At 68.0% G+C, this 53,021-nt stretch carries 60 protein-coding genes, 1 tRNA gene and 1 other RNA gene (2 of these 62 cut by a window edge); 34 read left to right on the forward strand and 28 right to left on the reverse strand.

Going from position 1 to position 53,021, the window contains the following annotated elements; translation table 11 throughout:
* The 6 genes from cmk to L8951_RS08510 form a co-directional block, all read left to right on the forward strand.
* Nucleotides 1–271: the 3' end of a (d)CMP kinase gene (gene cmk / locus L8951_RS08485; protein WP_244382559.1), read on the forward strand. 377 nt of this gene lie to the left of the window's left edge; only the last 271 of its 648 coding nucleotides appear in the window; its start codon lies off the left edge, out of view; its stop codon occupies nt 269–271.
* Between the two features lie 283 nt (nt 272–554).
* Nucleotides 555–2,255 carry a 30S ribosomal protein S1 gene (gene rpsA / locus L8951_RS08490; RefSeq protein WP_244382560.1) on the forward strand — a complete coding sequence of 567 codons (1,701 nt, stop codon included), beginning with the start codon at nt 555–557 and terminating at the stop codon, nt 2,253–2,255.
* 139 nt (nt 2,256–2,394) lie between these two features.
* A complete protein-coding gene (locus tag L8951_RS08495; protein ID WP_244382561.1) occupies nt 2,395–2,697 on the forward strand; it encodes an integration host factor subunit beta in 303 nt (100 codons plus the stop codon).
* A gap of 70 nt (nt 2,698–2,767) precedes the next feature.
* Nucleotides 2,768–2,853 (forward strand) — tRNA-Leu (locus tag L8951_RS08500).
* A gap of 130 nt (nt 2,854–2,983) precedes the next feature.
* A complete protein-coding gene (locus tag L8951_RS08505) occupies nt 2,984–4,567 on the forward strand; it encodes a putative bifunctional diguanylate cyclase/phosphodiesterase (RefSeq protein WP_244382562.1) in 1,584 nt (527 codons plus the stop codon).
* Nucleotides 4,568–4,646: 79 nt separating this feature from the next.
* Entirely contained in the window at nt 4,647–4,820 is a 174-nt protein-coding gene (locus tag L8951_RS08510; protein WP_244382564.1) for a hypothetical protein, read from the forward strand.
* On the opposite strand, the gene L8951_RS08515 is transcribed toward L8951_RS08510, so the two are convergent.
* Nucleotides 4,810–6,102 (reverse strand): MFS transporter, encoded by a 1,293-nt coding sequence (locus L8951_RS08515; protein WP_244382566.1) that lies wholly within the window; start codon nt 6,100–6,102, stop codon nt 4,810–4,812. The genes L8951_RS08510 and L8951_RS08515 overlap by 11 nt on opposite strands.
* A 119-nt stretch (nt 6,103–6,221) precedes the next feature.
* Between L8951_RS08515 and pgsA the strand changes: the two genes are divergently transcribed.
* Both pgsA and L8951_RS08525 read left to right on the forward strand, forming a co-directional pair.
* Complete coding sequence (gene pgsA, locus L8951_RS08520) at nt 6,222–6,794, forward strand: CDP-diacylglycerol--glycerol-3-phosphate 3-phosphatidyltransferase (RefSeq protein ID WP_244382568.1); 573 nt, start codon at nt 6,222–6,224, stop codon at nt 6,792–6,794.
* Between the two features lie 89 nt (nt 6,795–6,883).
* Nucleotides 6,884–7,183: a hypothetical protein gene (locus L8951_RS08525; RefSeq protein ID WP_244382569.1), complete on the forward strand. Its 300-nt coding sequence runs from the start codon at nt 6,884–6,886 to the stop codon at nt 7,181–7,183.
* On the opposite strand, the gene L8951_RS08530 is transcribed toward L8951_RS08525, so the two are convergent.
* Nucleotides 7,154–8,071 carry a hydrogen peroxide-inducible genes activator gene (locus tag L8951_RS08530; protein ID WP_244382570.1) on the reverse strand — a complete coding sequence of 306 codons (918 nt, stop codon included), beginning with the start codon at nt 8,069–8,071 and terminating at the stop codon, nt 7,154–7,156. The two genes, L8951_RS08525 and L8951_RS08530, sit on opposite strands and share 30 nt — an antisense overlap.
* Before the next feature lie 148 nt (nt 8,072–8,219).
* On the opposite strand from L8951_RS08530, the gene L8951_RS08535 reads away from it, so the two are divergent.
* On the forward strand, nt 8,220–8,765 hold the full coding sequence (locus L8951_RS08535) for a peroxiredoxin (protein ID WP_244382572.1): 546 nt from the start codon (nt 8,220–8,222) through the stop codon (nt 8,763–8,765).
* Between the two features lie 126 nt (nt 8,766–8,891).
* Complete coding sequence (locus tag L8951_RS08540; RefSeq protein ID WP_244382573.1) at nt 8,892–9,413, forward strand: carboxymuconolactone decarboxylase family protein; 522 nt, start codon at nt 8,892–8,894, stop codon at nt 9,411–9,413.
* On the opposite strand, the gene L8951_RS08545 is transcribed toward L8951_RS08540, so the two are convergent.
* On the reverse strand, nt 9,410–10,201 hold the full coding sequence (locus tag L8951_RS08545; RefSeq protein ID WP_244382575.1) for a sulfite exporter TauE/SafE family protein: 792 nt from the start codon (nt 10,199–10,201) through the stop codon (nt 9,410–9,412). The two genes, L8951_RS08540 and L8951_RS08545, sit on opposite strands and share 4 nt — an antisense overlap.
* A 108-nt stretch (nt 10,202–10,309) precedes the next feature.
* On the opposite strand from L8951_RS08545, the gene epsC reads away from it, so the two are divergent.
* Nucleotides 10,310–10,999 carry a serine O-acetyltransferase EpsC gene (gene epsC / locus L8951_RS08550; RefSeq protein WP_244382576.1) on the forward strand — a complete coding sequence of 230 codons (690 nt, stop codon included), beginning with the start codon at nt 10,310–10,312 and terminating at the stop codon, nt 10,997–10,999.
* Nucleotides 10,996–11,331: a DUF2794 domain-containing protein gene (locus L8951_RS08555; RefSeq protein WP_244382577.1), complete on the forward strand. Its 336-nt coding sequence runs from the start codon at nt 10,996–10,998 to the stop codon at nt 11,329–11,331. The genes epsC and L8951_RS08555 overlap by 4 nt, the downstream gene beginning before the upstream one ends.
* Here L8951_RS08555 and L8951_RS08560 read toward each other — a convergent pair.
* Nucleotides 11,309–12,436 (reverse strand): hypothetical protein, encoded by a 1,128-nt coding sequence (locus L8951_RS08560; protein WP_244382578.1) that lies wholly within the window; start codon nt 12,434–12,436, stop codon nt 11,309–11,311. The genes L8951_RS08555 and L8951_RS08560 overlap by 23 nt on opposite strands.
* A gap of 143 nt (nt 12,437–12,579) precedes the next feature.
* The gene (locus L8951_RS08565) at nt 12,580–12,924 is read right to left on the reverse strand and encodes a glycine zipper 2TM domain-containing protein (RefSeq protein ID WP_244382580.1); all 345 of its coding nucleotides are present in this window, start codon (nt 12,922–12,924) and stop codon (nt 12,580–12,582) included.
* A gap of 143 nt (nt 12,925–13,067) precedes the next feature.
* Between L8951_RS08565 and L8951_RS08570 the strand changes: the two genes are divergently transcribed.
* The gene (locus L8951_RS08570; protein ID WP_244382581.1) at nt 13,068–13,676 is read left to right on the forward strand and encodes an SOS response-associated peptidase; all 609 of its coding nucleotides are present in this window, start codon (nt 13,068–13,070) and stop codon (nt 13,674–13,676) included.
* A 14-nt stretch (nt 13,677–13,690) separates the two neighbouring features.
* On the forward strand, nt 13,691–14,179 hold the full coding sequence (locus L8951_RS08575; protein WP_244382582.1) for a hypothetical protein: 489 nt from the start codon (nt 13,691–13,693) through the stop codon (nt 14,177–14,179).
* On the opposite strand, the gene rsmD is transcribed toward L8951_RS08575, so the two are convergent.
* Together rsmD and L8951_RS08585 are read right to left on the reverse strand one after the other, a co-directional pair.
* Entirely contained in the window at nt 14,159–14,704 is a 546-nt protein-coding gene (rsmD, locus tag L8951_RS08580; protein ID WP_244382583.1) for a 16S rRNA (guanine(966)-N(2))-methyltransferase RsmD, read from the reverse strand. The genes L8951_RS08575 and rsmD overlap by 21 nt on opposite strands.
* Complete coding sequence (locus tag L8951_RS08585) at nt 14,701–15,399, reverse strand: pseudouridine synthase (RefSeq protein ID WP_244382585.1); 699 nt, start codon at nt 15,397–15,399, stop codon at nt 14,701–14,703. The genes rsmD and L8951_RS08585 overlap by 4 nt, the downstream gene beginning before the upstream one ends.
* Before the next feature lie 121 nt (nt 15,400–15,520).
* Here L8951_RS08585 and L8951_RS08590 point away from each other — a divergent pair, with 121 nt between their 5' ends.
* Nucleotides 15,521–15,970, forward strand: coding sequence for a response regulator (locus tag L8951_RS08590; protein ID WP_244382587.1), 450 nt, complete (start codon nt 15,521–15,523; stop codon nt 15,968–15,970).
* Here L8951_RS08590 and L8951_RS08595 read toward each other — a convergent pair.
* Nucleotides 15,955–17,118 (reverse strand): aromatic ring-hydroxylating oxygenase subunit alpha, encoded by a 1,164-nt coding sequence (locus tag L8951_RS08595; protein ID WP_244382588.1) that lies wholly within the window; start codon nt 17,116–17,118, stop codon nt 15,955–15,957. The two genes, L8951_RS08590 and L8951_RS08595, sit on opposite strands and share 16 nt — an antisense overlap.
* A gap of 116 nt (nt 17,119–17,234) precedes the next feature.
* On the opposite strand from L8951_RS08595, the gene L8951_RS08600 reads away from it, so the two are divergent.
* Entirely contained in the window at nt 17,235–18,941 is a 1,707-nt protein-coding gene (locus L8951_RS08600; RefSeq protein ID WP_244382590.1) for an MFS transporter, read from the forward strand.
* Here the strand turns inward: L8951_RS08600 and L8951_RS08605 are convergent.
* From L8951_RS08605 to L8951_RS08620, 4 genes are all read right to left on the reverse strand, one after another.
* Nucleotides 18,938–20,248: a bifunctional folylpolyglutamate synthase/dihydrofolate synthase gene (locus tag L8951_RS08605; RefSeq protein ID WP_244382592.1), complete on the reverse strand. Its 1,311-nt coding sequence runs from the start codon at nt 20,246–20,248 to the stop codon at nt 18,938–18,940. The genes L8951_RS08600 and L8951_RS08605 overlap by 4 nt on opposite strands.
* Nucleotides 20,249–20,264: 16 nt before the next feature.
* A complete protein-coding gene (gene accD / locus L8951_RS08610) occupies nt 20,265–21,119 on the reverse strand; it encodes an acetyl-CoA carboxylase, carboxyltransferase subunit beta (RefSeq protein ID WP_244382594.1) in 855 nt (284 codons plus the stop codon).
* A gap of 61 nt (nt 21,120–21,180) precedes the next feature.
* Nucleotides 21,181–21,858 (reverse strand): orotidine-5'-phosphate decarboxylase, encoded by a 678-nt coding sequence (gene pyrF, locus L8951_RS08615; protein WP_244382595.1) that lies wholly within the window; start codon nt 21,856–21,858, stop codon nt 21,181–21,183.
* 13 nt (nt 21,859–21,871) lie between these two features.
* Nucleotides 21,872–22,189 (reverse strand): hypothetical protein, encoded by a 318-nt coding sequence (locus tag L8951_RS08620; RefSeq protein WP_244382596.1) that lies wholly within the window; start codon nt 22,187–22,189, stop codon nt 21,872–21,874.
* A gap of 181 nt (nt 22,190–22,370) precedes the next feature.
* Between L8951_RS08620 and L8951_RS08625 the strand changes: the two genes are divergently transcribed.
* The 6 genes from L8951_RS08625 to L8951_RS08650 all read left to right on the forward strand — a co-directional run bounded on the left by L8951_RS08625 (nt 22,371) and on the right by L8951_RS08650 (nt 26,250).
* Entirely contained in the window at nt 22,371–23,582 is a 1,212-nt protein-coding gene (locus L8951_RS08625; RefSeq protein ID WP_244382598.1) for a serine hydrolase domain-containing protein, read from the forward strand.
* Nucleotides 23,583–23,612: 30 nt separating this feature from the next.
* Complete coding sequence (locus L8951_RS08630; protein ID WP_244382599.1) at nt 23,613–24,560, forward strand: L,D-transpeptidase family protein; 948 nt, start codon at nt 23,613–23,615, stop codon at nt 24,558–24,560.
* Between the two features lie 288 nt (nt 24,561–24,848).
* Complete coding sequence (locus L8951_RS08635) at nt 24,849–25,073, forward strand: hypothetical protein (protein WP_244382600.1); 225 nt, start codon at nt 24,849–24,851, stop codon at nt 25,071–25,073.
* Between the two features lie 138 nt (nt 25,074–25,211).
* Nucleotides 25,212–25,592: a hypothetical protein gene (locus L8951_RS08640; RefSeq protein ID WP_244382601.1), complete on the forward strand. Its 381-nt coding sequence runs from the start codon at nt 25,212–25,214 to the stop codon at nt 25,590–25,592.
* Between the two features lie 87 nt (nt 25,593–25,679).
* Nucleotides 25,680–25,874: a hypothetical protein gene (locus L8951_RS08645; RefSeq protein WP_244382602.1), complete on the forward strand. Its 195-nt coding sequence runs from the start codon at nt 25,680–25,682 to the stop codon at nt 25,872–25,874.
* Between the two features lie 169 nt (nt 25,875–26,043).
* On the forward strand, nt 26,044–26,250 hold the full coding sequence (locus L8951_RS08650) for a cold-shock protein (RefSeq protein ID WP_244382603.1): 207 nt from the start codon (nt 26,044–26,046) through the stop codon (nt 26,248–26,250).
* Between the two features lie 105 nt (nt 26,251–26,355).
* Here the strand turns inward: L8951_RS08650 and L8951_RS08655 are convergent, their stop codons facing one another.
* From L8951_RS08655 to L8951_RS08685, 7 genes are all read right to left on the reverse strand, one after another.
* Nucleotides 26,356–28,575: a CHASE domain-containing protein gene (locus L8951_RS08655; RefSeq protein WP_244382604.1), complete on the reverse strand. Its 2,220-nt coding sequence runs from the start codon at nt 28,573–28,575 to the stop codon at nt 26,356–26,358.
* Between the two features lie 97 nt (nt 28,576–28,672).
* Entirely contained in the window at nt 28,673–29,206 is a 534-nt protein-coding gene (locus L8951_RS08660) for a DUF1697 domain-containing protein (protein WP_244382605.1), read from the reverse strand.
* On the reverse strand, nt 29,169–30,092 hold the full coding sequence (locus L8951_RS08665; RefSeq protein ID WP_244382606.1) for a DUF4238 domain-containing protein: 924 nt from the start codon (nt 30,090–30,092) through the stop codon (nt 29,169–29,171). The genes L8951_RS08660 and L8951_RS08665 overlap by 38 nt, the downstream gene beginning before the upstream one ends.
* Before the next feature lie 318 nt (nt 30,093–30,410).
* Nucleotides 30,411–32,795, reverse strand: coding sequence for an ATP-dependent helicase (locus L8951_RS08670; RefSeq protein WP_407696403.1), 2,385 nt, complete (start codon nt 32,793–32,795; stop codon nt 30,411–30,413).
* A gap of 937 nt (nt 32,796–33,732) precedes the next feature.
* On the reverse strand, nt 33,733–34,209 hold the full coding sequence (locus L8951_RS08675; RefSeq protein ID WP_244382608.1) for a hypothetical protein: 477 nt from the start codon (nt 34,207–34,209) through the stop codon (nt 33,733–33,735).
* A gap of 152 nt (nt 34,210–34,361) precedes the next feature.
* Nucleotides 34,362–35,102 (reverse strand): LytR/AlgR family response regulator transcription factor, encoded by a 741-nt coding sequence (locus L8951_RS08680; RefSeq protein WP_244382609.1) that lies wholly within the window; start codon nt 35,100–35,102, stop codon nt 34,362–34,364.
* Nucleotides 35,089–36,315 (reverse strand): sensor histidine kinase, encoded by a 1,227-nt coding sequence (locus L8951_RS08685; RefSeq protein ID WP_244382610.1) that lies wholly within the window; start codon nt 36,313–36,315, stop codon nt 35,089–35,091. The genes L8951_RS08680 and L8951_RS08685 overlap by 14 nt, the downstream gene beginning before the upstream one ends.
* A 158-nt stretch (nt 36,316–36,473) precedes the next feature.
* On the opposite strand from L8951_RS08685, the gene L8951_RS08690 reads away from it, so the two are divergent.
* Together L8951_RS08690 and L8951_RS08695 are read left to right on the forward strand one after the other, a co-directional pair.
* Nucleotides 36,474–36,662, forward strand: a complete 189-nt coding sequence (locus L8951_RS08690; RefSeq protein ID WP_244382611.1) for a hypothetical protein — start codon at nt 36,474–36,476, stop codon at nt 36,660–36,662.
* Between the two features lie 225 nt (nt 36,663–36,887).
* The gene (locus L8951_RS08695; RefSeq protein ID WP_244382612.1) at nt 36,888–37,439 is read left to right on the forward strand and encodes a hypothetical protein; all 552 of its coding nucleotides are present in this window, start codon (nt 36,888–36,890) and stop codon (nt 37,437–37,439) included.
* A 10-nt stretch (nt 37,440–37,449) separates the two neighbouring features.
* Here L8951_RS08695 and L8951_RS08700 read toward each other — a convergent pair whose 3' ends face one another.
* The 3 genes from L8951_RS08700 to L8951_RS08710 are packed head-to-tail and all read right to left on the reverse strand — an operon-like array spanning nt 37,450 to nt 39,682.
* The gene (locus tag L8951_RS08700) at nt 37,450–37,926 is read right to left on the reverse strand and encodes a 5' nucleotidase, NT5C type (RefSeq protein WP_244382613.1); all 477 of its coding nucleotides are present in this window, start codon (nt 37,924–37,926) and stop codon (nt 37,450–37,452) included.
* Entirely contained in the window at nt 37,923–38,294 is a 372-nt protein-coding gene (locus L8951_RS08705; RefSeq protein WP_244382614.1) for a hypothetical protein, read from the reverse strand. The genes L8951_RS08700 and L8951_RS08705 overlap by 4 nt, the downstream gene beginning before the upstream one ends.
* On the reverse strand, nt 38,294–39,682 hold the full coding sequence (locus tag L8951_RS08710) for a glutamate ligase domain-containing protein (RefSeq protein WP_244382615.1): 1,389 nt from the start codon (nt 39,680–39,682) through the stop codon (nt 38,294–38,296). Before L8951_RS08710 ends, L8951_RS08705 begins: the two co-directional genes overlap by 1 nt.
* Nucleotides 39,683–39,728: 46 nt before the next feature.
* Between L8951_RS08710 and L8951_RS08715 the strand changes: the two genes are divergently transcribed.
* Together L8951_RS08715 and L8951_RS08720 are read left to right on the forward strand one after the other, a co-directional pair.
* On the forward strand, nt 39,729–40,538 hold the full coding sequence (locus L8951_RS08715; RefSeq protein WP_244382616.1) for an LD-carboxypeptidase: 810 nt from the start codon (nt 39,729–39,731) through the stop codon (nt 40,536–40,538).
* Nucleotides 40,539–40,625: 87 nt separating this feature from the next.
* Nucleotides 40,626–40,901: an SWIB/MDM2 domain-containing protein gene (locus L8951_RS08720; protein WP_244382617.1), complete on the forward strand. Its 276-nt coding sequence runs from the start codon at nt 40,626–40,628 to the stop codon at nt 40,899–40,901.
* A 207-nt stretch (nt 40,902–41,108) separates the two neighbouring features.
* Here L8951_RS08720 and L8951_RS08725 read toward each other — a convergent pair whose 3' ends face one another.
* The 4 genes from L8951_RS08725 to L8951_RS08740 all read right to left on the reverse strand — a co-directional run bounded on the left by L8951_RS08725 (nt 41,109) and on the right by L8951_RS08740 (nt 42,964).
* Entirely contained in the window at nt 41,109–41,858 is a 750-nt protein-coding gene (locus tag L8951_RS08725; RefSeq protein WP_244382619.1) for an NUDIX domain-containing protein, read from the reverse strand.
* 95 nt (nt 41,859–41,953) lie between these two features.
* Nucleotides 41,954–42,220 carry a hypothetical protein gene (locus L8951_RS08730; RefSeq protein WP_244382621.1) on the reverse strand — a complete coding sequence of 89 codons (267 nt, stop codon included), beginning with the start codon at nt 42,218–42,220 and terminating at the stop codon, nt 41,954–41,956.
* 24 nt (nt 42,221–42,244) lie between these two features.
* Nucleotides 42,245–42,493 carry a hypothetical protein gene (locus L8951_RS08735; protein ID WP_244382622.1) on the reverse strand — a complete coding sequence of 83 codons (249 nt, stop codon included), beginning with the start codon at nt 42,491–42,493 and terminating at the stop codon, nt 42,245–42,247.
* Nucleotides 42,494–42,682: 189 nt separating this feature from the next.
* On the reverse strand, nt 42,683–42,964 hold the full coding sequence (locus tag L8951_RS08740) for a hypothetical protein (RefSeq protein WP_244382623.1): 282 nt from the start codon (nt 42,962–42,964) through the stop codon (nt 42,683–42,685).
* 120 nt (nt 42,965–43,084) lie between these two features.
* On the opposite strand from L8951_RS08740, the gene ssrA reads away from it, so the two are divergent.
* Together ssrA and L8951_RS08750 are read left to right on the forward strand one after the other, a co-directional pair.
* Nucleotides 43,085–43,435: a transfer-messenger RNA gene (ssrA, locus tag L8951_RS08745) on the forward strand.
* 246 nt (nt 43,436–43,681) lie between these two features.
* On the forward strand, nt 43,682–45,727 hold the full coding sequence (locus L8951_RS08750; RefSeq protein WP_244382624.1) for an amidohydrolase family protein: 2,046 nt from the start codon (nt 43,682–43,684) through the stop codon (nt 45,725–45,727).
* Between the two features lie 66 nt (nt 45,728–45,793).
* On the opposite strand, the gene mscL is transcribed toward L8951_RS08750, so the two are convergent.
* Nucleotides 45,794–46,246 (reverse strand): large conductance mechanosensitive channel protein MscL, encoded by a 453-nt coding sequence (mscL, locus tag L8951_RS08755; RefSeq protein ID WP_244382626.1) that lies wholly within the window; start codon nt 46,244–46,246, stop codon nt 45,794–45,796.
* Nucleotides 46,247–46,400: 154 nt separating this feature from the next.
* On the opposite strand from mscL, the gene L8951_RS08760 reads away from it, so the two are divergent.
* From L8951_RS08760 to L8951_RS08780, 5 genes are all read left to right on the forward strand, one after another.
* Nucleotides 46,401–46,994 carry a LemA family protein gene (locus L8951_RS08760; protein ID WP_244382627.1) on the forward strand — a complete coding sequence of 198 codons (594 nt, stop codon included), beginning with the start codon at nt 46,401–46,403 and terminating at the stop codon, nt 46,992–46,994.
* A 21-nt stretch (nt 46,995–47,015) separates the two neighbouring features.
* The gene (locus L8951_RS08765; protein WP_244382628.1) at nt 47,016–47,909 is read left to right on the forward strand and encodes a TPM domain-containing protein; all 894 of its coding nucleotides are present in this window, start codon (nt 47,016–47,018) and stop codon (nt 47,907–47,909) included.
* 3 nt (nt 47,910–47,912) lie between these two features.
* Nucleotides 47,913–48,584 carry a TPM domain-containing protein gene (locus tag L8951_RS08770; protein WP_244382629.1) on the forward strand — a complete coding sequence of 224 codons (672 nt, stop codon included), beginning with the start codon at nt 47,913–47,915 and terminating at the stop codon, nt 48,582–48,584.
* A complete protein-coding gene (locus L8951_RS08775) occupies nt 48,581–49,111 on the forward strand; it encodes an NUDIX hydrolase (protein ID WP_244382630.1) in 531 nt (176 codons plus the stop codon). Before L8951_RS08770 ends, L8951_RS08775 begins: the two co-directional genes overlap by 4 nt.
* Nucleotides 49,112–49,181: 70 nt before the next feature.
* Nucleotides 49,182–51,359 (forward strand): M3 family metallopeptidase, encoded by a 2,178-nt coding sequence (locus L8951_RS08780; RefSeq protein ID WP_244382631.1) that lies wholly within the window; start codon nt 49,182–49,184, stop codon nt 51,357–51,359.
* 104 nt (nt 51,360–51,463) lie between these two features.
* On the opposite strand, the gene L8951_RS08785 is transcribed toward L8951_RS08780, so the two are convergent.
* On the reverse strand, nt 51,464–52,531 hold the full coding sequence (locus L8951_RS08785) for a phosphotransferase family protein (RefSeq protein ID WP_244382632.1): 1,068 nt from the start codon (nt 52,529–52,531) through the stop codon (nt 51,464–51,466).
* A gap of 49 nt (nt 52,532–52,580) precedes the next feature.
* On the opposite strand from L8951_RS08785, the gene L8951_RS08790 reads away from it, so the two are divergent.
* Nucleotides 52,581–53,021, forward strand: partial view of a metallophosphoesterase family protein gene (locus tag L8951_RS08790; protein ID WP_244382634.1) — the 5' portion only. The gene runs 444 nt beyond the window's last position; 441 of the gene's 885 nt are visible here — the first part of the coding sequence; its start codon is at nt 52,581–52,583; the stop codon falls past the right edge of the window.

The raw sequence follows: 53,021 nt of genomic DNA on the forward strand, positions 1-53,021 counted from the left end.
GCCGCATGCCACCGCCAAACTGTTCGTCACCGCCAGCCCCGAGGTGCGCGCCGAGCGGCGGTTCCGCGAGATCGAACGCCGCGGCATCAAGGTGCATCTCGAGGAAGTGCTCGCCGACATCCGCGCCCGCGACGCGCGCGATGCGGGGCGCGACAATGCGCCGCTGGTGATGGCCGCGGACGCCACCCGGCTCGACACCAGCGACATGGGGATCGAGGAAGCGGTCGAGCGCGCCATCGCCTGCGTCGAGGCGGCGCGAGGAAACGCTTGAGAAATTAGCGATTTGCCGCTATTGCGCGCCCGTCCAGCGAGCCGGTCGGTTCGCGGGGTGCCCGTCTCCGGCATCAAGTGACGGACGAACTTGGCTTTCTTGCCGGTCGTTTCGGTTGCTGAATTGCTGTCGCAGCCCCCGCTTTTCGCCCAGCGCGCCGGATGCCGCCCGCGGGATGGTCCCGGGGCAGGATGGGATCAGGTTTGTCCAAGTCCGCGAAGGAGAAGAGCTTTCCGTGGTGGAAGGCTCGGCGGCAAACCCAGAGACGAAAGAAGTGAACTTTATGGCCGATACGGCTTTCCCGACGCGCGACGATTTCGCCGCGCTCCTCAATGAAAAACTCGGTGGCGAGGACGAAGGCTTCGAAGGCCGCGTCGTCACCGGCAAGGTGACCGGCATCGAGAACGATCTCGCCGTCATCGACGTGGGCCTCAAGAGTGAAGGCCGCGTGCCCCTGCGCGAATTCGCCGCCCCCGGCCAGAAGGCCGACCTCAGCGTCGGCGACGAGGTCGAAGTCTATGTCGACCGCGTCGAGAACGCGCAGGGCGAAGCGATGCTGTCGCGCGACCGCGCCCGCCGCGAAGCCGCCTGGGACAAGCTGGAAAAGCAGTTCGAGGCCGACGAGCGCGTCGAGGGCAACATCTTCGGCCGCGTGAAGGGCGGCTTCACCGTCGACCTCGGCGGTGCGGTGGCCTTCCTTCCGGGCAGCCAGGTCGACATCCGCCCGGTGCGCGACGTCACCCCGCTGATGGACATCCCCCAGCCGTTCCAGATCCTCAAGATGGACCGTCGCCGCGGCAACATCGTTGTGTCGCGCCGCGCGATCCTCGAGGAAACCCGCGCCGAACAGCGCAGCGACCTCATCCAGAGCCTGACCGAAGGCCAGGTCATCGAGGGCGTCGTCAAGAACATCACCGACTACGGTGCCTTCGTCGACCTCGGCGGCATCGACGGGCTGCTGCACGTCACCGACATCAGCTACAAGCGCGTCGGTCACCCGAGCGAGGTTCTCGGCATCGGTGACAAGGTCAAGGTGCAGATCATCCGCATCAACCGCGAGACCCAGCGCATCAGCCTCGGCATGAAGCAGCTCGAAGCCGATCCGTGGGAAGGCGCCAGCGCCAAGTATCCGGTCGACGCCAACTTCACCGGCCGCGTGACCAACATCACCGAATATGGTGCGTTCGTCGAGCTCGAGCCGGGCATCGAAGGCCTCGTCCACGTCTCGGAAATGAGCTGGACCAAGAAGAACGTCCACCCGGGCAAGATCGTCTCGACCTCGCAGGAAGTCGAAGTCAAGATCCTCGAGGTCGACGAGGAAAAGCGTCGCATCAGCCTCGGCCTTAAGCAGGCCCAGTCGAACCCGTGGCACGACTTCGCGGACAAGTTCCCGGTCGGCACCGAGGTCGAGGGCGAAGTCAAGAACGCCACCGAATTCGGCCTCTTCATCGGCCTGCCGGGCGACGTCGACGGCATGGTCCACATGTCGGACATCGCCTGGGGCGTGTCGGGCGAGGAAGCGCTGCAGCTCCACCACAAGGGTGAGACCGTCAAGGCGGTCGTCCTCGACGTCGACGTCGAGAAGGAGCGCATCAGCCTCGGCATGAAGCAGCTCGAGCGCGGCGGCGTGGCCGTGGGCGGCGGCGAAGGCGTGAAGAAGGGCGAGACGCTCACCGTCACCGTCCTCGACGTGCGCGACGGCGGCCTCGAAGTGCAGGCCGGCGACGATGGCGCGATCGGCTTCATCCGCCGTTCGGACCTCGGCCGCGACCGCGACGAGCAGCGTCCGGAACGCTTCCAGGTCGGGCAGAAGTTCGACGCGATGGTCACCGGCTTCGACCGGTCGAAGAAGCCCAACTTCTCGATCAAGGCGCTGCAGATCTCCGAAGAGAAGCAGGCGGTCGCCCAGTACGGTTCGTCGGACTCGGGTGCCAGCCTCGGCGACATCCTCGGCGAAGCGCTCAAGCAGAAGGACGACAAGTAAGCGTCCGTCGCGACGAGCGTCGAAAAAAAAGGACGGGGCGGTGCGAGCAAGGGCTTGCACCGCCCCGTTTTTTTTCCCAATCCTTGGCGCGACCGATCCGCCGGGGGGCGGACGAGACCTGATGGGGGAAGAAAGCCGCATGATCCGTTCGGAACTGGTACATAAGCTTTGCCAGGATTTTCCTGACCTGACGCAACGCGAGGTCGAGAGCGTGGTGGCCAGCCTGTTCGACAGCATCATCGAGCAACTCGCCGAGGGCGGGCGCGTCGAGCTGCGCGGCTTCGGCGCCTTCTCGACCCGCCAGCGCGACGCGCGGACCGGGCGCAACCCGCGCACCGGCGAACCGGTCGATGTCGCCGCCAAGCGCGTGCCCTATTTCAAGCCCGGCAAGGAAATGCGCGAGCGCTTGAACCTGAACGCGCAGCGCGCCGACAACGATTAGGCTTCCCCGCCCACGAAATTCGGCGAAGCCTTGGAGAATTCGAAAATTCCCTTTAGGCGTCGTGCTGCGTGCGGACGTGGCGGAATGGTAGACGCTGCCGACTTAAAATCGGCTTCCCGCGAGGGAGTGCGGGTTCAAGTCCCGCCGTCCGCACCAGCGCCGGCCCGGGCGGCGGCGCCAGCCTCGACCATGTTGGCCTGTTGACCGAAATCTTAACCACTCTGCGGCGATGGTGCGGCCTATGGGTGGGCTCAACCTCTTCGCGCCGCTGCGGCGGGCGGCTGGCTTGCGATGGCATCGCGAATGGCTGACGCTGGTGATCCTCCTCGGCGCGATCACGCTGTTCCTTGTCAACGGCGCGAATGTCTTCGTGCGCCTGAGCGCGGGGCTCCAGGGGGCCACCGCCGACCTTCGGGTCACCGCCGTCACGCTGCTGCTCAACGTCGCGCTGATCCTGTTCGGCTGGCGCTATTTCGTCGATGTCCAGCAGGAGATGGAGCGGCGCGAGGAGAGCGAACGTCGCGCCCGCGAGCAGGCCTCGATCGACGGCATGACCGGGCTGGCCAACCGCAAGGGCTTTTCCGAGATCGGCGTGCGCGCCAACGCCGACGAGGCGGTCGGGCATGTCGCGGTGATCTCGCTGCAACTCAACCGCTTCAAGGCGATCAACGAGCGCTACGGCTTCGATCTGGGCGATGACCTGCTGCGCCACATCGCGGCCCAGATCGGCGCGCTGCGCGACCCCACGGTGAGCGCCGCGCGCGTGGCGGGGGACGAATTCGCGGTCATCGTCGCGCGCCCCGGCGCCGACCTCGACGAAGAGGGGATCGAGACGCTCGCCCAGACCATGCTCGACACCGCGAGCCGCCCGGTCGAACTCGACCGCAAGATGATCCAGGTCGGTGCCCATGTCGGCATCGCGCTCGCCCGTCGCGGCGAACTCGACGCGCGCGCGCTCCTGCGCCGCGCCGACATCGCGCTGGCCGAGGGCAAGGTGGGACGGCTCGCGCGGCCGGTCTGGTTCGACGACCGGATGGAGCGCGACCTCATCGCGCACAGCGAACTCGAGCAGGGGATCCGCGCCGGCATCGAGGCGGGCCAGTTCCTCGCCTATTTCGAGCCGCAGGTCGATCTCGCGAGCGGGCGCGTCACCGGCTTCGAGGTGCTCTCGCGCTGGGCCCACCCGCTCGCCGGGATGATCGGCCCCGATCGCTTCATCCCGGTCGCCGAGGAGCACAACCTGATCGGGCCGCTGACCGAACATGTCTTTCGCGGCGCGATGCGGCGGGCCCGCGACTGGCCCGAGGATGTCGACCTGTCGATCAACATCGCGCCCTCGCAACTAGGCGACGCCTGGCTGGCGCAAAAGCTGGTGCGGCTGCTGACCGAGACGGGGTTTCCCGCCGAGCGGCTCGTGGTCGAGGTGACCGAGTCGTCGCTGTTCGCTGACATCGAGATGGCGCGCGCGATCATCGCCAGCCTCAAGAACCAAGGCATCCGTATCGCGCTCGACGACTTCGGCACCGGCTTCTCGAGCCTGTCGCACCTGCGCGCGCTGCCCTTCGACATGATCAAGATCGACCGCAGCTTCGTCTCGAGCCTGCACGAGGATCGCGAGAGCCGCGCCATCGTGCGCGCGGTGACGACGCTGGCGCAGGCGCTCGAGATCCCGGTCACGGTCGAGGGGGTCGAGACCGCGACGACGCATGCAATGGTGATGGAGATCGGGTGCCAGAAGGGGCAGGGCTGGTATTTCGGCAAGGCGATGACCGCCGAACAGGCCGAACAACTGCTTCGGCCCGATCGCGAGCCCGATCGCGGCGCGGAGAGCGGCGCGGCCGCCTTCCCCCCGGCGCAACGTCGCGCCTGACCGGCGCGCAGTCCCAGCGCGGGACAATCGCTAAGGCTCGGTTTGCACTTTTGGTAAACCGCGCGTTAGGGTTTTCGTCATGGAGTCGACGAGCCGCCTTGCCTTCGAGGATTTCCTGCGCAGCCTGCGCGCGGCCTACCGCGTGACCTTCGCCGCGCTGTGCGAACGCCAGCGCGTGCGCGAGGAGGACGTCCGGCTGTTCGGGCTGACCTTCGCGGCCGGGTTCCTGTTCACCAGCCTGTTCATCGCCTGAGCGCGACCCGCCGCCCGAGCAGCGCGGCGAGCAGCGCCACCGCGGCGACCCCGAGCAGGCTGTCGCCGATCGAGATGCCCGACTGGATGGTGACGGTCAGCGCGAGCGAGCCGGCCACCATCAGCCCGGCGTTGACGATATTGTTGACCGCGACCGCGCGCGCGGTGAGCGCGGGCGGGATGCGGGTGGTGAGGAAGGCGTAGAGCGGCACGACATAGGCACCCCCCATCAGCGCCAGCCCGAACAGGTCGAGCGCGGCCCCGACGCCGCCGGGGCGCGCGAGAAAGGCAGCGAGGTCGAGCAGCTGCGGGGTCGGCGTCCAGTCGTGCAGCCGGCGGTAGAGGTCGAGGATGAACAGCGCCATGCCGAGCGCCGCATGCGGGGCGTAGCGCGCCGAGACCGCGCCCCCGAGCAGCCGGTTGACCGCCACGCTCCCGAGCGCGACCCCGATCGAGAAGATGGCGAGGAAGGCGGTGGCCACCGCTTCATCACCGCCGAGCGCATTCTTCACCAGCGGCGGGAACTGCGCGAGCAGGACCGCCCCCAGCGCCCAGAACAGGCTGATCGCCCAGATCGCGCGGCGCGCCTCGGCATGCGTCATCACCTCGGTGACGATCGTCCGCGCGGCACGCCAGAAGTGCCAGTCGGGCCGCGCCCCTTGTGCCTCCGCGCGGGGCGGGGCGGGAGGGACGAACGCGGCGGCGAGCCGGCCGATGGCGGCAAGGACGAGCACCCCGGCGGCGGCGCGGCTCGCGTCGAGCGCGCCGTCCCCGGCGCGCGTCAGCAGCGCGCCGCCGAGCAGGGTGCCGCCGAGGATCGCGACATAGGTGCCCGCCTGCACCAGCCCGGTGCCGCCGAGCACTTCGTGCGCGCGCAGGTGCTGGGGCAGCAGCGCATATTTGATCGGCCCGAAGAAGGCCGACTGAATTCCCGTTGCCGCAAGGGTGGCGAGCAGCAGGGGGACGCTCTGGAGGAGAAGGCCGGTCGCGCCGAGCAGCATGATCGCCACCTCGGCGGTCTTGATGCGCCGGATCATCTTGGCCTTGTCGTGCGCGTCGGCGAGGCTGCCCGCCATCGCCGAGAAGAGCATGAAGGGCAGGATGAACAGCCCGCCCGCGACCGCCGAGAGGCTGGCCTCGCGCGTGGGGTCGTCATAGATGCCGAAGATCACCAGCAGCACCATCGAGGTGCGGAAGAGGTTGTCGTTGAAGGCGCCGAGGAACTGGACCGCGAACAGCGGCGCGAAACGGCGGCGCGCCAGGAGCGCCAGGCTGCTGTTCATCGTCCGATCGTCCCCGCTGCGCCGATGGTTCGTGGTTCCCGGTTGAAGCGCAGCCGCGCGCAAAGCGCAAAAAGAAATTGCCGCTGCCCCGCGCCGTGCCTAAGGTCGGCGCCGTAACAATGCTGACCCTTCCGAACCTCCTCACCCTGTCTCGCATCTTCGCGGTGCCGATCCTCGTGTGGTTGCTGTGGAACCCGGGGCCGCTCGATTATCTCATCACCTTCGTGCTCTACAGCGTCGTCGGGGTGACCGACTATATCGACGGCTACCTCGCCCGCGCGCAGGGGCAGATCAGCCGCCTCGGCCAGTTCCTCGACCCGATCGCCGACAAGATCATGGTCGCCGCGGTGATCATCATGCTGGTCGCCACGCGGCGGGTCGCCGACGAGCCCGAGCCGGTGATCGCGGGGCTCACCATCATCCCCGCGCTGGTCATCCTGTTGCGCGAGATCATCGTGTCGGGGCTGCGCGAATTCCTCGGCCCGCTCAACGTCTCGGTCCCGGTCAGCCGCCTCGCCAAGTGGAAGACCACCCTGCAGATGGTCGCGCTCGGCTCGCTGATCCTCGGCGGCGCGATCCCGAGCGAATATTGGATCCACCAGGTCGGGGTGGTGTGCCTGTGGGGCGCCGCGCTGCTGACGCTGGTGACCGGCTACGACTATCTGCGGGTCGGGCTCCGGCACATGGACTGAGGCCGCCGCGCGCCTCCTTCTCCTTTGACATTTGCCGATATTTGGGTCCTGATGGGGCCAACCATCGCCTGTTTCGACGAGGAGGGGGGATGCATCGCAGCGAAGTCGAGAGCCTCGAGACGGGGCGCCGCCACTGGGTCCCGTGCGTGCGCGCGCCGTGCCGCGACTGGAGCGCGATGCCGGGCTGCCACCGCCACGCGCGCTACCTCGTCGATCGCCGCACGATGGCCCCGAGCCGCGATCGCTTCCCCGTCTTCGACAGCCGCGCCGATTGCCTGCAATGGATCATGCGCCACCGCAGCGTGCTGGCCGCGCGCATGCCCGACGCGCCGATCCGCGCGGTGCGGCTCGACATGTGGCTACTCGGGCTCGACCAGCTCCCCGGCTAGCGCGCCAAGCGCCTCGCCCAGCAATTCGAACTCGGCCGCGCGCGGGCTGTTGCGGCGCCACGCGAGCGCGATGGTGCGGGTCCCATGCTCGCTCTCGAGCGGGCGCGCCTCGATCGCGGTATGCTCGATGATCCCGGCGGCAAGCGCCATCTCGGGGATGAAGGTCAGCCCGAGCCCGTTGTCGACGAGCTCGACCAGTGTGTGCAGGCTGGTCGCCATCATCGCTGCCGAGGCGCGGATCTCGGGGCGGTTGCAGGCGGCCAGCGCATGGTCCTTGAGGCAGTGCCCGTCCTCGAGCATCAGGAGCCGCCCCTCCTCGATCAGCCGCGGCGGGATCGACTTCATGTCGGGCGCCTCGCCCTTGGGATAGGCGATGAACAGGCGGTCGCGCGCGAGTTCGACATGATCGACGTCGCCACAGGGGAAGGGCAGCGCGAGCAGCACGCAGTCGAGCTGGCCGCGGTGGAGCGCCTCGCAGCTCGCCTGGCTGGTTTCCTCGCGCAGGTAGAGGCGCAGGTCGGGGTAGCGCTCGCGAAGGTGCGGCAGCACGCGCGGCAGCAGGAAGGGGGCGATGGTCGGGATCACCCCGAGCCGGAGATCGCCCGACAGCGGCTGCCCCTCGGCCGCCGCGAGCCCGGCGAGCGCCTGCGTCTCGCGCAGCACGTCGCGCGCCTGGCGCGCGATCTTCTCGCCCAGCGGGGTGAAGCGCACGACGCGGCGGGTGCGCTCGACCAGCACCGTGTCGAGCAGCGTCTCGAGCTCGCGGATCCCCGCCGACAGCGTCGATTGGGTGACATAGCAATGCTCGGCCGCGCGGCCGAAATGGCCATGCTCGTGCAGCGCGATCAGATATTGCAGCTGCTTGATGGTGGGGAGGTGGACGGCCACGGGTTCCTCAATCGACTGATTCGATCACACTCATTGATATTAAGCGATTGAAGCGCGTTCAATCCCTCCTATATCCGCCCTCGAAGCGACCCCGCCCCCGTCCGGGGGCGGTCTTCAGCACAACCAGAAAAACCGGAGATTTGCGACTATGCTCACCATTGGCGATACCTTCCCCGCGCTCACCGTCCCCGTCCAGCAGGGTACCGACCAGCTGCCCGCCGACGAGACGCTCGACCTCGGTGAAACCAATGGCAAGTGGAAGGTCCTCTTCTTCTGGCCGAAGGACTTCACCTTCGTCTGCCCGACCGAGATCGTCGGCTATGGCGAGCTGGCCGAAGACTTTGCCGATCGTGACGCGGTGCTGATCGGCGCCTCGACCGACACCACCCATGTCCACTATGCGTGGCGCCGTTCGGACGAGCAGCTGGCCAAGGCCGATTTCCCGTGGATCGCCGACGCCAACCAGAAGCTGGCGCGCGCGCTCGGCATCCTCAACGAGGAAGAGGGCGTCGCCTATCGCGCCACCTTCATCGTCGATCCCGACAACATCATCCAGCACGTCACGATCAACGGGCTCAACGTCGGGCGCAACCCGGCCGAGGCGCTGCGCGTGCTCGATGCGCTGCAGACCGACGAGCTGTGCCCCTGCAACTGGACCGAGGGCGACGAGGTCCTCAAGCCGCAGGCGGCCTAAGCCCCTACGCACAAAGACGGCTGTCCGCCCCCGGCAGCCGTCGCCTGCGGGGCGGGAGCGCTTGACCCCCTGGTCCCGGCGCTTCCGCCCCCTTTTCTTTGACATTCGCTGCCTAGGAGACATGCCATGTCCGCGCTCAAGGACTTCGCCGGCGCGATGCCGGCCTATGCCAAGGATCTCAAGCTCAACCTGTCCTCGCTGCTGACCGAGCAGGGGATGGGCGAGGCGCGCAAATATGGGCTGCTGCTCGCCTGCGCGCACGGCACCGGCTACAAGCCGCTGGTCGAGGCCGCCGAGGCCGACTGCGCCGACAAGCTCGACGAGAAGACGGCCGATGCGGCGCGCGGCGCGGCCGCGGTGATGGCGATGAACAATGTCTATTATCGCTTCACCCACCTCGCGGGGAACGAGAATTACGCCGCTATGCCCGCTAAGCTGCGGATGAACATGATCGCGACCCACGGCGTGGCCAAGGAGGAGTTCGAGCTGTTCAGCCTCGCGGTCAGCGCGATCAACGGCTGCGGGCTGTGCATCGACAGCCACGAGAAGGTGCTGCTCAAGCATGAGGTGAAGGAAGCCGACATCCAGACCGCGGTGCGCATCGCGGCGGTGATGAAGGCGCTGGCGACGGTCCACGCCACCCTCTAGGCGAGCAGCTGGAAGAGCCCGTAACCGCTCGTCGCCACGAGGATGGTGCCGACGAGGAGGAGGATGTGGTCGGCGCGAAAGCGCTTGGCGGCGAGCGCGCCGAAGGGGGCCGCTACCACCCCGCCGATCAGCAGCCCGATCACCGCGGTGGTGATCACCTCCCAGCCGAGTTCGCTGATGAAGGCGATCGAGATGGCGACGGTGAGGAAGAACTCGACCGCGTTGACGGTGCCGATGGTGGTGCGCGGGGTGCTGCCCTGGACGAGCAGGTTGGAGGTCACCACCGGCCCCCAGCCGCCGCCGCCGGCGGCGTCGAGGAACCCGCCCGCCAGCCCGAGCGGTTCGACCACCTTGGGCTGGCGCTGCGGGCGCTGCCCCGACAATCCCTTCCAGAACAGCGTGAGGCCGAGCAGCGCGAGATAGGTCAGCACCATCGGGCGCGCCACCTCGGCATCGATGCCGGCGAGGAAATAGGCCCCCGCGACGCCGCCGATCAGCCCGGGAACCAGCAGTCGCCAGAACAGCCGCGGGTCGATGTTGCGGTGATAGAGGTGGCTCAACCCCGACACGCCGGTGGTCGCGGTCTCGACCGCATGGACCCCGGCCGAGGCGACCGCCGGGGGCACCCCGAAGGCGACCAGCAGGGTGGTGCTGATGGTGCCGAACGCCATGCCCAGCGCGCCGTCGACGAGCTGCGCGGCAAAGCCGATGAGGACGAAGGGGAGCAGGACCGCGGGATCGGCGAGCAGGTCAAACGGCAGGGGTGCGGCCTCCTTGCTGGAAATCACGGCGAATTTCGGCTCGCGGCCACGGCGTTGCAACAACTATTTCACGCAGATTTTTGCATGCGGGCGCAGCGCCCCCTACATTGACCCGAGCAACAGGAGACTTCGGCCTTGCTCAACGGCCTCATCGACTATCTCGACAGCATCAAGCAGCGCGATCCCGCGGCGCGCAGCCGCTGGGAGGTGCTGTTCTATCCGGGCGTCTGGGCGCTCGGGCTGCACCGCGCCGCACACTGGCTGTGGGGCGGCAAGCTGTATTTCCTCGCGCGCATGACCAACCATTTCGCCCGCTTCCTCACCGGGATCGACATCCACCCCGGCGCGCGCGTCGGGCGCCACCTGTTCATCGACCATGGCTTCACCGTGATCGGCGAGACCGCGCAGATCGGCAACGGGGTCACCATCTACCAGTGCGTGACGCTGGGCGGGACCAACCCGTTCGAGGGGGTCGGTGGCAAACGCCATCCCACGCTCGAGGACGGGGTGGTGATCGGCTCGGGCGCGCAGGTGCTGGGCCCGATCACGATCGGCAAGGGGGCGCGGATCGGCGCCAATGCGGTGGTCACCCGCGAGGTGCCCGAGGGCGCCACGATGGTCGGTCCGGTGGCGCGCCCGATCCCGGTCAAGGCCGAGCAGGCGGGCGGGTTCATGCCCTATGGCACACCGTGCGAGGAACTGACCGATCCGGTGCAGCAGAAGCTGTGCCAGATGGAGCGCGAGATCAAGCAGCTGCGCAGCGAACTGGCGTCGCGCGAGGCCAAGCCCGCGACCAAGGATGACGGGAAAAGCCGCCGCGCATGAGCGTGGTCACGCCCTTCCCGCGCCACGGCGGCCAGGTCGGCTGGGAACGGCTCGAATTCCTGACCATCATCGACCTCTACGGGCGGATGGTCGCGGCCGGGCACTGGCGCGACTATGCGATCCGGATGGACCGCGACGTGGCCGTCTTCGCGGCGTTTCGCAGGGCCGCCGAGCGCCCCGAGATCAGAATCGAGAAACGCCCCGCGCTGCGTCAGCGACAGGGCGTCTATGCGCTGCTCGGCGAGCAGGGGCAGGTGCTCAAACGGGGCCGGGAGTTGAAGAACGTCCTGGCCCCGATCGAGCGCCGCCTCATGCGGCTGGTTCGGGACTGACCGCCGCCGGCACCGTCCCGTGAAGGTCGGGCAGGTGACGGCGCACCTTGTGCGGCAGCATCGCCACGACCTTGTGCCGGGCCTGGTGCCAGAAGGCCGAAAGCAGGAGCAGCGCCGAGCCGATCACCAGTGCGGTGAGCGCGATGTTGAGCTCGACCGCGCCGAATTCGCGGAACAGCGCGGCGAGCGCGTAGAGCACATAGGCGAGCGCGGAGACGAGCAACGCGCGGCGGTCGATCGCGATCGCCGCCAGCCCGAGCAGCAGGTAGAGGCCGATGACGAGGAAGCCCTCGCCCATCGTCGCATTGGCATCGTTGAGCGCGAGCAGCGTGAAGACCGCATGGACGATCATCGGCGCGGCCGCGAGGTGCAGCCAGAAGGCAACGTCGCTGCGCCGGGTCACCCGCGCGGGATCGGAGGCGTCCCACTTCATCGCCACCGCGAAGATGCCGAGCCCGAGCAGCAGCACCATCCACAGGATGATCGTCATCAGGCTGGTGCCCGGGACACTGTCACCGATGATCGCGGCGGTGAGGCCGAGCACGATGCCGGCGACCGCCACCGCGCCCGCGGCCACCGTGATCGGCACGCGGAAGGTGCGCCAGTGAAGCCAGGCGGCGGCCGCGGTGATCGCCGCCGCGGTGGCGGCGATGATCCCCGCACCGCGCTCCTCGAGCGTGCCGACGAGCCCCTCGGCGACGATGCCGAGCGTCATCGAGGCGGCCCAGAAGGTGCCGCCGACGAAGGCGAGCAGGAAGAGGATCGAGGGCAGCGCCATGCGCCGCTTGGCGGTGAAGTAGAGCGCCAGCCCCCAGGCGGTCAGCGCGATGGCGAGCCCCGCCAGCGGGGAGGGGCCGAAATCGCCCCCGACCTGGAAGCCGAGCTGGTCGCCGAGCCACTGCCCGATCCAGCCGACGGCGAAGAAGAGGATCGCCCCCGCGACCGCGACGAAGATGTCGTTGAAGCCGGTGATGAGGCGAAACTGTTCCTCGTCGACCAGCGACGATGAGCGTTGCTGCGCGACGAACGCGCGCAGCGCATTGGCGCTCTGCGACGTCAGCGCGCCGGCGGCGACCGCGTCGTCGAGTTCCTGTTGGCTGTACATGAACTTCCCCCCTTGCGGTTGAACGTCCCAAGGTCTGGCCCTACTGTATTAGAATGTCAATACAGCAGCCCAGTCGCGGCAAAGGCGCGCCCGGACCGTGGGGGGAGGGCCCGGGCGCGCGCCCCGCTACCGCTGCTCAGGGATCAGCGGCAGCGATAGCTGTTGCGGTTGACGACCTTCTGGTCGATCGCCTTGCCGAGCAGCGCGCCGGCGGCGGCCCCGACGATCGTGCCCGTCGTGCGGTCGCCCTCGCTGTCGATGGCGCGGCCGAGCAGCACCCCGCCCGCGGCGCCGACGATCAGCCCGGTGGTGCCGTCCGACTTCTTGCAGCGATAGCGCCCGCGCTGGTCGAGCCAGACGTCGCCGTCATAGCCGGCGATGCGCTGGTGCCCGTGGTGATGCCGCTTGGGATGCGCGAGCGCGGGGGTGGGCGCGAGGCTCGGCGCGACGAGGCTGGTGGCGACGAGCATGATGGTGAGACGCGACATGGGGTCCTCCTTGGCGTTCGGTTGGACGGCGGGGGTGCGCCCGCCAAGGTGAACCGCGGGCAACGAGCCGGCGCGGTTAACGGTTACCGCGAGGGCTTTACGACGAGCCGCCAGCAGCGCAGCGTCGAGCCGAAGGAGGCCGCATGTGCAATCTCTATCGGATGACCGCGAGCGTGGACGAAATGAAGCAGCTGTTCGGCAGCTTCGCGGGCGAGCGCGCCAACCTCGCCCCGCGCGAGGAAATCTTCCCCAAATATGCCGCGCCGGTGCTGCGGCGCGACGTGGACGGGCTCGCGCTCGAGGAGATGGAGTGGGGTTTTCCCGGCCCCAAGGCGGCGGGCGGGCGGCCGGTGACCAACGTGCGCAACCTTGCCTCGCCCTTCTGGCGCTCGGCGCTCGCCAATCCCGAGCGGCGCTGCCTCGTGCCCGTCACCCGTTTTTCCGAATGGAGCCAGGAACCCGACCCCGCGACGGGGCGCAAGGTCAAGCACTGGTTCGGGCTCGCCGCGCGCGGGGAGGGGGATCGCGACGCGCCCTTCGCCTTCGCGGGGCTGTGGCGGCCGGGGGAGGAGCGGTCCTATTACGCCTTCCTCACCTGCCCCCCCAACGCGATGGTCGGCGCGGTGCATCCCAAGGCGATGCCGGTGATGCTCGACCCGCGAGATTACGACCGATGGCTGCACGGCAGCACCGAGGAGGCGTGCGCGCTGGCGCGCCCCTATCCCGATGACAAGATGACGCAATTCGCCTGAGAAAGGACCAAGACGTGGCCAAGAAGAAGGACAAGAAGGACGCGATCGTCGAGGAGGCCGAGGCGCAGGCGCGCGCGGCCAAGGACGGCAAGAAGAAGAAGAAGGCCAAGAAGGCCAAGAAGGCCAAGAAGGTGGCCAAGCCCAAGCCCGATCCCGAGGTGCGCGTCGCCGAGCGGATCGACGCCGAGTTCGAGGAGGCCGCGCCCGCGGACGAGGAGAAGAAGGCGAGCAAGGTCGACGAAGGCCTCGAGGCGATCGGCAAGCTGATTGACCATCCGCTGGTCGCCGATATCGTCGCCGCGGGCGCGGTGGCGGCGGTGGCCAGCCTCGCCGAGCGGCAGGTGACCAAGGCCAAGGGCTCGAGCAGCGGCTCGAAGGAGACGCTCAAGTTCGCGGGCAAGGCGGCGGCGGCGGCGATGGGCAAGCGCTTCATGGCCGAGATGGAGGCCGCCAAGGCCAAGGCGGCGACGAAGAAGAAGGGGTCAGGGGGCGAAGAAGAGTAAGGACAGGCGCGCGCGTCCGACCTTGCGCTCCTTGGCGAGCGTGAAGGGGCCGGGCGCGACCGGCTCCTTGGCGTCGGTCTCGATCGCAAGCCATCCGCCGGGGGCGAGCCAGCCGGCGCGCGCCACCGCCTCGATCACCGCATCGCCGCTGCCCTTGGCGTAGGGCGGGTCGGCAAGGACGACGTCGAAGGGGCGCACGGGCGCGGGCAGCGCCAGCGCCGAGGTGCCGAGGACGCTCGCCCGCGCCGCGAGGTCGAAGGTGCGCAGATTGGCCTCGATCGCCTGCCGCGCGGCCGGATCGCTGTCGACGAAGGTGGCGTGCGCCGCGCCGCGCGACAGCGCCTCGAGCCCGAGCGCGCCCGAGCCCGCGAACAGGTCGGCGACCTGCAGCTCGCCAAAGCCGCCGATGCGGCTGGTCAGCATCGAGAACAGCGTCTCGCGCGCCCGGTCGCTGGTGGGGCGGGTCGAGCGGCCCGGGGGCGCCGCCAGCGGGCGTCCGCGATACTGGCCGGCGATGATCCTCACAGCTTGTCCCGGAAGTCGCGGATCGTGTCGCGGTCGATCTCGGCCAGCCGGCCCTTGTCGAGCCCCTCCACCGTGAAGGGGCCGTAGGCGGTGCGGATGAGACGCGAGACTTCCATCCCGAGATGTTCGAGGACGCGGCGGACCTCGCGGTTCTTGCCCTCGGTCAGGGTCATCTCGATCCACTGGTTGTCGCCCTTCGAGCGTTCGAGATTGGCGTCGATCGACCCGTAGCGCACCCCGTCGATCTCGATCCCCTCGGCCAGCTCCTCGAGCTGGTCCTGCCGCACATGGCCGAAGGCGCGCGCCCGATAGGTGCGCGGGACCGCATTGGCGGGCAGTTCGAGCGCGCGCTTGAATTCGCCGTCGTTGGTGAGGAGGAGGAGCCCCTCGGTATTGTAGTCGAGCCGCCCCACGGGCATCAGCCGGGGCAGCTTGCCGTCCTTGGGCAGCGCGTCGTAGATGGTGCGCCGCCCCTTGGGGTCGCGCGCCGCGGTCAGGCAGCCGCGCGGCTTGTAGAAGGCGAACAGGCGGGTCTGTTCGGTGCGCTGCACCGGCTGGCCGTCGACCGTGACGCCGCGCAGGTTCCTGACCAACGTGGCGGGCGTGTCGAGCGTCTTGCCGTCGATGGCGATGCGCCCCTCGCCGATCATCCGTTCGACCTCGCGGCGCGAGGCGACCCCCGCGCGGGCGAGCAACTTGGCGATACGCTGCTCCGCGCGCGGGGGCGCGGAGCGGGCGGATGCGGCGCGCGAGGAATTGGGCGCGGGCTTCGCGGAACCGGTACGGGGCTTCCGGCGCTTGTCATTTGATGGCGTCATGCCGCTCTCTCTAGGGGTCAACATCCTGTTCGGAAAGTCAAAGCGCGCGATTTCCCGCATCCTGGTCGTCGAGGACGAACCGCTGACCGCGTTCGACAACGAGCAGCGGCTCGAACGGCTCGGCTATGTCGTGGTCGGCACGCGCGACAATTACGAGGACGCGCGGCGCGACATGGAGTTCGAGACGGTCGATCTCGTCCTCGCCGATATCCAGTTGGCGGGCGAGAAGAGCGGGATCGATGTCGCGCGCGTCGCCAGCGACAAGGGCATTCCCGTGCTCTTCGCCACCGGCAACCCGCCCGAGGAATGCCGCAGCTTCGCGCTCGGCAGCCTCGTCAAGCCCTATACGGATCGCCAGCTGAAGGATGCGATCGCGGCGATCGACGCGCTCGTCGGCGGGCGCCGCTTCAAGGCGGTGAAGGGGCTCAAGCTCTACGTCACCCCCTGAGCGAGCCGCGCGTCGCACTCGGCGTGGAAGATCGCCACCCCGGTCTCGAGCGTGCCCAGCAGCATCGTGTCGCGATGCCCCGTCTCGACCCCGCGCTGGCACAGCGCGGCCGCGCGGAAGTCCTCGCCCGCGAAGGTGTGCCCGTCGAGCAGCTCCCAGCTTTTCTGCCAGCGCGGGCGCATCGCCTCGGGGTCGACCTCGCGCTCGCCCGGCACCAGCATGAAATTCTCCACCCGGCAGCGTCCCGCGCCGCACGGATGGACGACGAGCACGTTGACATAGTCGGGGCTGACGATGACGACCGTGTTGGGAAAGACCTGGTAGGTAAAGGTCATCACCTCGCGCACGGCGGACCAGTCGTCGAGGTCGACCTCGCTGGCATGGTCGGTGCGGCCGACGATGAAGCGCTGGTGCGGGCCGATGCGGTCGGCCACGCTCACGCCGTCGGCGAAATAGTCGCCGATCGAGCGGGCGTGGAGCCGCTTGACGTGATAGCCCTCGCAAAAGGCGTCGACGACCATCTTCCAGTCGGCCTCGACCGCGTGGGTGGCGCGCGCGAACACCGCTATGTCGCCCAGCCCGATGGCGTCGAGTTCGGGGCCGAGCGGTTCGATTTCGGAAAAATCGGGCGGCGCGTCGGGATTGCCGATGAACCAGATTAGCCCGCCATGTTCGGCGACCGGATAGGCGGTGAGCGACTGCCCGTCCTTGCAGAACCCCGGGAAGCTGTCGGGGCGCGGCAGCGCGCGTAGCGCACCGTCGGGGGTGTAGGTCCAGGCATGATAGGGGCAGATGATCTTCTTGGCCGGGTGGACGCCCGGTTCCTCGACGAGCCGCGTGGCGCGGTGGAGGCAGCTGTTGGCGAGGACATGCGCCTTGCCCTCGGCATCGCGGGTGACGATGAGGTCGAGCCCGGTGAGGTCGTGCCGCACCAGCTCGTTGGTGCCGATGAGCGAGGAGGGGCAGAGCGCGGTGGGAAAGCCACGGAAAAAGGTCTCGCGCTCGCGGGCGTGCCGCTCGGGATCGGTGTAGCGCGAGGTCTCGAGCCGGTGCACCTGCTCGCCGAGGAAATGGTCGCCGCGCTGCATCGCCTCGGCCAGCTGGCGCTGGCCGGGGGTCATGGTGGAGGCGCGGCGGGGCAGGTCCATGCGGCGAAGAGTGCGCCTCGCGCGCCCGGCAATCAAGTCAGCGCCGGTTCAGCCCCTTTTCCGCAGCGTCGCGCCCCTCTAGCGTACCCCCCGCATAGCCCGATGAAGGACGAAGTATGGCCGACGACTCGACGACCAAGCCCGGTTGGGGCGAGCTGCTGCGCTCGCTGCGGCAGAAGAAGACGGTCTACATGCTGCTGTTCGGCTTTGCCGCGGGGCTGCCCTATTCGCTCGTCCTCGGCACGCTCTACGCCTGGCTGAGCGAGGCCAAGGTCGATCTCGAGACGATGGGGGTCTTCTCGCTCATCGGGCTGGCCTATGCCTTCAAGTTCCTCTGGTCGCCCGCGCTCGATCGCCTCGACCTGCCGCTCCTCAAGCGGCTCGGGCATCGCAAGCAATGGATCGTGACCGCGCAGATCCTGATCGGCATCTGCCTCATCACCCTGTCGCTGCTCGACCCCAAGTCGCAGCTCGGGCTGTTCAGCCTGCTCGCGGGGCTCGTCGCCTTCTCCTCGGCCACGCAGGACGTGGTGATCGATGCGTGGCGCGTCGATGTCGCCGACGAGGTCGCGACCATCGACATCCTCTCGACCATCTACCAGATGGGCTATCGGCTCGCCGCGCTGGCGGGGGGGGCGCTGGCGCTGATCGTCGCGGCACGGATCGGCTGGCCCGAGACCTATGCGATCTTCGGCGCGACGATCTTCGTGATCGGACTGGCGGGGATCCGCGCCCCCGACGCGCGGCGCACCACCGACCAGATCGAAGCGGCGAGCGAGGAACTCAACGCGCTGCGGCTGCCCGGCCAGCTGACCCCGCAGGTGCGCAAGCGCGCCTTCGCCGCGATCGGCACGCTGTGGGGCGTGGCGCTCGCGCTCGTCCTCATCTTCATGGTGCGCAGCCTCAATTCGGACGCCGAGGCGCGCAACCAGTCGGTCGAGTGGATCACCCAGCAGGGGCCGATCATCCTGCTCGCGACGATCGTCATTCCCGGGATGATCGCCGCCTGGCTGGTGCACCAGCAAAAGACCGGCCGGAACGTCCTGTCCGAGCCCACTCCCGCGACCAGTGCGGGCGAGCGGGCGATCGACTTCGGCTATCGCGCGCTGGTGTTGCCGCTGACCGAGATCATCGGGCGGCTGGGCTCGGCGGCGATCCTCGTCATCGCGCTGATCCTCACCTACCGCATCTGCGACGCGATCTGGGGCAGCTTTGCCTATCCCTTCTATCTCGGCGAACTTCAGTACACCAACGACGAGGTCGCGGTGGCGTCGAAATTCTTCGGGGTCGGCGCGCTGCTCGTCGGGCTGGCGATCGGCGGCGCGCTCTTGACGCTGATCGGGCGGATGGCGGCGCTGACCTTCGGCGCGCTGATCGCGGCGCTCACCAACCTGCTCTACGCCGACCTCGCGATCGGCGGGGCGCGGATGCAGGCGGTGGCCGATGCGAGCGGCTTTACCTGGATCGTCTCCAACCTCGGGGGCGATGCGCGGCTCGCCAAGCTGATGATCACCATCGCGGGCGAGAACCTCGCGGTCGGGATCGCCGGCGCGGCGTTCGTCGCCTATCTCTCGAGCATCGTCGCCAAGGGCTATAGCGCGGTGCAATATGCGCTCCTGTCGAGCCTCGCGCTGCTGGTCGGCACCTTGGGGCGCGCGCCGCTGGGGCAGCTGATCGAGGAGCTGGGCTATTACACCGTCTTCCTCATCACCACCGCGATCGGCGGGGTGGCGGTGGTGCTGTGCCTGATGGAATGGGCGCGCCAGCGTCGCCTCGGGCTGGCCGACCAGAACGCGCCGCCGCCCGAGGTCGAATTCGCTTAAGCCGGAGGCGTGCCGTTGGCGGCGAGGAAGGCGCCCGCGAGGTAGAGCGAGCCCATCACCAGCACGGTGTCGCCGGGGAGCGCCCGCGCGGCGACCCGGTCGAGGGCATCGGCAAGATCGGCCGCCGGCGCGCTGTCGGTGCCGTCGATCATCGCCGCCAGCGCGGCGGGCTGGTGATGGTCGTGGCCGGGGACGGGGAGCGCGGTGAAGCTCGCCATTTGCCCGATGAAGGGCGAGAAGAGCGCGAGCGGGTCGCGGTTGGCGAGCACCCCGGCGACGAGATGCACCCGGTTGCCCGCTAGCGCCCGCGCCACCGCCAGCGCCGCCTCGCGGTTGTGCGCGCCATCGAGGAGGAGCGCGACGTCACCGGGAAGCCGCGCGCGCAGCTTGCCTTCCTCGATTCGCTGGAGCCGCGCGGGCCAGTCGGCCCAGCGAGTCATCGGCGCCAGCGAGGGCCAATCGAGGTCGAGCGCCTCTTGGTAATCGAGCATCGCCAGCGCGAGGCCGGCATTGCCAAGCTGGTGCGGTCCGACGAGGCGGGGGTGGGGAAGGGCAAGGCTGCGCCGGCCTTCATAATGCAGCCCCGCATCGACCGATGCGATCGACCAGTCGCGGTCCTGCACCAGCAAGCGCGCGCCCACCGCCGCCGCGACGTCGGCGATGCGCTCGAGCGCAGCCGGCGGCTGGCGCTGGACGGCGAGCGGGACGCCGGGCTTGGCGATCCCGGCTTTTTCGCCTGCGATCTCGGGCAGCGTCGCGCCGAGCCAGCGCTGGTGGTCGAGCCCCAGCGCGGCAATGCCGCAGGCGGCGGGGCGGGCGACGACATTGGTTGCATCGAGACGCCCGCCCATGCCGACCTCGAGCAGCAGCGCGTCGGCGGGGGCGCGCGAGAAAGCGAGCATCGCGGCGGCGGTGGTGGCTTCAAAGAAACTGGGCGACAGCCCCTCGGCCTCGACCGTATCGAGCACCCCTTCGAGCAGCGGGGCGAGCGCGGCGTCGGCGATCAGCGTGCCGCCGAGCCGGATCCGTTCGTTGAAACGCACGAGGTGCGGGCTGGTGAAGACGTGGACGCGCTTGCCCGCCGCTTCGAGCCCGGCGCGCGCGAAGGCGATGGTCGACCCCTTGCCGTTGGTCCCGGCGACATGGAAGACGGGGGGCAGCGAACGCTCGGGATGGCCGAGCGCGCCGAGCAATGTCTCGACGGGTTCGAGATATTGCCCGTCGCGCTCACCCCCGTGGCCGAGCGCTTCCACACGGTCGAGCTGGGCTTGCACCGCCGGATCGTCCGACCGCGCCCCATCCTTCATCGGGACGCGGCCTGCATCAGGCCGCGTCGGACTCTTGCGGCGCGAGATAGCCGACCAGCGTGGCCAGCCGGTCCTTCAGCTGGTGGCGATGCACGACCATGTCGAGCATGCCGTGATCGAGCAGATATTCGGCGCGCTGGAAGCCTTCGGGAAGCTTCTCGCGGATGGTCTGCTCGATGACGCGTTGCCCGGCAAAGCCGATGAGCGCGCCGGGTTCGGCGATCTGCACGTCGCCGAGCATCGCATAGCTCGCGGTCACCCCGCCCGTGGTCGGGTCGGTGAGGACGACGATGTAGGGCAGCCCCGCCTCGCGCAGTTCGGCGAGCGCGACGGTGGTCTTGGGCATCTGCATCAGGCTGAGGATGCCTTCCTGCATCCGCGCCCCGCCCGCCGCGGTGAAGAGGATATAGGGCACGCCGCGCTCGATCGCGGTGCGGATCCCGGCGACGATCGCGGCGCCGACCGCGATCCCCATCGAGCCCCCCATGAAGGCGAAGTCCTGGACCCCGACGACGGCGGGCATCCCGCCGATCCGGCCGAAGGCATTGATCAGCGCATCGCGCTCGCCCGTCTTGGCGCGCGCCTGCTTCATCCGCTCGGTATATTTCTTGCTGTCGCGAAACTTGAGCGGATCCTCGCGGACCTCGGGGGCGGGGAGGCGTTCGGGGGGCGCATCGAACAGCTGCGCGAAGCGTTCCTCGACGCCGATCCGGTCGTGATGGTCGCACCGCGGGCAGACGTGGAGATTCTCGGCCCACTCCTTGGCGAAGATCATGCTCTCGCACTTCTTGCACTTGTGCCACAGCGCATCCTCGCTCTGACGCTTGGGCAGGAAGGGAATGCCGTTACGGACGCGGTCGATCCAGCTCATTGTCCACCTCTCAACATTTGCGCTGCTGCTACTGGCCCGCGCGCGGCCTGTCCAGCACCGGCTAGAGGTCGCGCGCGATGTCGGCGATCGCGGCCTGCGGATCGGCGGCGGCGGTCACCGGGCGCCCGATGACCAGCACCGAGGCCCCGTCGTCGATCGCCTCGCGCGGGGTGACGACACGCTTCTGGTCGCCGCGCGGGCTCGACCCCGCCGGGCGCACCCCCGGGACGACGAGATGCCCGTCGGGCCATTTGGCGCGCATCGCCTTCACCTCGAGCCCCGAACAGACGATGCCGTCGAGCCCGGCCTCGCGCGCCAGATCGGTCATGCGATCGACGAAGTCGGCGGGGGTGCTCGCGATCCCCGCGCGATCGAGGTCGGGCTGGTCGAGGCTGGTCAGCATGGTCACCGCGACGACCTTGGTGACGTCGGGGGCGGCGGCCTTGGCGGCGCGCAGCATCTCGAGCCCGCCGGCGGCGTGGACGGTGAGGAGCCGCGGCCGCAGCGGCGCGATCGCCTCGACCGCCTTGCCGACGGTGTTGGGAATGTCGTGCAGCTTGAGGTCGAGGAAGATCGGCAGCCCGCGTTCCTTGAGCCGCTTCACCCCGTCGCCGCCCTGCGCGTTGAAGAACTCGAGCCCGAGCTTGAGCCCGGCGGCGTGCGCGCGCACCGCCACCGCGAGATTTTGCGCGGTGTCGAGGCGCGGGGTGTCGATGGCGACGAAGATGGGGCTGATCATGGGCGCGGCGTCCTCAAAAGGGGCTGTCGGGTTCGGGCGGGGGGGCGGCGGGGCGCGCGGGGGCGCTGGGCGGGGTCGGCGTCGTCGGCTGCGCCTCGAGCGCGCGCTGGGCCTGGTCGATCCGGCGCCGCAACTTCCACAGCCGCGCGCGATAATAGAGGATCGGCGGCACCGCGCCGGCAAGGAAGGTGAGCGCGAACAGCAGCGGTAACTTGATCGCCATCCGCAGGTCGCCGCCAAGTTCGACCATCACGTCATGCCAGTTGGCGGTGGCGAAGATGGCGATCCCGACGGCGAGGAGCACCCACAGCAGCGTGCGCAGGAATTGCATGTCGTCCTCTCTTCCCCCTCGCGAGGGTTCCGGGTGATGCCGCGCGGGGGCGGCGGGCGATCCGCTAACCCGTCGGCGGCACGATCGCTCGTTGCGCCAGCGGCATGAACGGAGATGTCCCCCTCTTGCCTTCGTTGTCGGTACAGTCAACACAGCGCGAAGGATGAACATACAGCCCGTCATGAAATTTTCGCTGCCTGCCCTTCTTTTCGTCTCGGTGCTCGCCGGGGGGCAGGCGTTGCGCGCCGAGGAAGCCGCGCCCGAGGCCCCGCGCGACGAGGTGCGGGTCGCGCTGCCCGCGCCGGCCGCGCTCGACCCGGCCGGGATCGACTATGTCCGGCTCGATCGCCGCCTCGAGCGGCTGGTCGAGGAACCGGGGATGGTCGGGCTCGCGGTGGGCATCGTCGAGGATGGCCGGATCGCCTTCGTAAAGGGCTATGGCGAGACGCTCGAAGACACCGACGAGCCGGTCGGGATCGACACGGTGTTCCGCTGGGCCTCGGTGTCGAAGGGGGTCGCTGGCACGATGGCGGCCAAGCTCGCCGCCGAGCGGCGGCTCAGCCTCGACCTGCCGATCTCCAACTATTCGCGCACGCTGCGCCTGCCCGAGGGCAACCAGTTCTCGGCCACGCTGCGCGATGTCCTGAGCCATCGGCTCGGCATCTGGCGCAACGCCTATGACGACCGGCTCGAGGCGGGGCAGGACCCCGACGCTATCCGCGGCCAGCTCGGCGACCTTGTCCAGATCTGCCCCGTCGGGCGGTGCTGGAGCTACCAGAATGTCGCCTTCGACAGCAGCGCCGAGGCGATCGAACGCGGCGCGGGCAAGCGCTTTGCCGAGGCGCTCGAGGAGGAACTGTTCGGGCCGCTCGGGATGCGCGATGCCACGGTCAGCCGCGAGGGGCTCGTCGGCGCCCCGAGCTGGGCGCACCCGCACAGCCGGGGCAAGCGCGAGGTGCCCGTCACCGATGCCTATTACCGGGTGCCCGCGGCGGGCGGGGTCAATTCGGACATCCTCGACCTCGCGATCTGGCTCAAGGCGCAGGTCGGCGGCTATCCCGAGATCCTTGCGCCCGAGGTGCTCGCCGAGGCGCATCGCCCGCTGATCGCCACCCCGGGCGAGGTCCGCCGCCTGCGCGACTATCGCGAGCGCCTGTCGGACGCGCGCTACGGGCTGGGCTGGCGGATCTACGATTATGCCGGGCACGAGGTCGTCGGCCACCGCGGCGGGGTCAACGGCTATCGCAGCCTGATCCTGTTCGATCCGGCGCGCGACACCGGCATCGTGGCGCTGTGGAACTCGAACAGTTCGCAACCCAACGGGGTCCAGTTCGAGCTGCTCGACATGCTCTACGGGCTCGAACCGCGCGACTGGCTCGAACTCGACGGCTGAACCTTCTGCGGAGCGGACCGTTCTTTTCGCATGACCTTTTCCAGAGTCGCCCTTGTCGGGCTTGCCGTCCTCCTTCCCGCCACCCCGCTCGCCGCGCAACCCGCCAGTGACCGATTCGAGATCGCCCCGCCCGAGGGCGTGTTCGCCGACAAGCGGCAGGAAGCCACGCTCGAGGCGCAGGTGCTGCTCGTGCGAGCGGGCCATTCGCCCGGGGTGATCGACGGCTATCCCGGCGGCAACACCAGCCGCGCGCTGCGCGCCTTCCAGCGCGCGCAGGGGCTCGAGGTGACGGGCAGCGCCGACAGCGCGACGATGGAGGCACTGCGCAAGGCGGCGGCAGATGCGCCCTTGCTTGAGCGCTATACGATCGAGGCGGCGTCGAGCGAGTTCTCCACCCCCGCCGACGGAATGGCCGAACAGGCAGAGACTGGACGCGTCGGCTATGGTTCGCTCGGCGAGAAGCTCGCTGAACAGTTCGGCATGAGCGAGGGACTGCTGCGCGCGCTCAACCCGGGCGGGCTCTCGCAGGGCACCGAGATCATCGTCGTCGCCGCCGACATGGGCGACCTGCCGGCGGTGGAACGGGTCGAGATCGACGGTGAGGACAATGAAGTGCGCGCCTACGACGCGGACGGCACGCTGGTCGCCAGCTTCCCCGCCACCGTCGGCTCGGACGAATTCCCGAGCCCGTCGGGGACAATGGAGGTGGCCGCGCTCGCGCCCGAGGCCAACTATACCTTCGACCCCTCCGACCAGGAGTGGGGCGGGGACGAGACGCTGGTCATCCCGGCCGGTCCCAACAACCCGATCGGCGGCATCTGGATCGACCTTGGCAAGGATGGTTACGGCATCCACGGGAGCCCCGATCCGGCACTGATCGGGAAGACCTCGAGCCATGGCTGCGTGCGGCTCACCAACTGGGACGCGCGCACCCTGATGAACGCGGTCAGCCCGGGCACCGTGGTCGCCTTCCAGTGACCGATTCGCGACCGCAACGAGCCCCGCGCGCGGACGAATCGCGCAAATGGAGGACTTTTGTGTTTTGCGCGCCAATCTCCTACAATGATCCCACTATTGTTCGACCGTCTCCATACGCTCGGCCTCGCGCCATCCGGCCGCTTCGCGGCGTGGAGATGATTCCGGACATCCGCCCTTCGCTGCCGCCCGATTACCCCGCGAACGCCCGTTCGCCGGGTCGCTGCGACTGACGCCAACCCGGGACCCCCGTTCCCGCGGGCGGTCCCCCCAAGTCCGAGGAGACCCATATTGGCCCACCAGACCGAATTCCTGATCGAGCGGATGGAAGAAGAACGCGCCAAGGCCGCGGCGGCGACGCTGGACAAGGTCCGCGAACGCCACGAACGCGCCGCGCGAAGCTGGGAGAAGCTCGCCAACCGGGCCATCGCTGCGGACAAGCTGCGCGTCGCCGAGGAGGCGCGCAAGGCCGAGATGCGTGCCGAGCAAGACACGCAGATGCCGATGCCCGCCTGAGCGGTACGCCCCTTCAGGGACAGGGAGGCGCGGGCGCGAGCCCGCGCCTTTCTTGTGCACCCGATCGCGCCGCCGGATGCGCCGCGCTACTGACAAACATCTTCACATATGTTAAGACGCGGTCGTTCGGAGGCGATCATGCAGGGATCACGTCTGGTCGATTTTTGCACCAAGGAAGCGGCGGCGCGGCTGGTCGCGAACGCGTCCCCCGCGCCGTTCGGTGCGATGCTCGATGCGGGCGGCGGGCCGCACGGCCTCGAGGGCGACGCCCCGCTCGAGGCGTTGCGCGCCGAGATGGAGGCGCTGATGGCCAATGGCGTGGTCCGCGCCACCGCGATCACCGAGGTGCTGCCGCAGGGCAGCGAGCGTGGCACCATCCGGGTGCAGATGACGTGGGGCCGCGAGGGGCTCGTGGTCACCGTGCCCTATTACCGCTTTCGCGAGGGTCTTTTCTGGGGCCGGCACCAGGTCCGGCTCGGCGAACCGCTAGTCGAGGAGCCACGCGCCGCCGCCGGCTGACGATCTTCCCATGATCGTTGCAGCCTCGCGTCAGGATCGTTGAGCGGCGACACGCTAGACACGGGGGCGAACACAGGGAGACGCCCCATGCGACTTCTCGTCAACATCCTCTTCCTCGCCGCCGCGGCGATCTCGCTGCCATGGCTGCTCGACGGCTATCGCGGTTCCTCGCAGAGCGCCGCCGCGTTCGAACCCGGCGCCGCAGGCTTCTGCCAGCTGAGCTATGACCAGATCGCCGCGGGCGAGGACTGCCGCGCTTCGCAGCCTGCCGCCGCGCGCTAGGCGGAGCGCGGGACTTGTCGCCGCGCGCGGGGTGCCCTATGGAGCGAGGGCTACCAGTTGCCGTTCTGGAATCTTTGGGCCTCCACCAAGCGCCCTCATCTTCCTCATCGCCGATTTCTAGCAGGACCGCCGGGGCGATAGGCGCGCCGGCAAGACAGGAAGATTTTCCATGACCGAAGGTACCGTCAAGTTTTTCAATGCCGACAAGGGCTATGGGTTCATCGCGCCGGACAATGGCGGCGGTGACGCGTTCGTGCACATCAGCGCGGTCGAGGCCGCGGGGCTGCGCACGCTCGACAAGGACCAGCGCGTCTCCTACGAACTCGAGGAAGACCGCCGCGGCAAGATGGCCGCGACCAAGATCGTCGCGCTCTAGGCCGATCGATCCGCCCGGTTCGCGGGCATCAAGAAGGGGCTCGCCGGCGACGGCGGGCCCCTTTCGCATGGGATGCCTCCCGCGAGGGGCGCTTCAGCAACCGGCTCAGTCGCGGTCGATCCGCTCGCGCACCGCGACCGCGAGCCGGGCGAGGCTGAACGGCTTGGGCAGCAGCGTCACGTCGCTGTCGAGCCGCTGGTCGTGGACGATCCCGTCGGGAGTGAAGCCGGTGGTGAAGAGGATCGGCACGCCCGGATGGCGCTGCGCCATCGCGTCGGCGAGCCGCCGCCCGTCCATCCGCGGCATGACCACGTCCGTGAAGACAAGATCGATGCGCCCCGCATGGTCGTCGAGCACCCCGAGCGCCTCCTTGCCGTCGGCGGCCTCGAGCACGGCATAGCCGAGCGCTTCGAAGGCGTTGCGGCTCATCTCGCGCACCGCGGCTTCGTCTTCCACCACCAGCACGGTCTCGCCGGGACGCGCCTGCGGCAGGTCCTCGCTCGCGGGCGGGCGCGGGGTCGAGGCGGTCGCCGCCTCCTCGAGCGCGCGCGGCAGGTAGAGCATGATGGTGGTGCCCACGCCCTCGGTCGAGGCGATGTCGAAATGCCCGCCCGACTGCTTGAGGAAGCCGAACACCTGGCTGAGCCCGAGCCCGGTCCCCTTGCCGACCTCCTTGGTGGTGAAGAAGGGTTCGACCGCCTTCGACTGCACCTCCGCCGACATGCCGACCCCGGTGTCGGCGATGGCGATCAGCACGAATTGGCCCTCGGGCGATCCGCCCGTCGCGCCGCGATCGCCGCGCCCGAGCTCGCGGTTGCTGGTGGTGATGGTGAGCCGTCCGCCGCCGCTCATGGCATCGCGCGCGTTGACCGCGAGGTTGACGATCGCATTTTCCAGCTGGCTGGGGTCGACGGTCACCGGCCACAGGTCGGGCGCGAGCGCGGTCTCGAGCTCGATCTGCTCGCCCAGCGTGCGCCGCAGCAGTTCGGACATCTCGGCGACGAGGCGATTGCAGTCGACGGTCTCGGGCATCAGCGTCTGGCGCCGCGAGAAGGCGAGCAGCCGCTGCGTCAGTTCGGCCGCCTTGTGGCTCCCCAGCAATGCCCGGTCGAGCGCCCTGGCGCGCCGCTCCGGGTCCTCGGTCCGTTTCGCCATGTCGAGGTTGCCGGTGATGATCGCGAGCATGTTGTTGAAGTCGTGCGCGATCCCGCCCGAGAGCTGCCCGACCGCTTCCATCTTCTGCAGGTGGCGCATCTGGGTTTCGGCCTCGCTGCGCGCAGCGGCCTCGTTGATGAGCTCCTCGTTGGCGGCCTTCAGGTCGCGGGTGCGCTTTTCGACGAGACGCTCGACCCGCAGCCGCCCGCGCTGCTGCTGGAAGCTGAGCGCGGCAAGGAGCAGCGTGAGCAGCAGCCCGAGCGCGAAGGTCTGCCAGGCGTGGCGCGCGGCGCTCGCCCCGGTGACGCCCGGCAGCGGCGACAGCCGGATCGTGAGCGGGATGCCCCCGATCTCAAGGGTCCGCTCGATCGCCTGATCGCTGACTGGCACCGCGGCCGAGCGGTGCAGCCGGTTCGCCTCGACCGGCGCGCCATCATAGACCGCGACCACGACCCCGTCCCACAAGGGCTCGTCGGTGATCGCGCCGAACAGGTCGTCGGCGCGCAGCGGGCTGTAGATCCAGCCGACGAAGAGGCGTTCGCCGTCGACCCACTGGTAGGCAGGCAAATAGAGCAGGAACCCGGCTTGCTTGTCCTCGTCGATCTCCTGCACGAGCGTGATCTTGTGGCTGAGCGCGGCCTCGCCCTGCGCGCGCGCGCGTTCCATGGCGGCGCGGCGGTTGGCCTCCGACAGCATGTCGTAGCCGAGTGCGGCGGCGTTGCGCGGATTCTGGGGCTCGAGGAAGGTGATGATCGAATAGTCGGCGCGCTCCCCCGAGGGCCAGAGCGGGCGGAAGGCGCTGGCGGCGCGATAGGCACGCGCGAGCCGGTTGGCCTCCCCGGGACCGGGCGCGTAGGCGGCGAAGCCGACGCCGAGGATCCCGGGGTTGTAGCGATCGAGTTCCTGTCCCTCGACATAGCGGCGGAATTCCTCCGCCGTCACGCGGTCCGAGGCACCGAACAGCGCGACCCCGCCGCGCAGCACCGCAGTCTGGAGCGCGAACTTGTTCTCGATCGACAAGGTGGCGCGGTCGGCGAGCCGCTCGAGCTGCTGCGTGGCATCGGCACGGCGGTCGGCCAGCGTGGTCAGCGCGGCGAAGATGGCGAGCACCATCCCGCCCGCGAGGATGAGCAAGGTCAAACCATATTCGCGTATCGCAAGACGCTGCATCACATCCCCTCGCCCTCGCCCTCGGCTGCCCGGCAGCCCTGCTGGTCAACCGCGCACGGCGGCGCCGGTTCCTCCCCCGGTGCCCGCTCGTGCACGTTCAACTGCGCGCGAGCGCGGCGAGGCTGGCGACGGTGTTGAGGTTGCGCGCGGTGCCGCGGCCGAGGGCGGGGAGCTTCATGCGGCTGCGGCCCTGGCCCGTGGGGTAGTGCAGGTAGAGGTGGCGGGTGCCCAGTGCGATCTGCTCGTCGGTGATGTTGGTGGCGGCCGCGATGTCGGCCTGTGTGGGGGCCTCGTCGAGGAAGAGCGCCATGACCTTGTTGCCGGGGGCATCGGGCCACGGGTTGGCGGCGAGGAGGGCGTCCAACTCGTCAGCGGTGCGGACGAAGAGCGGGACGGGGGCGCCGACGTGGGCCTCGAGCGCAGGGCCGAGGCGGGCGCGGACCTGCGCCTCGCCGTCGTCGGTGTCGAGGAGGAGGTTGCCGCTGGCGATATAGGTGCGCGGGTCCGCATAGCCCGCCGCCGCCGCGAGCGCGCGCAGGGCATCCATCTTGAGCGGCGTGCCGGCGTTGATGGCACGGAGGAGGGTTACTTTTTCAGTTACTTCGCCTTCCTCTCGCTCGTCGTTCCTCATGCCGTTTCATTCGAAAAGCAAAATACTCTGGGCCGTCATTATTGATCTTTCGTCCTCCAAACTCGTCACTGTGAGAACGATAGGTAGGCCCGAATTTCGCGGCAAATTCGTCTTGAAAGCGTTCTAGAGTCTCAGACTCTCGCGCTTTTCTTCTCTCATTCTTAAACTCACGTTCCCAAGGCTTATGTCCATAAGGACCCCAAGCTTCAGACCGACCATTTTGGTAGCCGACATAAGTTTCGCCGCCCATGAAAAGGTTGCGTGGTTCGGGCATGAGGAGCCACTCCTTGCCGAAGCTGCTCCAATGCGTTGTTCCGAGACGCTTCTCGGGAAACAGCCAATCTCCTTCGGACGCCGCCACAAAACGATAGGCGCGGCTCTTCATGATGAAGTTTATCTTTAGAACTTCTTCTTCGGTGAGCAGGCGACCAGTTTGCACCTTCGTCGCGTTGAATAACGTGTCTCTCATCAAGACTTGGTTAGGATGCTGCCCCATCGGGTTTTGATAAGGGTTTCGTGCCCACGATAGGTTCGTGAGTATCAGCAGCTTATCTGATGTAAGCGGGACTAGTGTATGGGTCCCCGCAAATCGCAAGTCAGGATCGTTTGCCCCTCCATACTTTTTCGATCCCGGAAAGGCGCCCATATTGTACTGGGTCACGGGATGGTCCGTCAGAACAAATTTGGTGGGAGAGGCTTCGGCGCTCACAATTTCCCACACCGCATCACACCATATTGCGCAATGCATCTGGGAAAGTTTTTGCAAGACTATCAACAGGGTGGGCTTGCTTCTTGTATTTGTAAGTTTCGAAAGCTGATAAAGGCCCTTGGGAGTTCTTAGTTTTTGAATACTGACAAAGGTAAGGAATGACTGGAAGGAGTCCATCAATTCGCCAGTTATTTTATAATTTGTGAAATGCGGTAGCGCACGGCTTCCAAAGTCATCAACCTCGCCGAAAAAAAACTGCTCTATTTCAGTGTTGCGCTGATTTCATAGAGCGATGGTGTAGAGGTCATCCTCCGAGAAACACTTCTGGGTTCCCCACCTGAGAAGCCCCTTGCGTCTATATCGATGGCCATTGTTCTCAATCCACTCTGGGTTGAGGTCTAAATAATGAAAACGGTTCTGCGCATTCAGAAGAAAATTCTTCTGATACCATTGCGGTACATAGTGATTTTTTGAAAACGCCTCCCCACTCACTGATCACCCCTCCAAACTCACAAAGCTATCCAACACGCGCTTCCGCCCCGCCTTCTCGAACTCGATCTCGAGCTTGTTGCCTTCGATCGCTTCGATCTTGCCGTAGCCGAACTTGCCGTGAAAGACGCGCATGCCGAGCTGCAAGTCATCGCGGCCCTTGTTGCCGAGGCTGACCGCGCTGCCCTTGGCTTCGATGATGCGCTGTTCGCCTTTTTCGAAGCGGCTGCTGGCGCGTTTCCAACCGGGGCCTCTAGTGCTGGCGCGGTTGGAGCCGGCGGCGGCAAGGTGGGCGAAGGGGTCTTCGAGGGGCTGGAACTGGGCCTGCCAGAGCGAGGCGCCGCCCGACATGGTCTGGTCGCTCTCGACGTGTTCGGCGGGGAGTTCGTCGACGAAGCGGCTGGGGATGCTGCTCGTCCACTGGCCGTAGATGCGGCGGTTGGCGGCGTGGACGATCATCGCCTGTCGGCGCGCGCGGGTGATGGCGACATAGGCGAGGCGCCGTTCTTCCTCGAGGGAGGCATTGCCGCCTTCGTCGAGCGCGCGCTGCGAGGGGAAGAGGCCTTCTTCCCAGCCGGCGAGGAAGACCAGGGGGAATTCCAGGCCCTTGGCGGCGTGGATGGTCATGAGGGTGACGCGCTCGCCCGCCTTGTTGGCGTCATTGTCCATGACGAGGCTGACATGTTCGAGGAAGTCGGAGAGGGTTTCATATTCCTCCATCGCGCGGGCGAGTTCGGCGAGGTTGTCGAGGCGGCCCTGTGCCTCGGCCGATTTGTCGGCCTGGAGCATGGCGGTGTAGCCCGATTCCTCGATCACCTGCTGCATGAGCTCCGAGGGGGTGAGGGCCTTGGTGCCGCTTTCCATGAGCTGGCGGTTGTCGTCGCCGGTGGTGGGGGTGGCTGACGTGCCGGCCATCAGCGTCCGCCAGCGGGCGAAGTCGCCGACGAAGCGGCTGAGCGAATTGCGGGCGCGGGGGGTGAGTTCGTCGGTGTCGAGGATTTGCGCGGCGGCCATCAAGAGGGGGAGGCCCTGCGCCCTTGCATATTGGTGGATGGTGGCGACCGCCTTGTCGCCAAGGCCGCGCTTGGGGGTGTTGATGATGCGGTCGAAGGCGAGGTCGTCCTGCGGGGAGGCCAAGAGGCGCAGGTAGGCGATGGCGTCGCGGATCTCGGCGCGCTCGTAGAAGCGAAAACCCCCGATGATCTGGTAATCCATGCCGATGGCGATGAAGCGCTCTTCGAACTCGCGGGTCTGGTGCTGGGCGCGCACGAGGATGGCGCAGTCATCGAGGCTGCCGCCCTTGGAGACGTGGTTCTCAATCTCCTCGGCGATGCGGCGGGCTTCCTCGGGGCCGTCCCAGACGCCGAGGACCTTGACCTTCTCGCCCATGCCCGCGTCGGTCCACAGTTCCTTGCCGAGGCGGCCGCTGTTGTGCGCGATCACCCCGCTGGCGGCGGCGAGGATGTGGCCGGTGCTGCGGTAATTCTGTTCGAGGCGAACGATCTTGGCGCCGGGGAAGTCGCGCTCGAAGCGCAGGATGTTGGAGACGTCGGCACCGCGCCACGAGTAGATCGACTGGTCGTCGTCGCCGACGCAGGCGATGTTGTTTTCGGGGGAGGCGAGGAGCCTCAGCCACTCATACTGGCTGGCGTTGGTATCCTGATATTCGTCGACCATGAGATACTTGAAGCGGTCGCGCCATTGCTCGAGGACGTCCGCATGGCTCTTGAAGATGGTGAGCATGTGGAGGAGCAGGTCGCCGAAGTCGCAGGCGTTCACGGCCTTCAGCCGCTCCTGATATTGGGCGTAGAGGTCGGCGCCCTTGCCGTCGGCATAGGCCTGTGCGTCGGCGGCATCGACTTGGGACGCGGTGAGGCCCTTGTTCTTCCACTGGTCGATCAGGCCTGCGAGCGCGCGGGGCGGCCAGCGCTTGGGGTCGATCTGCGCGGCCTCGACGAGCTGCTTCAACAGGCGCAGCTGGTCGTCGGTGTCGATGATCGTGAAGTTGGGCTGGAGGCCGACGAGTTCGGCGTGGCGGCGGAGCATGCGCGCGCATACGGAGTGGAAGGTGCCGAGCCAGGGCATGTTGTCGACCGCGCCGCCGGTGATCTTCGCCACACGCTCCTTCATCTCGCGCGCCGCCTTGTTGGTGAAGGTGACGGCGAGGATCTGGCTCGGCCAGGCTCTACGGGTGGCGATAAGATGGGCGAGGCGGGCAGTCAGCGTGGCGGTCTTGCCCGTGCCCGCGCCCGCGAGGATGAGGACGGGGCCGTCGAGGGTGGTCGCGGCCTCGAGCTGCGCAGGGTTGAGGTGCGCGAGATAGGCGGGCGTTTCGGCGGGCAGGGGAGGCGAAGATTCGGTCACGGGTGACAGGTAGGGCGGGGAGAACATTCAGGCAACCCGGTCGATAGACGCGGAGTCGACGGGGCGACTCGGGGGCGCGGTGAACGAGCGGTTTTCGAGTCGCGGGCGCTATTCGCGCTTGCGAATCGGCTGGTCGGGGGCTAGAGGCGCGGCTGAACTGGGGTCGTGCCCGCAAATTTTGCCTACTTATGCGCGATATCCCCGTTATCCACAGGCCGAAACACCTTTTAACCGGTTGGAAATCCGGCCGAATCGCGACATATTGAAATTGTGATCGGGACGAACCGCCCGGGCCCCTCGGGGCAAGGAAACGGAAGTCCCGATCTCCGCCGGCAGGCGAGGGCACGCAAGCCTGGGAGGAGCGCTGAAGGATCTTCGGATCCGGCAAGCGTGTCGAGACCCGGAAACTTACTGGCCAGACCAGCCGGTCGGACGGCACCGGAAGAACCGGGGTGCCTAACGCAGCCGCGCTGCACCGTCCTTCGGGGCGGGGGAGCGAAGGGCGCGAAGGTCCCGGTCCAGGAAGGGCCGCGACGAGCCGCCGGGACGCGATCCGCTTGACGGATCGGTTGCGGAGGGAAGGGCACGGAGCCTGTCGTGAGTGAGAGCTCGCAACAGGCGAAGCGCTTCGACCCGAGGTGAAGCCCCTGCATGGGGGCAGGCCGGGCGGTAACGAGCGACGCCTGAGCGGGCGCGCAAGGATGGCGATGGGCGCCGCGGAAAGCCTTCGGGCGGAACGCGACGAACCCGGGCCAAGACCGGCAAGCCGGCTCGGTGCCAAGATGGGGGTCAGCAGCGATGCTGGCCCCCATTTCTTTGCCCAGACCCGCGGCACGCGCCGACCGGCACGAGGACACTCTTTCGAGGCACTGACCGAGCGCTCGCTCGTGGCGCTGCTCGAAGCGCGGCGCGCGGTGCTGGTGCGTGGGCTCGATCGGGCGGGGCGTGGCCGGCGTCGCGGCGGTCAGGCGGCGGCTTCGTCGGAGCGCTTTCTATTGGCCTGGGCGACGATGCGGCGGAACCGCTTGGCGTTGAGCGCGAACAGCTCGGTCGCTTCATCGATCATGAGCCGGACCTGCGCCGACAGATCGGCGGGCGACGCCGCCTCGGCGAGCCGGCCCGCGAGCTGGTCGTCGCACGCCGCGAGGCGCTCGAGCAGCGGTCCATGCTCGTCCCCTTCCGCTTCCAGCTCGGCCGGCAGCGAGAAGCAGGCGGTGGGGAGGCCCGGCGGTTCGGCGTCGGCGGGCGGCGCCTCGAGATCGGCGAGCTGGCGGCGGGTCCGCGCCGCCAGCATATCGCGCCGGGCGCAGCATTCCTCGAGGATCTTGACGATCTGCTTGTTGGACAGGCAGGCGCAGACGCGGCGGATGAGCACCGCGCTTCCTTCCGCTGCTTCGAGCAGCAGCCGAAGCAGTCGCGCATCGTCGGGTCGTCCGAGCATGAACCCTTTCCGAGCAAACGTCTTTGTGGCCGCGAAGGTGACAGGCTGATCCCCGCCGTCCGCGGCCCCTTAACGACCCGTCGCGAGGATGGTTTCATATTGGATCAATCGCCACGATCCACGTTGCTGCCGCAAATCAATCGTGGCGGCGATCAGCGGCCGGTCATCTCGCGCACGCGGTCGGCGTAGAGCCGTCCCACCGGCTGTTCGCGCCCGTCGGCGAGCTGGGCGACCCAGCGCCCCGAGGCATTGCGCGAGAAGCCCGTGACGAAGTCGCGGCGGACGATCGCCGAGCGGTGCAGGCGCACGAAGAGCGAAGGGTCGAGCCCCTTCTCGAGCGCGGTCATCGAATGGTGGATCAGCCAGCTGCGCTCGCCGACATGGAGCCGCATATAGTCGCGTTCCGCCGAGACGCGGTCGATGTCGGCGGCGGCGATGCGGACCAGCCCCGACAGGTCGGAGGCCCAGAATTCGGTCAGCCAGCGCGCGCCCTCGTCCTCGCGCGCGGCGGCAGGCTGGCGATTGGCCAGGACGATCCGGGCGCGCTCGATCGCCTCGTGCAGCCGCGCCCGCTCGACGGGTTTCACCAGATAGTCGACCGCCGCCACCTCGAACGCGGCCACCGCGAATCGATCGTAGGCGGTGACGAAGATCACCACCGGGCGCGGCTCGCTGGCGGCCAGCGTACGCGCGACCTCGATCCCGTCCTGTCCGGGCATCGAGATGTCGAGCAGGACGAGGTCGGGCTTGTGCGCCTGCGCCAGCGCGACGGCCTCGTCGCCGTCCTCGGCGATGCCGACGCGCTCGAGGTCCTCGATCGGGTCGAGCAGCGCGACGAGGCGGTCCGCGGCGAGCGGCTCGTCGTCGGCGATGAGGACCTTAAGCGCGCTCATCGGCGGCCTCCTTGATCACGGGAATGTCGAGCCCCACCCGGAACCCCCCTTCCACCGGGGTCGCCTGGCAGGTCGCGGCGGGGCCGAAATGGGCCAGCAGCCGTTCGCGCACGTTGGTCAGCCCGGTGCCGGTCCCGGTCGGCGCCGCGCGCTTGCCGGCCTTATCGGTGGGCACCGTGTTGAAGACGCTGAGCCGCGCGCGGTCGGGCCCGTACGCGCTGGCGGCGATGGCGACGGTGACCGGATCGCGGGTGCGACTGACACCATATTTGATCGCATTCTCGACCAGCGGCTGGAGGATGAGCGCGGGGATGCGCAGGTCGGCAAGCGCATCGGGCACGTCGATCGAGACGTCGAGCCGCTTGGGGAAGCGGCGCTGTTCGATCTCGAGATAGAGCCGCTGCAATTCGATCTCGCGCTCGAGCGTGATGCTCTCCGACGGGTCAAGCGAGAGCGAGGTGCGAAAGAAGGTCGACAGCGCGATGAGCATTTCCTCGGCCTGCTCGTTGCGCCCGGTCATCACCAGCGAGGACAGGCTGTTCAAGGTGTTGAAGAGGAAGTGCGGGTTGACCTGGTAGCGCAGCGCGCGGACGTGCGCGGCCTGCGTCGCGGCCTCGGCCTGCGCGAGGCGGCGCTGTGCCTGTTCGGCGCGGCCCGCGCTGTCCATCGCCAGATAGACCCCGCTCCACGCGAGAAAGAAGAAGAGCCAGACGACCGCCGCGTCGGCGGCGATCCGCACCCGGCCCATGCGGTCGAGCTCGTCGAGCCGGGGCAGGGTGAAGATCATCGGCGCCTCGCCCGAATGGCGCTGGATGCGGATCTCGTTGCCCTTTTGCACGATGACCGCGCCCTCGCGTGCCTCGATGCGATATTCCTCGCCCGCGTCCTTGCGATCGGCGGCGGTGGAGATGACGAACATCGCCTGCGCGATCGCGGCGAGCGCGGAGGCGCCGAGCGCGACTGCGGCGCGCCAGCGTATCGGCGCCTCGGGCCGCACCGCGCGCAACGTCAGGTAGATGCAAAGCGTCAACAGGATGCCGACGCCGATCGAAGGCATGCGATTGGCGAGCACCTCGGTAAAACTGCCGACCAGCGCGGCGCGGCCGATCACGGTCGCCAGATAGGTCGCCCAGAACAGGACGATCGACAGGAGCGCGATCCGCCAGTCGGCGAACAGCGAGCGCGAGGCGGTGGAGATCGGGGCGTGACGCATTGCGCCAAGTCTAGCCCCGCGCGGCGCCCCCCGCCAGCCTCCGGGGGGCGGTTCATCGAAGCGCGGGGGCGCTATGCAGAAGCGCCGTGCGAGGGAACGGGCGCGCGCGCTGGGCCGTTGGTCGAGCGATCGAGGACTTCCCAAGGAAAGAGACGCTGATGACCCAGGCCAAGGACGAACCGAGCAAGGAACTCGAGGAACAACTGCGTCGGCACCCCGACGATGCGCAGCTCAAGGTCGACGTCGGTTCGGATGAATCAATGGATGCGTCGGACCCGATTTCGGTGACGCGCTGCGGTGACGACGAGCCGCATCCCAACTCCAATGCCCCACGGGACAAGCAATAGCCCCGCTTTCCGCAGCGTCGGCACGCTAGCGCAACCAAGACACGCCCGCGTTGCCAATTTGTCGCAGCGCATCGAAAACCCCGGATAACCGGTCACCGCCCCTTGTCGGGCGGTGATTTTCTTGTCTCTTTTGTCACGAGGGAGCGGCCCGCGAGGGTTTGGTTAAGTCGTTTTTAAGGCTGGCCTTTCTATACTCGCAGGCAGTGGCAAAAGGAGTAGAGCGAGATGGTTGCGAAGAAGGGCGGGGGCCCGGTGAACGGGGAAAAGCTGATCGGCGAGATGAAGGAGTTCGCCTCGTTCGACAAGGCGACGCAACGCTACATTCGCCGCTCGCTCGACACCGCCTTCGGTCGCAAGGACCCGATCGCTACCTGGGCGCGCGACGACGAAGAGGCCGCCGCGATCAATGCGCAGAAGCGCTTCTATGCGCAGCTTGCGCACCTGCGCGCCGACATCCCTGACGACAGCGGGCTGGATATGCTCGAGCCCTTCCTGGGGCTTCTGATCACGCTGTCGGCATTCGACCTGGCGCAGGGGCGGATCGACAGTTTCCCGGCCTATCGTTTCCTCTACGAGCGGCTGCTCGGCGCGCATGTGCGCCCGTGGCTCCCGGCCGCCTTCTGCGCTGCCGCGGCGCTGCCGCATCTCCACCCCGACCGTCGCCGCACGCTGCTGCAGTCGATCAGCGAAGGCGCGGCCACCGCGGCGGGTTGGTCCAACCGCGAGCCCGTGTTCTGGCCCGAATGGGTCGAGAAGGTCGACACCGAGGCGGCCTGACCCGCGCTCGCTAGAGCGGGTAGATCCGGCCCAGCTGCTCGAGGCTCTGCGCGGGGCTGCGGTGGAGGATGAAGCGCCCCGCTGCCTTCTCCTCCCACGCGGCGCGCTGCTTTTCGCGATCGTCGACGAGGACGTCGCCGGGCGCGGCATATTTCCACTTGTCGCGCGCCATGCAGGTGATGATCGGCACCCCGGGGAGCCAGCGCGCCGCCCACGCGCGTTTCTGCGGCTCGGCCCAGCGCCCGAGCGGCAGCCCGGTGAGGATGGTGGGCGAAAGGTGGGCGAGCGCCTCGACCATCTCGAGCGCGCCGGGCAGCGGCTCGAGATTGGCGTAGAAATCGTCGGCGCGTGCGAGCGTCTTCCAGAAGCCGCCGACCCCGACCTTCTCCTGAAAAGCCTGCGGATCGAGCCCGGTCAGCGCCTTCACCCCGCCATCGAAGTCGGCGAGCACGCCATCGCAGTCGAGGAACAGCGCGGGGCGGGTCATGCGACATATCCCGGGTCGGCGTGGAAGGGGATCGGGTCGACCTCGCTCCAGCCATGCTCGGCGATCAGCGCATTGCTGTCGCGCGGCACCCGGTCGGTGGCGGGATCGAGGCTCCAGGTGAGGTGATAATGATGGCCGTCGGGGCGACGCGGCTGGCCGTCGACAAGCACGACCAGCGCCTCGATTCCGGTGCCCGCATCGCTATGCCCGATCACCGCGAAGCTGGCGGGGCCGGGGACGGGCGCGTCCTGGCGGTGCCCCCACAGGGTGACGTGGTGCGCGATCACCCGCTCGTAGCGTGGCGGGAAGTAGGCGAGCAGCTGCGCGCGGTCGGACGCGCCGAGGATCCATCCGACGGGGCGCCCCATCAGCGACGGCTCTCGCCGATCGCCTCCAGCAGGTCGCGCGCATAGGCGATCAGGCTGTCGTCGCGCGCGCCCATGACGAGGACGAGGTCGCCGGGGCGGGCATCGGCGGCGATCTCGGCGGCGATCTCGTCGCGCTCGGGGATGTGGATCGCATGCGCGCCCGCCTGGCGGACCGCATGCGCCAGCCAGTCCGAACCGCGCGACCTGTCGACGGTGCCGCCCTGGTAGACGGGGTCGGGAAGGAACAGTCGGTTATCCTCGCCCAGCTGTTCGGCGAAGACGGCGGCGAGTTCCGCGCCCATCTGGCGCAAGGGGCCGTAGCCGTGCGGCTGGAAGACCACGAGGAGCCGGCGCCCGCGCGCGCGCATCGTCTCGAGCGTGGCCCCGATCTTGTCGGGATTGTGCCCGAAATCGTCGTAGACGGTGATGCCGTGATGTTCGCCGACGCGCTCGAGCCGGCGCTTGAGGCCGGCGAAGCGCGCCAGCGCGGCGGCGCCGTCGGCCAGCTCGACCCCGGCCGCATGCGTCGCCGCCAGCGCGGCTAGCGCGTTCATCGCATTGTGGCGCCCGGGCATCGGCAGGTGGACCGGGTAGACCTCGCCCGCATGCGCGAGGGTGAAGCGCACTTCCTCGTCATGGCATTCGAGATCGTGGCCGCGGTAGGCGGGGGCGTGGGCGGGATCGAAGCCGAAGCCGCGCGCGTGCGCGGGGGCGAGCGCGCGCGCTTCCTCGTCGTCGGCGTTGTAGAGCGCGTGGGTGCCGGCCTTCATGAAATCGCCGAACAGGTCGCGCAATTCGTCCATCGACTTGTGATCGAGGCTGATGTTGTTCACCAGCGCCACCGTCGGGCGATAGAGCGCGATCGAGCCGTCGCTCTCGTCGACCTCGGCGACGAACAGGTCGGGGTCGCCCACCAGCGCCGAGGCGAAGGGGGCGTGGGGGCCGGCGAAATTCTTCATCACCGCACCGTTCATGACCGTGGGCGAGCGCGCGGCCTCGTGCAGGATCCAGCCCGCCATCCCGGTCACGGTCGACTTGCCCGAGGTGCCGCCGATGGCGATCGAGGTGGCCGCGGCGTTGAGCAGTTCGGCGAGCAGTTCGGGGCGCGCCTTGCGCTCGAGCCCGAGTTCGCGCGCCCGCACCACGTCGGGCACCTCGTCCTCGACCGCCGCCGAGGCGACGAGCACATGACCGGGGGCCAGCCCCGACCCGTCCTGGTCGTGCAGGGCGATGCCGAGGCTGCGCAGGTAATCGAACTTGGCGGCCATCCGGCCCGCATCGAGGCTGCGATCGGACCCCGCCACGGCGGCGCCGCGCGCCTTCATGATGGCAGCGAGCGGGAGCATGCCCGACCCGCCGATGCCGCAGAAGAAATAGCCATTGTCCATGGCTCCTGCCCTATGCGATGCCGGGGGCGTGAGCAATGGAGGACGCATGCGGATCGGGGTGGTTGCGCCGAGTTGCCCGGTGAGCGAGGCGGTTGTCGAACAGGCGCGCGCGCGGGCCGAGGCGGCGGGGGCCGAACTGGTCGTGCATCCGCAGGTTTTCGCCAGCGAGGGGCATTTCGCGGGCTCGGACGCGGTGCGCTGCGAGGCGCTGCTCGAGATGCTCGGCGACGAGCGCATCGACTGGATCTGGTGCGCGCGCGGAGGCTATGGCTCCAACCGGATCGCCGCCGAAGTCGCCGACCGGCTGCCCGCGCGCGCGCTGGGCAAGAAGGTGATGGGCTATTCGGACGCGGGGTTCCTCCTGTCGGCGCTACACAAGGCGGGGCTCGAGGTGGCGCACGGGCCGATACCCGCCGATGCCGCGCGCGAGGGCGGCGAGGCGGCGCTCGACCGGGCGCTCGCGTGGATGGTGCGCGGCGATACAACCGCGCTCGAACCGGATCTGGCGGCGGACCGGCCGAGCTATGCCTTCAACCTCGAGGTGCTGGTGTCGATGCTCGGCACGCCGATCGCGCCCGACCTTGGCGGCGCCGAACTGCTGATCGAGGAGGTCGCCGAATATCAATATGCAAGCGACCGCGCGCTGTTCGCGCTGACCCGGCAGCCGGTCCGCCCGGCGAGCCTGCGGATGGGGCGTTTCTGCGCGGTCCCCGAAAATGACCGCCCCTTCGGCGAGGCGGCCGAGGCGATGGTGCGGCGTTGGTGCGAGGACAGCGGGATCGCCTACCGCGGCCGCGCTGCGATCGGCCATGACGCCGACAATCGCATCGTCCCGTTCGGCACGCGCGAACGCTGAACCCCAAAAAGCGCGATTTCCCCTCTTGCGCCCTTCGGTCAAGGCGGCTCTACTCGCCTCCTTACTTAACAGGAGGGCCAATTTATCATGGCAGACAATAAGAGCGGGACGGGGCGCAAGGCAGGGGGCGGTCTCGCCCGTCCGGTAACCCCTTCGCCCGCACTGGCCGCAGTGGTCGGTCCGACCCCGCTTCCGCGTAGCGAAGTCGTCTCGAAGATGTGGGCCTATATCAAGTCCAACAATCTCCAGAATCCCCAGAATAAGCGGGAAATCATGGCCGACGACAAGCTGCGTCCGATTTTCGGCCAGGACAAGGTGACGATGTTCGAGATGAACAAGCACCTGTCCAAGCACCTCTCCTAGGAGCGGGCGCCGCGCGTCCGCGGGACGCGCATGGCAGACGAGGGGGTCGCGCCGAGCTTCGGGCTCGCGCGGCCCCTTTTTCGTGACGAATCGGTGCCCGTACGGGGGGCGGGGCGGCGATGAACCGCCCGGCGCCGCGCCGAACCGGCGTGGCATTGCGGTGACAGTGCCCCCGCCGCCGCCGGTGCGCGGCGCCCCGCTGGCGGGTCAGTGCTGGCCGCGAAAGGCGGTGGCGAGCGGCGAGGACGTGACCGGATAGCCGCGGCCCTCGGGGATCTTGAGGACCTTCACGCCCCCCTCCTCCTCGACCCACGGGACGATCGTCTCGACGGGGTGCGCGGCGGCATCGGCGAAGACCGCGTCGATGGTGGACGCCTGGGCGAGCCGTTCGAGGTTGCGCAGGGTGGGGAAGATGGCGTGCGCGCGCCCGGCGGCGATCTCCTCGAGCATGGCGGCCGGCGCGATCCAGCGCGAGGCGGCGACCTCGCTGTGCTGGTGGACCAGCGCGGGCAGGCCGGCGGGGGCGCGGGCGATCAGGAACCAGGTATCGAAGCGGCGCTTGAGGTTGAGGTTGGGGGCCCAGCGGGCAAAGCGCGAGCAGGCCTCGGGCGCAAGGCTGAGCCCGTGTTCGGCCAGCAGCCCGAGCAGCGGCTCGCCCGCCAGCAGCCCGGCCTGCAGCGCGGCGAGCGTCGCGGGGCGGGGCAGGGGCTCGAGCCCGACCGCGATCCCGACCTCCTCGATCAGTTCGCGGATCGCCGCCACGGTGTCCGCGGGCGCGTCCGGGTGCGCCGCGTCGGCGGGGTCGATGCGCCCGCCGGGCCAGACCCATGCCCCCGCGGCAAAGGCCATGTGCGCGGTTCGCTGCACCATCAGCGTCTCGGGGGCGCCATCGGCCCCCTCGCGCAGGAGAATGATGGTGGCCGCCGGAATGGCGGGGGGCAGGTCGGGATCGGTCATGGCGGCTACCTTGCCCCGGGTCGAGGCAGGAAAAAAGGCCGGAAGCACGAGGCTCCCGGCCTTGTCGTTGACGGCGTTGCCGGGACCGGCAGGGGTCAGAGCCCGACCACGTCCTCGGTCTCGGCCTCGGTGCCGACGACATCGCTGGTGTCGATTTCGTCGACCGCGGGCGCGGCGGGTTCGCTCGCCACCTCGTCCTCGACGACCACCGGTTCCTCGATCACCTCGTCGAGGCTGGCGGCGTCGGCGTCATAGCTGTCGTCGATCAGCGTCTCGTCGACCGTTTCCTCGTCGGCCTCGCTCGCGCAGGCACTAAGCGAGAGGGCGGTGGCGCCGATCAGCGCGACGGTGAACTTGTGCATCGCTCGCATCTTGTCGCGCCGACCCTAGAGGTCGCCCTCCGCCTGTTCCTCGGCGACTTCGCCTTCCTGCTCGAGCTGCTCGGCCTGCTGTTCGAGCGCCTCGGCCTCGGCTTCCATGCCGGCGTCCTCGGCGGCATCGGCCCGGTCCTCGACCGATTTGACTTGGTCCTCGTAGCTTTCCGCCACGGCGTCGCCGGCGTCATCTTCGGCCGGATTGCAGGCGGCCAGGGCCAGCGCGGCGGTACCGGTCAGAGCAAAGACAATATTCCGCATGAGTGTGATTCCCTTGATGGAGATCGGTTGGTGGACATCGATGGCGCGATACCTGCCTTGTCGACAGCGCATCGCGGACCCCGATCAACGGGATCCGCGCCAATTGGTTCCGCCCCCTCGGGCGAAAATCAATCGCCCGCCTCGACGACGCGGTGCGTCCCCGAGACGGGCGGTTGGAAGGGCCGAGTCTTACTCGACTTCGTCGAGCTCGGACGCGATTTCGCGCGCGTCCTCGACATCGCCCTCGGCGAGTTCTTCATTGGCCTCGGCGACGATGTTCGACTTTTCCGCCGCCGCTTCGAGCTCTTCTTCCATCGCTTCGGTGGACGCGTCGTCAGCGGCTTCCTCGAGCATTTCGGTGCGCTCTTCGCCGGCTTCGGCGACCGCGTCACCCGCAGCGTCTTCGGCCGGGTTGCACGCGGCAAGACCCAGAGCAGCGACACCGGTCAGAGCAAAAGCAAATTTCTTCATCGACGTATTCCCCTAGAATATGATCGTTCGGCGATGCCTGCCGTTGCGACAGCACATCTACTGAACCGCATCAACGACGGTTCGCCAGCAATGGTTCCGCCCCTAGAACGGGTTTGTCAATCTCTTGTCTCGGGGGGGCTCACGGCCTATCTAGGAGGAGCCGGGCAACCGGCTATGTCGGTAGAGTATCGGATGGAATAGGCGTTTCGGACCCGGGGGGCAGTACCCCGGCGCCTCCACCAAGAGCCCCGAAGGTGCAATTCGCCGGGGCTCCTGACGGGGGCGAAATAGGATCGACGAGCGCAATAAAGATCCGGTTGCCGATCGGTAGGAGACCACCGCAAAGGCTCGTTCACACAAGTGCTAACGATAACGAAGCACTCGCTATTGCTGCGTAACCCCACGGCTAACGCCTAAGGTTACAATGAAATAAGCGCGGTCGGACCCCACCGGGCAACAGAAGGGGATTCCAGCGGCCGGAGGGTGCCGGGCAACAGAAACCCTCCACCTTTTCTCGCTGCGCATCATTCTCGGCAGCCCGACACACCAACGACGCGGGTGCCGGGCAACACGAACCCTCCACCTTTGCTCGTCCCTTCCATCGAAATGAGCGGCCCGTTGGTCGGCTTGTCGACGGCCTGCATTGCGCTTTCGCGCCGGTGGGCGCATCGTTGCGCGCATCAAACGACGTCGACGGAAAACCCAGGGGACGGATCCATGACACGCCTTGCCTTGCTCACCACCGCCTTGTTCGCGTCCACCGCCGCCATCGCGCAGCCGACCCCGGTCGAGGAGCTGATGGTGCCGCCCGAGAATGCCGAGAAGTGGGTGTTCCTGTCCGAGGCCGGGGTGCATGGCGAGCAGTATCGCTGGCAGCTCGACAATGGCTGCATGGCCTATCGCGACAGCACCAACCTGCGCGGCTGGACCGGCGAGACCGACGAGACCGTCTGCTATGGCGAGGATGGGCTGCCCGAGACGATCACCATCCGCGGCAAGTCGCCCTTCGGCGTTGCCGACGAGACCTATGTCGTCGAGGACGGGGTGGCGCGCTGGAAGACCGAGACCGAGGAGGGAGAGGCGCCCTATGACGGCGACTTCTACTGGGCGGCCAATGGCCTGACGCTGGCATTCAACGACGCCATCGGCGCCATCCGCGCGAGCGAGGGCGAGCTCAAGCTGCTGCCCTCGGGGGTGGCGCGGCTGGAGCCGACGGGGCGAACGCTCGAGGTCACCTCGTCGCAGGGCGAGACCGAGACCATCTCGCTGCATTACCTGTCGGGGGTGGGCACGCAGCCCTATCCGATCTGGCTCGATGACGACGACAGTTTCTTCGGCTTTTTCTCCACGCTCGGGCTGCTGCCCGAGGGCTATGAGGGGATCATCCCGCAGCTCAAGGCGGTGCAGGCGCAGGCCGGGCTCGAGGCCACCGCCGCACTGTCGGCCAAATATATGAACGAGCAGGCGCGGGCCCCCGTGTTGTTCGACAACGTCAAGCTGTTCGACGCCGAGGCGCGGACCTTCCGCAAGGCGCAGGCGGTGCTGGTCGAGGACGGGGAGATCACGGCGATCGCGCCGGCGGGCTCGATCGCCGCCGAGGCGGGGATGCGGGTGGTCGATGGCACCGGCAAGACGCTGCTCCCCGGCCTGTGGGATGCGCATGCGCACTTCGGGCAGGACGATTGGAAGCTGCTCCAGAACATCGCCAGCGGCATCACCAGCTACCGTAGCCCGGGCGCGGAAATGGAATATGTCGTCGACAAGCGCGAGCGCGCCCAAGCGGGCACGCTGCTCGCCCCCGACATCTATGCCAGCGCCATCGTCGACAAGCAGCATCCGCTCGCGGCGCAGGGCGCGATGACGGTGAGCAGCGAGGCCGAAGCCATCGCCGCGGTGCGCGAGATCGCCGAGGCGGGGCTCTACGGGGTGAAATTCTACACCTCGATGAACCCCGATTGGATCGCGCCCGCGGCCGCGGTGGCGCATGAGCTCGGGCTCCACGTCTCGGGGCACGTGCCCGCGACGATGCGCCCGATCGAGGCGGTGCGCGCGGGTTATGACGAGATCACCCACCTCAATTTCGCGCTGATGCAGTTCCTGCCGCAGGAGGTGGTGGACGCCTCGAATACCAACCAGCGGCTCGAAGGACCGATCACCTATGCCAAGGACGTCGACCTCGACAGCGCCGAGGTGGACGCCTTCATCGCCGAACTGGCACAGCGCGGCACGGTGGTCGACCCGACCATCACCATCTTCGAGGACATGATCGTGCCGCCGCGCGACGGCACGCTGCCCAAGTCGGCGAAAGCCTGGGAGGGGCTGTGGCCCGCGACGATGGAGCGCGGCATGAAGACGGGGGGCTACAAGTTGCTCGATGGCCTCACCTATGACGATTACCAGGCCAGCTACGACGTGATGGTCGGGCTGATCGGCAAGCTGCACGAGGGCGGGGTGACGCTGGTCGCGGGCACCGACGGGCAGGGCTACGAGCTGTTCCGCGAGATCGAGATCTACGAGGAGGCAGGGCTGAGCCGCGCCGATGCGCTGGCGACCGCAACCATCCTGCCCGCGCAGACGGCGGGGGTGGCTGACCGGTCGGGCTCGATCGAGGTGGGCAAGGAAGGCGACCTCATCCTCGTCGACGGCGATGTCGAGGCCGAACTGGGGGCGCTGCGGCGGGTCGAGACGGTGGTGCTCAACGGCACCGTGATCGATGCGCGCAAGATGCGCCGCGACGTCGGCATCGGCGGCGATCCGAAGTAGGGGAAAGGGGCGGCGCCTCGCGGTGCCGCCCCTTGTCTTGCGATCGCGAAACAGGCGTCCGGCGGCTCAGGCCACCGGGCGCTTTTTCAGTTCGTCGCGAATGTCCTGGAGCAGCTCGACCTCGGTCGGGCCCTTGGGGGCCGCGGGCGCGGCCTCTTCCTCGCGCTCGATCGCCTCGATCACCTTCTTCACCCAGCGCACGAGGAGGAAGATGATGAAGCCGAGGATGAGGAAATTGAGCACGGTCGTCAGGAACGCGCCCCAGCCGAGCACCGCGGCGCCCGCTTCCTTGAGCTCGCTGTAATTGGTGAGCGAGCCCTCATACCCCTCGGGCACGGGGCCGAGCAGGGTGAAATAGTTGGAGAAGTCGAGCCCGCCGAAGACGACGCCGACCAGCGGCATGATGATGTCGTCGGTCAGCGCCTTGGTGATGAGCGCAAAGGCGCCGCCGATGATGACCGCCACGGCAAGGTCGATCACATTGCCCTTGGCGATGAACTTCTTGAAGTCAGCGAACATGGTTCCCCCCTTTGCGGGGCCGGGCGGCGCGGGACGCCGCCCTTCCCCCTGTTGTTACGGCCGCGAGCATATGCCATCGCGGCGCCATTGAAAGAGCTTTCCGACCGTCCTACCTAGCTAAGACACGAGTTTTTTCCACAAGGGGACCATCGTCATGACCATGCGCCGTACCGGCCTTTTCACCGTGCTTGTCGCCGCCAGCCTCGCAGGCTGCGGGATCAACAGCGTTCCGACCGCCGAGGAGGAGGTGAACGCCGCCTGGGGCAATGTCGAGGCCGAGTATCAGCGTCGCAACGACCTCATCGGCAACCTCGTCGAGAGCGTGAAGGCGGCCGCGGGCTCGGAGGAGGACATCCTCACTCAGATCACCGAGGCGCGCGCCTCGGCCACCTCGACCAACCTGTCGACCGACCAGCTCGACAATCCCGAAGCGGTGCGTGCCTATGCGCAGGCGCAGGGACAGCTCGCCAATGCCCGCAGCCTGCTCGGCACGGTGATCATGGAGCGCTATCCCGAGCTGGCCTCGCAGCAGCGCTTCGCCGACCTCATGGTCCAGCTCGAGGGGACCGAGAATTCGATCCTCGTGGCGCGCCGCGACTATAACGACGCCGTGCGCAACTATAACACCACGATCCGCACCTTCCCCGACGCGATCGGCGCCAAGATCATCCATGGTGCCGAACCCAAGGTGCCCTTCGAGGCGGCGGCGGGTGCCGATGAAGCGGTCGAAGTGGACTTCGGCGCGTAACGCGAAATGCGACCCGAGAACATGCGAGACGACGGGGGCAGGGCGAAGCGGCTGGCGCAGCTTGCCCTGGCCTTCGTCGCGCTGCTGGCGCTCATCGGCGGGCTGCTCCTGAGTTCGACGGCCAAGGCGCAGGATTTTCCCGCGCCGCCGCAGGACAGCTGGATCCTCGATGAGGGCGAATTCCTCAGCGCCGAGGAAGAGCTCGCGCTCAACCAGAAGTTGCAGGCGCGTTTCGAGGAAACGGGGCGCCCGCTCTACATCACCACCTTCCAGAACCTGCAAGGCTATCCGATCGAGGATTTCGGCTATCGGCTAGGGCGCGAATGGGGGGTGGGCGATGCCGAGGAAGATGACGGCACGCTGCTGATCATCGCCCGCGAGGAACGCGAGATGCGGATCGAGACGGGCTATGGCGCGCGCGTCTACCTGCCCGACGTGCTGGCGGGGCGGATCATCCGCAACACGCTGACGCCCGCCTTCAAGCAGGGCGCCTTTGCCGCGGGCATCGACGCCGGGGTGGACGAGATCCTCGCCAGCTTCGAACTCAGCCCCGAGGAGGCGGCGGCGCGGGCCGAGCAAGCGGCCGCCGAGCAGGAACGGTCGGCGCAGGGCAGCGGCGGGTTCGGGGGCATGCTCCTGTTCATGATCTTCCTCTTCATGTTCCTGTCGATCGGACGCCGCGGCGCGGGCATGCGCTATCGCGGCAAGGGGAAACGGCGCCGGCGGCGCGGCGGCTTCGATGCGGGTGACGCGGCGGTGCTCCTGTGGGGCATCGATGCGCTCACGCGCGGCGGTCGCGGTGGCGGCGGCGGCATCTTCGGTGGCGGCGGCGGTTTCGGCGGCGGTGGCGGTGGCTTCGGCGGCGGCCTCGGCGGCGGCGGTTTCGGGGGCGGCGGCGCCTCCGGGGGGTGGTAGGACATGCATGAACTGACGGCGGACGATCACGCCCGCGTCTCGGCGGCGATCGCCAAGGCGGAAGAGGCCTCCGATGGCGAGATCGTTGCGGTGGCGACCGACCTGTCGGACCAATATCACGACGCGGCGTGGCAATGGGCCGCGCTGCTGACCTTCCTGCAGATGGGGATCTGGGCGTTCCAGCCCATGTGGCTGGAGGAGGCGTATCACCTCTTCTTCGGCGGCTGGGGCGAGGTGCCGCTGGCGCAGCTGCTGACCGTGCTGCTGCTGTTCTCGCTGGCGACGTTCCTGATTGTCTGGGGGGCGCTTCGCTACATGCCGCTGCGGCTCAAGCTGGTGCCGCCCGCGACCAAGACGCGGCGGGTGCGGCGGCGCGCAATCGACATCTACAAGGCGGGTGCCGAGAAGCGCACCATCGGGCGCACGGGCATTCTCATCTACCTGTCGATGGGCGAGCACCGCGCCGAGATCATCCATGACGATGCGATCACGCAGGCGGTCGAGGGCGATGCCTGGGCCGAGGCGATGATCGCGCTGCTGGGGCCGGTCCGCGAAGGGCGGGTGGCCGAGGGCATCTGCGCCGCGATCCACGAGATCGGGCTGGTGCTGGCCGAGCATTTCCCCAAGTCGTCCGACGACACCAACGAAATTCCCGACAAGCTGATCGAACTGTGAGCGCCGCCTCGGACGGGGACGGCCCCGAGATCAAATATCAGGGCGACTTCATCGTCGCGGTGAAGGACGGGCGCTGGGAATATGTCAGGCGCGCGCGGGGGATCCGCGCGGTGGTGATCGAGGCGATCGTCGAGGAGGATCACCTCCTGCTGGTCGAGCAGTACCGCATCCCCATCGGGCGCCACTGCCTCGAACTGCCCGCCGGGCTGATCGGCGACGATGATGGCGGCGAGGAGGATACGGTCGAGGACGCCGCGATCCGCGAACTCGAGGAAGAGACGGGCTGGCGCGCCGGGCGGATCGAGGAGGTCGGCGAGTTCTACAGTTCGCCCGGCATGGTGTCCGAGAGCTTCACCGCGGTGCGCGCGCATGATTGCGTGAAGGTCGGCGAGGGCGGCGGCACCGACAGCGAGGACATCACCGTTCACAAGGTGCGCCTGTCGGACATGCCGGCCTTCGTCGCGACCAAGCGCGCGCAAGGCTGCGCCATCGACGTGAGGGTGATGGCCTACCTCCTCCGTTCGTAGAAGCGTTGCTTGTGGGTTCAGGCGCGCCGTGCAACACACGGCGCCGATGAACCTCACCCAAGGATATTTCATGACCAAGAAAATGCTGCTCGCGGGTGCCGCGAGCCTGACGCTGGCTGCCTGCGGAACGGTCGGCCAGGACGACGCCATCGAAACCGCCGCCGCCATCGCGAGCGCGGCTGCCGACATGGCCGAGGCCGAAGCCATCGCCTACGACAACCCGCTGCTCGAGAAATGGACCGGCCCCTATGACGGCGTGCCGCAGTGGCAGGAATATGAGGTCGGCCAGTTCGACGAAGCGCTCGAGGTGTCGCTCAACGAGGCGCTGGCCGAATATGAAGCGATCGCGGCCAACCCCGCCGCGCCGACCTTCGCCAACACCATCGACGCGATGGAACTGGCGGGCGAGCGCTTCGGCAACGTCTATTCGATCTTCGGGGTCTACACCTCGAACATCTCGACCCCCGAGGTGCGCGAGCTCGACGCCAAGTGGAGCCCCAAGATCTCGGAAGCCTTCGACAAGGTCACCCTCGACCCGCGCCTCTTCAACCGCGTGAAGGCGCTCTACGATGCGCGCGACACGCTCGGCCTCACCAGCCAGCAGATGCGCGTGCTCGAGCGCCAGTATGACAGCTATGTCCGCAACGGCGCGCTGCTCGACGAAGCGGGCAAGGCGCAGCTGTCGGCGTACAACAGCAAGCTCGCTGAGCTGTTCAGCCAGTTCAGCGCCAACGTGCTCGCCGACGAGAATGTCTACACGCAGGTGAGCGAGGCCGAGCTGGCGGGCGTTCCCGACGACATCAAGGGCGCCGCCAAGACCGCTGCCGAGGCGCAGGGGATGGACGGCTATGCGATCAAGAACACGCGCTCGATGGTCGACCCCGTGCTGAGCTTCGCCGAGGACCGCGACCTGCGCGAGAAGGTGTGGGAACGCTTCGTCAGTCGCGGCGACAATGGCGATGCCAACGATACCAAGGCGATCATCGCCGAGATCGTGAAGACCCGCGCCGAGCGCGCCCGGCTGCTCGGCTATGAGAGCCACGCCCACTGGCGGATGCAGGACACGATGGCGGGCACCCCGCAGCGCGCGATGGGCCTGATGATGAAGGTCTGGCCCGCCGCCGTCGCGCGGGTCGATGAAGAGGTCGCCGACATGATGGAATTCGCGAGCGCCGACGGCGTGAGCGAGATCGAGCCGTGGGACTATCTCTATTACCAGGAGAAGGTGCGCAAGGCGAAGTACGACCTCAGCCAGGAAGAGCTCAAGCCCTATTTCGAATTGAACAACATGGTCGAGGGCATGATCTGGTCGGCCGAGCAGCTCTACGGCATCACCATGACCGAGAATACCGGCGCGGTGCCGGTCTATCACCCCGACATCCGCACCTTCGAGGTGAACAACAGCCGCACCGGCGAGAATATCGGGCTGTTCTACTTCGACACCTATGCGCGCGACGGCAAGCGCTCGGGCGCGTGGATGAACACGCTGCGGCTCGGCACCAAGCTGACCGGCGACGAGGCCGGGTTGTTCACCAACAACAACAATTTCAACAAGCCCGCGCCGGGCGAACCCGTGCTGATCAGCCTCGATGACGCCTCGACGCTGTGGCACGAGTTCGGCCATGCCATCCACTACATGCTGGTCGACGTCGACTATCCGAGCCTTGCCGGGGCGCAGCGCGACTTCGTCGAATATCCCAGCCAGGTGAACGAGAACTGGCTGCTGAGCGAGCCGGTGCTCGAGCGCTTCGCGCGCCATTACGAGACGGGCGAAGTGATGCCGCAGGACCTGCGCGACAAGATCGCCGCGTCCTCGACCTTCAACGAGGGCTACGCGACCGTGCAGTATCTCTCGAGCGCGCTGGTCGACATGAAGCTGCACATGGACCCCGAGGGGATCGTCGACGTCGATGCCTTCGAGAAGGAGACGCTGGCGGCGCTGGACATGCCCGAGGAAACGGTGATGCGTCACCGCCTGCCGCACTTCAACCACCTCTTCTCCTCGGACGCCTATTCGGCGGGCTATTACAGCTACCTGTGGTCGGAAACGATGGACGCCGACACGTGGGAAGCCTTTGTCGAGACGGGCAATGTCTATGATCCCGTCGTAGCCAAGCGGTTCGAGCAGATCATCCTCGCGACCGGCAATGCCACCGACCGGATCGAGGCCTATCGCGCCTTCCGCGGGCGCGACCCCGACGTCGACGCGCTGCTGCGTCGCCGCGGCTTCCCGACCGACGCCGAATAAGCGTTGGTCGATCGCGACAGGAAAGAAGGCCCGGGCGGCGACGCCCGGGCCTTTTTCGTGGGTCGGCTCGATGCCCCTGCGTCGCCTCGACGCAGGCTGGGGGGTCAGAGCCTCGCGGCCCGCGCGTTGGCCCAGGCGAGCTCGGCCAGCGGTTCGAGCGCCTTGGCGGTCTCGACCGCATGCGCGCTCGAGGCATTGCCGCGCGCGACGCGGCCCTTGATGCCGTGGACGATCGCGGCGAGCCGGAACATGTTGTAGACGATCAGGTAATCGAGGTCGGCGACCCCATCGCGGCCGGTGCGCTCGCAATAGGCCGCGACATAGTCGGCCTCGGACGGGATGCCGAGCTCGGCGAGGTCGCGCCCGAGCAGCCCGGTGAAGCTGCCCGCCGACGGCATGCGGTACATCAGCAGGTGGTAGGCGAAGTCGGCGCCCGGATCGCCCAGCGTCGACAGCTCCCAGTCGAGGACGGCGCGAACCTCCGGCTTTTCCGCATCGAAGATCATGTTGTCGCAGCGAAAGTCGCCATGGATGACCCGTACGGGTTCGCGAGACCGGTCCGGCGCGTTGTCGCGGAGCCAGTCGACGAGCCTGTCCATCGCCTCGACGCGGCCTGCCTCGAGATCGTTGCGATACTGGTCGGACCAGCGCGCGACCTGCCGCGCGACGAACTCCTCGCCCTTGCCATAGTCGGCGAGCCCGATGGCGGCGGGGTCGAAGCCGTGGAGCTGGGCGATCGCGGCGTTCATCGCGTCGAAGTGCGCGGCGCGGTCGTCGGTATCGGGGAAATGCGCTTCCCAGACGATCCGGCCGGGGACCATGTCCATGACGAAGAAGGGGGTGCCGATGACGCTCGCGTCCTCCTCGAGGCCGTGCGTCCTCGGCGCGGGGAAGCCGGCCTTCGCCAGCGCGGTCATGACGCGATATTCGCGCTCGACCGCATGGGCGCCGGGGAGCAGGCGGCCCGGGGGCTTGCGGCGCAGGACATAGGCCGCGCGCGGAGTGGTGAGCTTGTAGGTGGGGTTGGACTGGCCGCCCTTGAACTGTTCGACGGTGAGCGGTCCTTCGAAGCCGTCGACGTGCCGCTGCAGCCAGCGCTCCAGCGCGGTCTCGTCGAAGGCGAGGCGGTCGGAGACGGGGCGGGTGCCGGTGTTGGCGTCGGTGCGGTCCATGCGCGCGAGGCTAGCTGAACTTGCACCCCATCCCAAGCGTTCGGGAGCCATGCACAGGATCATTCATTTTTCCGACGTCCATTTCGGCATTCACGAGGAGCATCTGGTCGCCGCGACCGAATTGTTTCTCGAGCAGAACGAGAGCGATCTCGTCGTCATCGCGGGCGACCTCACCCAATGGGCCAAGGAGGAGGAGTTCGAACTGGCGCGTGCCTGGCTCAACAAGATCGAGGAGCGCGGGCACCGCATCATGGTGGTGCCGGGCAATCACGACACGCCTAGCTTCAACCTCGTCAAGCGCTTCCTCAGCCCCAACGCCGCCTATGTGAAGCACATGGGCGAGTGGGGCGAGGAGCTCAATCCGTGGCTCAACGAGGACGGCTTCGCCATCCTCGGTTTGAATTCGATGCGCGGGTTGGTGGTCAAGAACGGCAAGATCTCCGACGAGCAGATCGAGCTGATGCGCGAGAAGTTTGCCGAGGCGCAGGAC

Source organism: Sphingomicrobium astaxanthinifaciens (assembly GCF_022865105.1).
Taxonomy (GTDB): Bacteria; Pseudomonadota; Alphaproteobacteria; order Sphingomonadales; family Sphingomonadaceae; genus Sphingomicrobium; species Sphingomicrobium astaxanthinifaciens.

Bases quoted from the DNA above. Each gene is read 5' to 3' on its own strand.
- L8951_RS08670 (WP_407696403.1), bottom strand. From the start codon at position 32,795: ATGTTCTCCCCGCCCTACCTGTCACCCGTGACCGAATCTTCGCCTCCC.
- L8951_RS08535 (WP_244382572.1), top strand. From the start codon at position 8,220: ATGCTCACCATTGGCGATACCTTCCCCGCGCTCACCGTCCCCGTCCAG.
- L8951_RS08685 (WP_244382610.1), bottom strand. From the start codon at position 36,315: ATGCGTCACGCCCCGATCTCCACCGCCTCGCGCTCGCTGTTCGCCGAC.
- L8951_RS08710 (WP_244382615.1), bottom strand. From the start codon at position 39,682: ATGGACAATGGCTATTTCTTCTGCGGCATCGGCGGGTCGGGCATGCTC.
- L8951_RS08595 (WP_244382588.1), bottom strand. From the start codon at position 17,118: ATGGACCTGCCCCGCCGCGCCTCCACCATGACCCCCGGCCAGCGCCAG.
- L8951_RS08555 (WP_244382577.1), top strand. From the start codon at position 10,996: ATGAGCGTGGTCACGCCCTTCCCGCGCCACGGCGGCCAGGTCGGCTGG.
- L8951_RS08770 (WP_244382629.1), top strand. From the start codon at position 47,913: ATGCATGAACTGACGGCGGACGATCACGCCCGCGTCTCGGCGGCGATC.
- L8951_RS08620 (WP_244382596.1), bottom strand. From the start codon at position 22,189: ATGCAATTCCTGCGCACGCTGCTGTGGGTGCTCCTCGCCGTCGGGATC.
- L8951_RS08695 (WP_244382612.1), top strand. From the start codon at position 36,888: ATGGTTGCGAAGAAGGGCGGGGGCCCGGTGAACGGGGAAAAGCTGATC.
- L8951_RS08665 (WP_244382606.1), bottom strand. From the start codon at position 30,092: ATGGACTCCTTCCAGTCATTCCTTACCTTTGTCAGTATTCAAAAACTA.
- L8951_RS08725 (WP_244382619.1), bottom strand. From the start codon at position 41,858: ATGACCGATCCCGACCTGCCCCCCGCCATTCCGGCGGCCACCATCATT.
- L8951_RS08645 (WP_244382602.1), top strand. From the start codon at position 25,680: ATGCGACTTCTCGTCAACATCCTCTTCCTCGCCGCCGCGGCGATCTCG.
- L8951_RS08760 (WP_244382627.1), top strand. From the start codon at position 46,401: ATGACCATGCGCCGTACCGGCCTTTTCACCGTGCTTGTCGCCGCCAGC.
- L8951_RS08560 (WP_244382578.1), bottom strand. From the start codon at position 12,436: ATGTACAGCCAACAGGAACTCGACGACGCGGTCGCCGCCGGCGCGCTG.
- L8951_RS08525 (WP_244382569.1), top strand. From the start codon at position 6,884: ATGCATCGCAGCGAAGTCGAGAGCCTCGAGACGGGGCGCCGCCACTGG.
- L8951_RS08780 (WP_244382631.1), top strand. From the start codon at position 49,182: ATGACCAAGAAAATGCTGCTCGCGGGTGCCGCGAGCCTGACGCTGGCT.
- L8951_RS08705 (WP_244382614.1), bottom strand. From the start codon at position 38,294: ATGGGGCGCCCCGTCGGATGGATCCTCGGCGCGTCCGACCGCGCGCAG.
- L8951_RS08515 (WP_244382566.1), bottom strand. From the start codon at position 6,102: ATGAACAGCAGCCTGGCGCTCCTGGCGCGCCGCCGTTTCGCGCCGCTG.
- L8951_RS08600 (WP_244382590.1), top strand. From the start codon at position 17,235: ATGGCCGACGACTCGACGACCAAGCCCGGTTGGGGCGAGCTGCTGCGC.
- L8951_RS08625 (WP_244382598.1), top strand. From the start codon at position 22,371: ATGAAATTTTCGCTGCCTGCCCTTCTTTTCGTCTCGGTGCTCGCCGGG.
- L8951_RS08565 (WP_244382580.1), bottom strand. From the start codon at position 12,924: ATGTCGCGTCTCACCATCATGCTCGTCGCCACCAGCCTCGTCGCGCCG.
- L8951_RS08730 (WP_244382621.1), bottom strand. From the start codon at position 42,220: ATGCACAAGTTCACCGTCGCGCTGATCGGCGCCACCGCCCTCTCGCTT.
- L8951_RS08570 (WP_244382581.1), top strand. From the start codon at position 13,068: ATGTGCAATCTCTATCGGATGACCGCGAGCGTGGACGAAATGAAGCAG.
- L8951_RS08590 (WP_244382587.1), top strand. From the start codon at position 15,521: ATGCCGCTCTCTCTAGGGGTCAACATCCTGTTCGGAAAGTCAAAGCGC.
- L8951_RS08740 (WP_244382623.1), bottom strand. From the start codon at position 42,964: ATGAAGAAATTTGCTTTTGCTCTGACCGGTGTCGCTGCTCTGGGTCTT.
- L8951_RS08675 (WP_244382608.1), bottom strand. From the start codon at position 34,209: ATGCTCGGACGACCCGACGATGCGCGACTGCTTCGGCTGCTGCTCGAA.
- L8951_RS08650 (WP_244382603.1), top strand. From the start codon at position 26,044: ATGACCGAAGGTACCGTCAAGTTTTTCAATGCCGACAAGGGCTATGGG.
- L8951_RS08660 (WP_244382605.1), bottom strand. From the start codon at position 29,206: ATGAGGAACGACGAGCGAGAGGAAGGCGAAGTAACTGAAAAAGTAACC.
- L8951_RS08735 (WP_244382622.1), bottom strand. From the start codon at position 42,493: ATGCGGAATATTGTCTTTGCTCTGACCGGTACCGCCGCGCTGGCCCTG.
- L8951_RS08750 (WP_244382624.1), top strand. From the start codon at position 43,682: ATGACACGCCTTGCCTTGCTCACCACCGCCTTGTTCGCGTCCACCGCC.
- mscL (WP_244382626.1), bottom strand. From the start codon at position 46,246: ATGTTCGCTGACTTCAAGAAGTTCATCGCCAAGGGCAATGTGATCGAC.
- L8951_RS08605 (WP_244382592.1), bottom strand. From the start codon at position 20,248: ATGAAGGATGGGGCGCGGTCGGACGATCCGGCGGTGCAAGCCCAGCTC.
- L8951_RS08630 (WP_244382599.1), top strand. From the start codon at position 23,613: ATGACCTTTTCCAGAGTCGCCCTTGTCGGGCTTGCCGTCCTCCTTCCC.
- L8951_RS08765 (WP_244382628.1), top strand. From the start codon at position 47,016: ATGCGAGACGACGGGGGCAGGGCGAAGCGGCTGGCGCAGCTTGCCCTG.
- pgsA (WP_244382568.1), top strand. From the start codon at position 6,222: ATGCTGACCCTTCCGAACCTCCTCACCCTGTCTCGCATCTTCGCGGTG.
- L8951_RS08715 (WP_244382616.1), top strand. From the start codon at position 39,729: ATGCGGATCGGGGTGGTTGCGCCGAGTTGCCCGGTGAGCGAGGCGGTT.
- L8951_RS08540 (WP_244382573.1), top strand. From the start codon at position 8,892: ATGTCCGCGCTCAAGGACTTCGCCGGCGCGATGCCGGCCTATGCCAAG.
- L8951_RS08495 (WP_244382561.1), top strand. From the start codon at position 2,395: ATGATCCGTTCGGAACTGGTACATAAGCTTTGCCAGGATTTTCCTGAC.
- L8951_RS08785 (WP_244382632.1), bottom strand. From the start codon at position 52,531: ATGGACCGCACCGACGCCAACACCGGCACCCGCCCCGTCTCCGACCGC.
- L8951_RS08655 (WP_244382604.1), bottom strand. From the start codon at position 28,575: ATGCAGCGTCTTGCGATACGCGAATATGGTTTGACCTTGCTCATCCTC.
- L8951_RS08700 (WP_244382613.1), bottom strand. From the start codon at position 37,926: ATGACCCGCCCCGCGCTGTTCCTCGACTGCGATGGCGTGCTCGCCGAC.
- L8951_RS08680 (WP_244382609.1), bottom strand. From the start codon at position 35,102: ATGAGCGCGCTTAAGGTCCTCATCGCCGACGACGAGCCGCTCGCCGCG.
- L8951_RS08720 (WP_244382617.1), top strand. From the start codon at position 40,626: ATGGCAGACAATAAGAGCGGGACGGGGCGCAAGGCAGGGGGCGGTCTC.
- L8951_RS08640 (WP_244382601.1), top strand. From the start codon at position 25,212: ATGCAGGGATCACGTCTGGTCGATTTTTGCACCAAGGAAGCGGCGGCG.
- accD (WP_244382594.1), bottom strand. From the start codon at position 21,119: ATGAGCTGGATCGACCGCGTCCGTAACGGCATTCCCTTCCTGCCCAAG.
- L8951_RS08510 (WP_244382564.1), top strand. From the start codon at position 4,647: ATGGAGTCGACGAGCCGCCTTGCCTTCGAGGATTTCCTGCGCAGCCTG.
- rpsA (WP_244382560.1), top strand. From the start codon at position 555: ATGGCCGATACGGCTTTCCCGACGCGCGACGATTTCGCCGCGCTCCTC.
- L8951_RS08690 (WP_244382611.1), top strand. From the start codon at position 36,474: ATGACCCAGGCCAAGGACGAACCGAGCAAGGAACTCGAGGAACAACTG.
- pyrF (WP_244382595.1), bottom strand. From the start codon at position 21,858: ATGATCAGCCCCATCTTCGTCGCCATCGACACCCCGCGCCTCGACACC.